The organism is Hydrogenophilus islandicus (assembly GCF_054657095.1).
In genome coordinates, this window is the sequence record NZ_BAAHXE010000002.1 from 109923 (window position 1) to 166489 (window position 56567).

51 protein-coding genes, 3 tRNA genes and 1 pseudogene (2 of these 55 cut by a window edge) are annotated in these 56567 nt (G+C 60.8%); 38 read left to right on the forward strand and 17 right to left on the reverse strand.

What is annotated here, in order from left to right:
- A protein-coding gene (gene carB / locus ACYQ6T_RS01470) for a carbamoyl-phosphate synthase large subunit (RefSeq protein WP_459826743.1) crosses the window boundary here: on the forward strand, positions 1 to 2707 show its 3' portion. The gene continues 533 nt to the left of window position 1, outside the view; only the last 2707 of its 3240 coding nucleotides appear in the window; the start codon falls outside the window, past its left edge; its stop codon occupies positions 2705 to 2707.
- Complete coding sequence (gene greA, locus ACYQ6T_RS01475; protein ID WP_459826745.1) at positions 2704 to 3177, forward strand: transcription elongation factor GreA; 474 nt, start codon at positions 2704 to 2706, stop codon at positions 3175 to 3177. Before carB ends, greA begins: the two co-directional genes overlap by 4 nt.
- Here greA and ACYQ6T_RS01480 read toward each other — a convergent pair.
- Positions 3168 to 3578 carry a YhbY family RNA-binding protein gene (locus ACYQ6T_RS01480; protein WP_459826747.1) on the reverse strand — a complete coding sequence of 137 codons (411 nt, stop codon included), beginning with the start codon at positions 3576 to 3578 and terminating at the stop codon, positions 3168 to 3170. The genes greA and ACYQ6T_RS01480 overlap by 10 nt on opposite strands.
- Before the next feature lie 53 nt (positions 3579 to 3631).
- Here ACYQ6T_RS01480 and ACYQ6T_RS01485 point away from each other — a divergent pair, with 53 nt between their 5' ends.
- From ACYQ6T_RS01485 to ACYQ6T_RS01600, 24 genes are all read left to right on the forward strand, one after another.
- Complete coding sequence (locus ACYQ6T_RS01485; RefSeq protein ID WP_459826749.1) at positions 3632 to 4252, forward strand: RlmE family RNA methyltransferase; 621 nt, start codon at positions 3632 to 3634, stop codon at positions 4250 to 4252.
- A 155-nt stretch (positions 4253 to 4407) separates the two neighbouring features.
- Positions 4408 to 6315: an ATP-dependent zinc metalloprotease FtsH gene (gene ftsH, locus ACYQ6T_RS01490; protein WP_459826843.1), complete on the forward strand. Its 1908-nt coding sequence runs from the start codon at positions 4408 to 4410 to the stop codon at positions 6313 to 6315.
- Between the two features lie 19 nt (positions 6316 to 6334).
- Complete coding sequence (gene folP / locus ACYQ6T_RS01495; protein WP_459826751.1) at positions 6335 to 7192, forward strand: dihydropteroate synthase; 858 nt, start codon at positions 6335 to 6337, stop codon at positions 7190 to 7192.
- Between the two features lie 89 nt (positions 7193 to 7281).
- Entirely contained in the window at positions 7282 to 8640 is a 1359-nt protein-coding gene (gene glmM, locus ACYQ6T_RS01500; protein ID WP_459826753.1) for a phosphoglucosamine mutase, read from the forward strand.
- A 27-nt stretch (positions 8641 to 8667) separates the two neighbouring features.
- Positions 8668 to 9408 carry a triose-phosphate isomerase gene (gene tpiA, locus ACYQ6T_RS01505; RefSeq protein WP_459826755.1) on the forward strand — a complete coding sequence of 247 codons (741 nt, stop codon included), beginning with the start codon at positions 8668 to 8670 and terminating at the stop codon, positions 9406 to 9408.
- A 2-nt stretch (positions 9409 to 9410) separates the two neighbouring features.
- Positions 9411 to 9755, forward strand: a complete 345-nt coding sequence (secG, locus tag ACYQ6T_RS01510; protein WP_459826757.1) for a preprotein translocase subunit SecG — start codon at positions 9411 to 9413, stop codon at positions 9753 to 9755.
- A 53-nt stretch (positions 9756 to 9808) separates the two neighbouring features.
- Positions 9809 to 9893, forward strand: a tRNA-Leu gene (locus tag ACYQ6T_RS01515).
- A gap of 166 nt (positions 9894 to 10059) precedes the next feature.
- Complete coding sequence (ndhC, locus tag ACYQ6T_RS01520; RefSeq protein WP_459826845.1) at positions 10060 to 10434, forward strand: NADH-quinone oxidoreductase subunit A; 375 nt, start codon at positions 10060 to 10062, stop codon at positions 10432 to 10434.
- Positions 10435 to 10437: 3 nt separating this feature from the next.
- Positions 10438 to 10917, forward strand: coding sequence for a NuoB/complex I 20 kDa subunit family protein (locus ACYQ6T_RS01525; protein WP_459826759.1), 480 nt, complete (start codon positions 10438 to 10440; stop codon positions 10915 to 10917).
- A 9-nt stretch (positions 10918 to 10926) separates the two neighbouring features.
- Positions 10927 to 11520, forward strand: coding sequence for an NADH-quinone oxidoreductase subunit C (locus ACYQ6T_RS01530; RefSeq protein WP_459826761.1), 594 nt, complete (start codon positions 10927 to 10929; stop codon positions 11518 to 11520).
- Positions 11521 to 11522: 2 nt separating this feature from the next.
- The gene (locus ACYQ6T_RS01535; protein WP_459826763.1) at positions 11523 to 12776 is read left to right on the forward strand and encodes an NADH-quinone oxidoreductase subunit D; all 1254 of its coding nucleotides are present in this window, start codon (positions 11523 to 11525) and stop codon (positions 12774 to 12776) included.
- An 11-nt stretch (positions 12777 to 12787) separates the two neighbouring features.
- On the forward strand, positions 12788 to 13285 hold the full coding sequence (nuoE, locus tag ACYQ6T_RS01540; RefSeq protein ID WP_459826765.1) for an NADH-quinone oxidoreductase subunit NuoE: 498 nt from the start codon (positions 12788 to 12790) through the stop codon (positions 13283 to 13285).
- 20 nt (positions 13286 to 13305) lie between these two features.
- The gene (gene nuoF / locus ACYQ6T_RS01545) at positions 13306 to 14601 is read left to right on the forward strand and encodes an NADH-quinone oxidoreductase subunit NuoF (protein ID WP_459826847.1); all 1296 of its coding nucleotides are present in this window, start codon (positions 13306 to 13308) and stop codon (positions 14599 to 14601) included.
- Positions 14601 to 16754, forward strand: a complete 2154-nt coding sequence (nuoG, locus tag ACYQ6T_RS01550; RefSeq protein ID WP_459826767.1) for an NADH-quinone oxidoreductase subunit NuoG — start codon at positions 14601 to 14603, stop codon at positions 16752 to 16754. The genes nuoF and nuoG overlap by 1 nt, the downstream gene beginning before the upstream one ends.
- On the forward strand, positions 16751 to 17800 hold the full coding sequence (gene nuoH / locus ACYQ6T_RS01555) for an NADH-quinone oxidoreductase subunit NuoH (RefSeq protein WP_459826769.1): 1050 nt from the start codon (positions 16751 to 16753) through the stop codon (positions 17798 to 17800). Before nuoG ends, nuoH begins: the two co-directional genes overlap by 4 nt.
- A 15-nt stretch (positions 17801 to 17815) precedes the next feature.
- Positions 17816 to 18301, forward strand: a complete 486-nt coding sequence (nuoI, locus tag ACYQ6T_RS01560) for an NADH-quinone oxidoreductase subunit NuoI (RefSeq protein WP_119335175.1) — start codon at positions 17816 to 17818, stop codon at positions 18299 to 18301.
- Positions 18302 to 18311: 10 nt separating this feature from the next.
- Positions 18312 to 18899 carry an NADH-quinone oxidoreductase subunit J gene (locus tag ACYQ6T_RS01565; protein WP_459826771.1) on the forward strand — a complete coding sequence of 196 codons (588 nt, stop codon included), beginning with the start codon at positions 18312 to 18314 and terminating at the stop codon, positions 18897 to 18899.
- A gap of 10 nt (positions 18900 to 18909) precedes the next feature.
- Positions 18910 to 19215 (forward strand): NADH-quinone oxidoreductase subunit NuoK, encoded by a 306-nt coding sequence (gene nuoK / locus ACYQ6T_RS01570; protein ID WP_459826849.1) that lies wholly within the window; start codon positions 18910 to 18912, stop codon positions 19213 to 19215.
- 7 nt (positions 19216 to 19222) lie between these two features.
- Positions 19223 to 21232 carry an NADH-quinone oxidoreductase subunit L gene (gene nuoL / locus ACYQ6T_RS01575; protein WP_459826773.1) on the forward strand — a complete coding sequence of 670 codons (2010 nt, stop codon included), beginning with the start codon at positions 19223 to 19225 and terminating at the stop codon, positions 21230 to 21232.
- A 16-nt stretch (positions 21233 to 21248) separates the two neighbouring features.
- Positions 21249 to 22733, forward strand: coding sequence for an NADH-quinone oxidoreductase subunit M (locus ACYQ6T_RS01580; RefSeq protein ID WP_459826775.1), 1485 nt, complete (start codon positions 21249 to 21251; stop codon positions 22731 to 22733).
- A gap of 15 nt (positions 22734 to 22748) precedes the next feature.
- Positions 22749 to 24221 carry an NADH-quinone oxidoreductase subunit NuoN gene (gene nuoN, locus ACYQ6T_RS01585; RefSeq protein WP_459826777.1) on the forward strand — a complete coding sequence of 491 codons (1473 nt, stop codon included), beginning with the start codon at positions 22749 to 22751 and terminating at the stop codon, positions 24219 to 24221.
- A gap of 16 nt (positions 24222 to 24237) precedes the next feature.
- Positions 24238 to 24807, forward strand: a complete 570-nt coding sequence (locus ACYQ6T_RS01590) for an NUDIX domain-containing protein (protein WP_459826779.1) — start codon at positions 24238 to 24240, stop codon at positions 24805 to 24807.
- A gap of 58 nt (positions 24808 to 24865) precedes the next feature.
- Positions 24866 to 26095, forward strand: coding sequence for a diphosphate--fructose-6-phosphate 1-phosphotransferase (locus tag ACYQ6T_RS01595; protein WP_459826781.1), 1230 nt, complete (start codon positions 24866 to 24868; stop codon positions 26093 to 26095).
- Positions 26092 to 28542, forward strand: a complete 2451-nt coding sequence (locus ACYQ6T_RS01600) for a sensor domain-containing protein (RefSeq protein WP_459826783.1) — start codon at positions 26092 to 26094, stop codon at positions 28540 to 28542. The genes ACYQ6T_RS01595 and ACYQ6T_RS01600 overlap by 4 nt, the downstream gene beginning before the upstream one ends.
- Positions 28543 to 28562: 20 nt before the next feature.
- Here ACYQ6T_RS01600 and murJ read toward each other — a convergent pair whose 3' ends face one another.
- Positions 28563 to 30107, reverse strand: coding sequence for a murein biosynthesis integral membrane protein MurJ (gene murJ / locus ACYQ6T_RS01605; protein ID WP_459826785.1), 1545 nt, complete (start codon positions 30105 to 30107; stop codon positions 28563 to 28565).
- A gap of 77 nt (positions 30108 to 30184) precedes the next feature.
- On the opposite strand from murJ, the gene rpsT reads away from it, so the two are divergent.
- Positions 30185 to 30448, forward strand: coding sequence for a 30S ribosomal protein S20 (gene rpsT, locus ACYQ6T_RS01610; RefSeq protein ID WP_459826787.1), 264 nt, complete (start codon positions 30185 to 30187; stop codon positions 30446 to 30448).
- Between the two features lie 45 nt (positions 30449 to 30493).
- Here the strand turns inward: rpsT and ACYQ6T_RS01615 are convergent, their stop codons facing one another.
- Entirely contained in the window at positions 30494 to 30826 is a 333-nt protein-coding gene (locus ACYQ6T_RS01615) for a DUF3579 domain-containing protein (RefSeq protein ID WP_459826789.1), read from the reverse strand.
- Positions 30827 to 30927: 101 nt separating this feature from the next.
- Here ACYQ6T_RS01615 and ACYQ6T_RS01620 point away from each other — a divergent pair, with 101 nt between their 5' ends.
- The gene (locus ACYQ6T_RS01620) at positions 30928 to 32796 is read left to right on the forward strand and encodes a peptidylprolyl isomerase (protein ID WP_459826790.1); all 1869 of its coding nucleotides are present in this window, start codon (positions 30928 to 30930) and stop codon (positions 32794 to 32796) included.
- 64 nt (positions 32797 to 32860) lie between these two features.
- Here ACYQ6T_RS01620 and ACYQ6T_RS01625 read toward each other — a convergent pair whose 3' ends face one another.
- Positions 32861 to 33658: an enoyl-ACP reductase FabI gene (locus ACYQ6T_RS01625; RefSeq protein WP_459826792.1), complete on the reverse strand. Its 798-nt coding sequence runs from the start codon at positions 33656 to 33658 to the stop codon at positions 32861 to 32863.
- A gap of 68 nt (positions 33659 to 33726) precedes the next feature.
- Positions 33727 to 34176 carry an SsrA-binding protein SmpB gene (gene smpB, locus ACYQ6T_RS01630; RefSeq protein WP_459826794.1) on the reverse strand — a complete coding sequence of 150 codons (450 nt, stop codon included), beginning with the start codon at positions 34174 to 34176 and terminating at the stop codon, positions 33727 to 33729.
- 60 nt (positions 34177 to 34236) lie between these two features.
- Between smpB and ACYQ6T_RS01635 the strand changes: the two genes are divergently transcribed.
- Genes ACYQ6T_RS01635 through ACYQ6T_RS01655 form a run of 5 tightly spaced genes read left to right on the forward strand, consistent with a single transcriptional unit; the run spans position 34237 to position 38968 of the window.
- Entirely contained in the window at positions 34237 to 34710 is a 474-nt protein-coding gene (locus ACYQ6T_RS01635) for a type II toxin-antitoxin system RatA family toxin (protein WP_459826796.1), read from the forward strand.
- Entirely contained in the window at positions 34703 to 34993 is a 291-nt protein-coding gene (locus ACYQ6T_RS01640) for an RnfH family protein (protein ID WP_459826798.1), read from the forward strand. Before ACYQ6T_RS01635 ends, ACYQ6T_RS01640 begins: the two co-directional genes overlap by 8 nt.
- Before the next feature lie 24 nt (positions 34994 to 35017).
- Positions 35018 to 36478: an IMP dehydrogenase gene (gene guaB, locus ACYQ6T_RS01645; RefSeq protein WP_459826851.1), complete on the forward strand. Its 1461-nt coding sequence runs from the start codon at positions 35018 to 35020 to the stop codon at positions 36476 to 36478.
- 19 nt (positions 36479 to 36497) lie between these two features.
- Entirely contained in the window at positions 36498 to 38066 is a 1569-nt protein-coding gene (gene guaA / locus ACYQ6T_RS01650; RefSeq protein ID WP_459826800.1) for a glutamine-hydrolyzing GMP synthase, read from the forward strand.
- A 17-nt stretch (positions 38067 to 38083) separates the two neighbouring features.
- Entirely contained in the window at positions 38084 to 38968 is an 885-nt protein-coding gene (locus ACYQ6T_RS01655) for a PilZ domain-containing protein (RefSeq protein WP_459826802.1), read from the forward strand.
- Position 38969: 1 nt separating this feature from the next.
- Here the strand turns inward: ACYQ6T_RS01655 and ACYQ6T_RS01660 are convergent, their stop codons facing one another.
- Positions 38970 to 40421 (reverse strand): putative nucleotidyltransferase substrate binding domain-containing protein, encoded by a 1452-nt coding sequence (locus ACYQ6T_RS01660; protein WP_459826804.1) that lies wholly within the window; start codon positions 40419 to 40421, stop codon positions 38970 to 38972.
- 75 nt (positions 40422 to 40496) lie between these two features.
- On the opposite strand from ACYQ6T_RS01660, the gene tadA reads away from it, so the two are divergent.
- On the forward strand, positions 40497 to 41003 hold the full coding sequence (tadA, locus tag ACYQ6T_RS01665; RefSeq protein WP_459826806.1) for a tRNA adenosine(34) deaminase TadA: 507 nt from the start codon (positions 40497 to 40499) through the stop codon (positions 41001 to 41003).
- Positions 41000 to 41530: a L,D-transpeptidase gene (locus ACYQ6T_RS01670; protein WP_459826808.1), complete on the forward strand. Its 531-nt coding sequence runs from the start codon at positions 41000 to 41002 to the stop codon at positions 41528 to 41530. The genes tadA and ACYQ6T_RS01670 overlap by 4 nt, the downstream gene beginning before the upstream one ends.
- Before the next feature lie 10 nt (positions 41531 to 41540).
- On the opposite strand, the gene ACYQ6T_RS01675 is transcribed toward ACYQ6T_RS01670, so the two are convergent.
- From ACYQ6T_RS01675 to ACYQ6T_RS01700, 6 genes are all read right to left on the reverse strand, one after another.
- Positions 41541 to 41616 (reverse strand) — tRNA-Ala (locus tag ACYQ6T_RS01675).
- A 13-nt stretch (positions 41617 to 41629) separates the two neighbouring features.
- A tRNA-Val gene (locus tag ACYQ6T_RS01680) sits at positions 41630 to 41704 on the reverse strand.
- A gap of 67 nt (positions 41705 to 41771) precedes the next feature.
- Positions 41772 to 42278 carry a hypothetical protein gene (locus ACYQ6T_RS01685; protein ID WP_459826810.1) on the reverse strand — a complete coding sequence of 169 codons (507 nt, stop codon included), beginning with the start codon at positions 42276 to 42278 and terminating at the stop codon, positions 41772 to 41774.
- A gap of 24 nt (positions 42279 to 42302) precedes the next feature.
- Positions 42303 to 43967 carry an energy-dependent translational throttle protein EttA gene (ettA, locus tag ACYQ6T_RS01690; protein WP_459826812.1) on the reverse strand — a complete coding sequence of 555 codons (1665 nt, stop codon included), beginning with the start codon at positions 43965 to 43967 and terminating at the stop codon, positions 42303 to 42305.
- A 139-nt stretch (positions 43968 to 44106) separates the two neighbouring features.
- Positions 44107 to 45393 carry an NAD(P)/FAD-dependent oxidoreductase gene (locus ACYQ6T_RS01695; protein ID WP_459826813.1) on the reverse strand — a complete coding sequence of 429 codons (1287 nt, stop codon included), beginning with the start codon at positions 45391 to 45393 and terminating at the stop codon, positions 44107 to 44109.
- A gap of 79 nt (positions 45394 to 45472) precedes the next feature.
- The gene (locus ACYQ6T_RS01700; protein ID WP_459826815.1) at positions 45473 to 48160 is read right to left on the reverse strand and encodes a glycosyltransferase; all 2688 of its coding nucleotides are present in this window, start codon (positions 48158 to 48160) and stop codon (positions 45473 to 45475) included.
- 53 nt (positions 48161 to 48213) lie between these two features.
- Between ACYQ6T_RS01700 and ACYQ6T_RS01705 the strand changes: the two genes are divergently transcribed.
- On the forward strand, positions 48214 to 48639 hold the full coding sequence (locus tag ACYQ6T_RS01705) for a hypothetical protein (RefSeq protein WP_459826817.1): 426 nt from the start codon (positions 48214 to 48216) through the stop codon (positions 48637 to 48639).
- Here the strand turns inward: ACYQ6T_RS01705 and ACYQ6T_RS01710 are convergent.
- Together ACYQ6T_RS01710 and ACYQ6T_RS01715 are read right to left on the reverse strand one after the other, a co-directional pair.
- On the reverse strand, positions 48542 to 50107 hold the full coding sequence (locus ACYQ6T_RS01710) for a glycoside hydrolase family 17 protein (protein ID WP_459826819.1): 1566 nt from the start codon (positions 50105 to 50107) through the stop codon (positions 48542 to 48544). The two genes, ACYQ6T_RS01705 and ACYQ6T_RS01710, sit on opposite strands and share 98 nt — an antisense overlap.
- Complete coding sequence (locus ACYQ6T_RS01715) at positions 50107 to 50514, reverse strand: glycine cleavage system protein H (protein ID WP_459826821.1); 408 nt, start codon at positions 50512 to 50514, stop codon at positions 50107 to 50109. Before ACYQ6T_RS01715 ends, ACYQ6T_RS01710 begins: the two co-directional genes overlap by 1 nt.
- A 111-nt stretch (positions 50515 to 50625) precedes the next feature.
- Between ACYQ6T_RS01715 and ACYQ6T_RS01720 the strand changes: the two genes are divergently transcribed.
- Both ACYQ6T_RS01720 and ACYQ6T_RS01725 read left to right on the forward strand, forming a co-directional pair.
- On the forward strand, positions 50626 to 51075 hold the full coding sequence (locus tag ACYQ6T_RS01720; protein WP_459826823.1) for an FKBP-type peptidyl-prolyl cis-trans isomerase: 450 nt from the start codon (positions 50626 to 50628) through the stop codon (positions 51073 to 51075).
- A 10-nt stretch (positions 51076 to 51085) separates the two neighbouring features.
- Positions 51086 to 51931 carry a 3',5'-nucleoside bisphosphate phosphatase gene (locus ACYQ6T_RS01725; protein WP_459826825.1) on the forward strand — a complete coding sequence of 282 codons (846 nt, stop codon included), beginning with the start codon at positions 51086 to 51088 and terminating at the stop codon, positions 51929 to 51931.
- 36 nt (positions 51932 to 51967) lie between these two features.
- On the opposite strand, the pseudogene lpdA reads toward ACYQ6T_RS01725, so the two are convergent.
- From lpdA to aceE, 3 genes and pseudogenes are all read right to left on the reverse strand, one after another.
- A pseudogene (lpdA, locus tag ACYQ6T_RS01730) lies at positions 51968 to 53458 on the reverse strand (dihydrolipoyl dehydrogenase); the annotation flags it as partial.
- Complete coding sequence (locus ACYQ6T_RS01735) at positions 53422 to 54828, reverse strand: dihydrolipoyllysine-residue acetyltransferase (RefSeq protein ID WP_459826827.1); 1407 nt, start codon at positions 54826 to 54828, stop codon at positions 53422 to 53424. The gene ACYQ6T_RS01735 and the pseudogene lpdA, both read right to left, overlap by 37 nt.
- 12 nt (positions 54829 to 54840) lie before the next feature.
- Positions 54841 to 56567, reverse strand: the 3' portion of a protein-coding gene (aceE, locus tag ACYQ6T_RS01740; RefSeq protein WP_459826829.1) for a pyruvate dehydrogenase (acetyl-transferring), homodimeric type. The gene runs 973 nt beyond the window's last position; 1727 of the gene's 2700 nt are visible here — the last part of the coding sequence; its start codon lies off the right edge, out of view; the stop codon is at positions 54841 to 54843.

Below are 56567 nucleotides of genomic sequence, written 5' to 3' on the forward strand. Positions count from 1 at the left end.
AGGGGGGATCGCCTACAACATGGAGGAGTTTGTCGAGATCTGTAAGCGGGGGCTCGATTTGAGCCCGGTCCATGAGCTTTTGATCGAAGAGTCGTTGATCGGTTGGAAAGAGTTCGAGATGGAGGTGGTGCGGGATCGCAACGACAACTGCATCATCGTCTGCTCGATCGAAAACCTCGACCCGATGGGGGTGCACACCGGGGATTCGATCACGGTGGCCCCGGCGCAGACGCTTACCGACAAAGAGTACCAGCGGATGCGCGACGCGTCGATTGCCGTTTTGCGCGAAATCGGCGTCGATACGGGCGGCTCCAACGTCCAGTTTGCGATCAACCCGAAAGATGGGCGGATGATCGTGATTGAGATGAATCCGCGCGTCTCCCGCTCCTCAGCCCTTGCCTCGAAAGCGACCGGTTTTCCGATCGCGAAAATCGCCGCGAAACTCGCGGTGGGCTACACGCTCGATGAACTGCGCAACGACATTACGGGCGGCGTGATCCCGGCGTCGTTCGAGCCCACCATCGACTATGTGGTGACGAAGGTGCCGCGCTTTGCTTTCGAGAAATTCCCGCAGGCGAATGACCGACTGACGACGCAGATGAAGTCGGTCGGCGAGGTGATGGCGATCGGCCGCACCTTCCAGGAGTCGATCCAGAAGGCGTTGCGCGGCCTCGAGGTGAGCTCTTACGGCTTTGACGAGGTGGAGTGTACGCTCGAAGAGCTCGAACATGAGCTCGCCAATCCGGGGCCGCAGCGGATCTGGTATCTTGCTCAAGCGTTTCGTGAGGGGATGAGCGTTGAACGCGTCCATCAACTCAGCAAAATTGACCCCTGGTTCCTGGTTCAGATCGAAGAGCTGGTTCAGATCGAACAACAGCTCAAAGGGCGGTCGCTGAAAGGGATCGAGGCCGAGGCGATGCGCGCGTTGAAGCGTAAGGGCTTTTCTGACCGGCGGCTCGCGAAGCTCCTCAACACTTCTGAGGAGGCGGTGCGGCTCCATCGTCACGCGCTCGGAGTGCGGCCGGTCTATAAGCGCGTCGACACCTGCGCCGCCGAATTTGCTACCCCCACCGCCTACCTCTACTCGACCTACGAGCCTTACTGCGAGGCCGAGCCGACTGATCGGCGCAAGATCATGATTCTGGGCGGTGGTCCCAACCGGATCGGCCAGGGGATCGAATTCGACTACTGCTGCGTCCACGCCGCGTTGGCGCTCAGAGCGGACGGTTTCGAGACGATCATGGTGAACTGTAACCCGGAGACTGTCTCGACCGACTACGACACTTCTGATCGCCTCTACTTCGAACCAATCACCCTCGAGGATATTCTCGAGATCTGCCACGTCGAGAAACCCGAAGGGGTGATCGTCCAATTTGGCGGTCAGACACCGCTCAAAAGGGCTAAAGCACTCGAGGAGAACGGGGTCCCGATCATCGGCACGACCCCCGATGCGATCGACGCCGCGGAGGATCGCGAGCGTTTTCAAAAGCTCCTTCAGCAGTTGGGGCTGCGGCAGCCGGAAAACCGCACCGCCCGCACGCCAGAGGAGGCGATGCGGCTTGCCGCGGAGATCGGCTACCCCCTCGTGGTTCGCCCCAGTTATGTGCTCGGCGGGCGCGCGATGGAGATCGTGCACGATCCCCAGGATCTCGAACGGTACATGCGCGAAGCGGTGAAAGTCTCAAACGATTCGCCGGTGTTGTTGGACCGCTTTCTCAACGATGCAACAGAGGTCGATATCGACGCGGTAAGCGACGGCCAAGAGGTGGTGATCGCGGGACTCATGGAGCACATCGAAATGGCTGGTGTCCATTCCGGTGACTCCGCCTGCTCGCTTCCTCCCTACACTTTGTCTCCTGCTGTCCGCGACGAAATTCGCCGCCAGACGGTGCTCCTTGCGAAAGCACTCAACGTCGTTGGGCTCATGAACGCCCAATTTGCCGTTCAGGGCAGTGGCGACAACGCCAAGGTCTTCGTCCTCGAAGTGAACCCGCGGGCGTCGCGTACCGTTCCCTTCGTCTCGAAGGCGTGCGGGATCCCCTTTGCCAAGGTGGCGGCGCGCTGCATGGTGGGACGGTCGCTCGCCGAGCAGGAAGTCAAGCGCGAGATTGTGCCGCCTTATTACGCCGTCAAGGAGGTCGTCTTCCCCTTCAACAAGTTCCCCGGCGTCGACCCGATTCTCGGACCGGAGATGAAATCGACGGGTGAAGTGATGGGGGTTGGCCGCACCTTTGCCGAAGCCTTCTACAAGGCGCAACTCGCCGCGGGTGTCGTGTTGCCCAGAAGCGGCAAAGTGTTCCTGAGCGTCAAACCGACTGACCGCCCCGCGGCAATTGAAGTGGGGCGGCGATTGCATGATCTCGGGTTTGCCATCGTCGCCACCCGCGGCACCGCCCGCACGCTGGAAGCTGCCGGTATTCCCGTTCAGGTGGTCAACAAGGTCAACGAGGGGCGGCCGCACATCGTCGATATGATCAAAAATGGTGAAATTGCCCTGGTCATCAACACCGTCGAAGAGCGGCGGCAAGCGATCCTCGACTCGCGCTTGATTCGCATCAGCGCGCTTGCCGCGAAAGCCCCGATCTTCACGACGATCGAAGGGGCGGAAGCAGCGGTGATGGGGATCGAGATGGCGGATCGTTTCGACGTCTATTCCTTGCAGGAGCTCCACTGCGAGGCGTTGGCAGAAGGGGAGAGCACGGCATGAAATTCCCGATGACGGTCCAAGGAGCGCAGAAGTTACGCGAAGAACTCCACCGCTTGAAGAGTGTCGAGCGGCCGGCAGTCATCGCGGCGATTGCCGAGGCGAGAAGCCACGGGGATCTGTCGGAGAATGCCGAATACGATGCCGCACGCGAGCGGCAGGCGTTCATCGAGGGGCGGATCATGGAGCTCGAAGGGAAGCTCGCGAACGCCCAGATCATCGACCCCAAAACGCTTGACGCCGATGGGCGGGTGGTTTTCGGCGCCACCGTCGATCTTGAGGCGACCGAAAGCGGGGAGCAGGTCACCTATCAAATTGTCGGGGAGGATGAGGCCGACGTGCGGGCAGGGAAGATTTCGGTGACCTCACCGATTGCGCGGGCGCTCATCGGCAAATATGCCGGCGACGTCGTCGTTGTCCAGGCACCGGGTGGTGCCCGGGAGTACGAGATCCTAGACGTCCGCTACGAGTGACCCTTTTTGAGTGCATGGCGGCGCGCCCGCTGGATGAATGCGGCGGCTGTCGAAGGGGGCGTGGCGGAGGAAGAGGGTGCCTCCTTGGTTTTTCTGGCTGCTCTTCCCTCTGCCCCCTCCTTTTCGGGATTGGGACGCCAAACCAGCAACAGATTGCCCAGCATCTGCACTGGAGCGCAATCGAGCGTCGCGCAGATCTCTTCGAGGTAGCGGGCGCGCACCTCCCGCTCGGCACCAGCAACCCGAATTTTGATCAGTTCGTGCGCCGTGAGCGCGCGATCAATCTCCGCCAAGACAGCCGGCGTAAGTCCTTTCGCGGCGATCATCACCACCGGTTTCAGGTGGTGCGCTTGTGCGCGCAGCGCCCGCCGCTGCGCCGAATCAATCACGAGCGCTGTCATAGCTGTTCCATCTTGCCCAATTGGCGCGATTATCGCAGAAAATGGAGGAGAGCATGAAGAAACATCGCAGCAAAAAGGCGTGGATCGATCGCCACCTCCATGACCCCTATGTGCAACAGGCCACCCAAGAAGGGTACCGTTCGCGTGCCGCCTACAAATTGCTCGAGATCGACGAAAAAGATCACCTCTTTCGCCCGGGAATGCGGGTGGTCGACTTGGGTGCTGCGCCCGGCGCCTGGTCACAGGTCGCTGCAGCCAAGGTTGGGGCGAACGGCTCGGTCTTTGCCCTCGATTGTCTCCCAATGAAACCGTTACCCGGTGTAACCGTGATCCACGGCGACTTTACCGAAGCGGCTACTCTGGAGCTCCTCCTTGAGGCATTGCAGGGAGAACCGGTGAACGTCGTTCTCTCCGATATGGCGCCCAACCTTTCGGGCATCGCGATCACCGATGCAGCAAAAAGTTTCGCGCTCGCGGAACTGGCGCTCGATTTTGCCCGAACCCACCTCACCGCTGACGGTGCTTTTCTCGTCAAAGTCTTTCAGGGCCCAGGGATCGACGACTACCGCCAGCAGCTGCAGTCAGCCTTTCATCAGGTGCTGCCCCGCAAACCCAAAGCCTCCCGTGCTGAGAGTAGCGAACTCTACTACTTGGCAAAACGTCCCAAACGGTGATCGCTTCCTGTTGATCTTCTGCTTACTCTTGTCGCACGGAACCGGAGCGGTTAGAATCGACTCGAAGCGGTATTACTGATGATGGCAACGAAGGAGCCTTCCCCTTGAACGGCAGTAGTTTTTTTCGCAATCTTGCGATTTGGCTCGTCATCGGCATGGTGCTGATGACGGTCTTCAACCAGTTCAACGAACGGGCCGCACCCACTTCGACCCTTGAGTACTCCCAGTTCATGGAGGCAGCGAAAGAGGGCAAGGTGACGAAAGCGATCATCGACGGCCGCACGGTCCGGGCTTTGATGAGCGATGGCCGTCAGGTGACTGTCTATGCCCCGCCGATGGACCTCTGGATGGTCTCTGACCTGATGAAATACGGCGTTTCGATCGCGGCAACGAAACCGGAAGAGGGGCAGTCGCTGCTCACCAACATCTTCGTCTCCTGGTTCCCGATGCTCCTCTTGATCGCTGTCTGGGTCTATTTCATGCGTCAGATGAGCGGCGGCGGGAAAGGGGGGGCCTTCTCCTTTGGCAAATCGCGCGCGCGCCTCTTGGATGAATCGAACAACACGGTCACCTTTGCCGACGTCGCGGGGTGCGACGAAGCGAAAGAGGAGGTGCAGGAGCTCGTCGATTTTCTCAAAGATCCCAGCAAGTTTCAGAAGCTCGGGGGCCGGATCCCGAAAGGGGTGCTGATGGTCGGTCCTCCGGGAACCGGGAAGACGCTCTTGGCCAAAGCGATTGCGGGTGAAGCGAAAGTCCCCTTTTTCAGCATCTCCGGCTCTGACTTTGTCGAGATGTTCGTTGGGGTGGGGGCGGCGCGTGTCCGCGATATGTTCGAACAGGCGAAAAAGCACGCCCCCTGCATTATCTTCATCGACGAGATCGACGCGGTCGGGCGGCAGCGGGGAGCTGGACTCGGCGGCGGGAATGATGAGCGGGAGCAGACGCTCAACCAGCTTCTCGTTGAGATGGACGGGTTTGAAGGGGCAACCGGCATTATCGTGATTGCTGCCACCAACCGCCCCGACGTGCTCGACCCCGCGCTCCTCCGTCCCGGGCGATTCGACCGTCAGGTGGTGGTCTCTCTCCCAGACGTGCGGGGTCGTGAGCAGATTCTCAAAGTCCATATGCGGAAAGTGGCATTGGGCCCAGACGTCGACCCGGCAATCATCGCGCGCGGGACTCCGGGCTTTTCCGGGGCAGATCTCGCAAACCTCGTGAATGAGGCGGCGCTTTTTGCTGCACGGGCCAACAAGCGCCACGTCGATATGGAGGACTTTGAGCGCGCGAAGGACAAGATCTTGATGGGTCCGGAGCGCCGCTCGATGGTGATGAGCGAAGAGGAACGACGCAACACCGCCTACCATGAGGCGGGCCACGTGATCGTCGCGAAACTGCTCCCGAAGACCGACCCTGTCCATAAAGTGACAATCATTCCCCGTGGTCGGGCGCTTGGGGTGACGATGCAGTTGCCCGAAGGGGACCGCTACAGCCAAGACAAAGAGCGGCTCCTCAATATGATCGCCGTCCTTTTCGGTGGGCGGATCTGTGAAGAGATCTTCATGAACCAGATGACCACGGGTGCATCGAACGATTTCCAGCGGGCGACTGAGATTGCGCGCAAGATGGTCACTCAGTGGGGAATGTCTGACCTGCTTGGCCCGATGGTCTATGGGGAAGAGGAGGGAGAGATTTTCCTCGGGCGCATGGTGACGACCCACCGCAACATCTCGGAAGCGACGATGCAGAAGGTCGACGCCGAGGTGCGGCGGATTATCGACGAACAGTACGCACTCGCACGCCGGCTGATCGAAGAGAACCGCGATAAAGTGATTGCGCTTGCGGAGGCGCTCCTTGAGTTTGAGACGCTCGACGCCGACCAGATCGACGACATCATCGCCGGAAAACCGCCGCGCCCACCGAAAAAGCCGGGCGCCGACTCGAAAAAGAGCACCCCCCCGAGTAGCAGCGAGGCGGTGGCTGCCGATGGCGCGGTCGCGGAGGGTGACGTCTCCCGCGCGGAATCGAAACCTGGCCGGCCGCCTGAGGCTGAGCCTGCCGGTTGAAAGTGCTCCCCGCTTGGCAATGACCCATCAGGATCCCACTCCAATACCCGCGCGCCTCTGGCGCGCTGGTCGTTTTACCTTGGACCTCACCACCCCGAAGGTGATGGCGATCATCAACCTCACCCCCGACTCCTTCTCTGGAGATGGGGTGGGGGGCGACGTACGCCAAGCACTGGCCAAAGCCGAAGCGGCAATCGAAGCGGGTGCCGCGATTCTCGACTTCGGTGCCGAATCGACCCGCCCCGGAGCGCCTCCAGTCCCCGCCGATGTCGAATGGGATCGGCTCCAACCGGTGTTGCGCAAGGTGCACGACTGGCCGGTTGCGATTTCGGTCGACACCCGAAAGCCGGAGGTGATGGCCCGCGCCGTCGACATCGGTGTCGATATCCTCAACGATGTCTCGGGTTTTCGCTCCCCTGAGGCGATTGCCGTCGCGGCCCGCTCCCTGTGTGGTCTCTGCGTGATGCATATGCAGGGCGAACCGCAGACGATGCAGCTCGACCCCCATTACGACGATGTGGTGGCCGAGGTTCGCACCTTTTTGCGCACCCAGACCGAGGCGCTGATCCAAAAGGGGGTCGCTCGCGAGCGGATCGTCTGGGATCCCGGTTTCGGCTTTGGGAAAACACTCGACCACAACCTCGCCCTCTTTCGTGCGCTTCCCCTCTTTGTCGCGGAACAGCCGGTGTTGGTGGGCGTATCCCGCAAACGGATGATCCAGGCGCTCACCGGTCAGGAGGATCCTCAAGCGAGCGTTTTTGGCAGTCTTGCTGCGGCGCTCAAGGCAGTCGCCCTCGGCGCTTCAGTTGTCCGTGTTCATGACGTCGTCGCTACCGTCGACGCGCTTCGGGTGTGGCTTGCCCTCTCATCTTCTTAGGGGTAGGGGACCGCTGGGGTGAGGCGTTCTCCCTTCGTTTGCCGTGCCACCTGCTGGTACAATAAGAATTTTTCAGTCAAGAGTGATCCATGGCGCGTTGGTTTGGCACCGATGGCATCCGCGGGCGGATCGGAGAACCCCATCTTGCCCCCGATTTCGTTGTTCGGTTAGGCTTCGCGGCAGGTAGGGTCCTGGCGCGAGGTCACGCGGGGTCCCGTCGCCCTACGGTGGTGATCGGCAAAGATACCCGTGTCTCGGGTTACCTTCTTGAAGCTGCGCTGGAGGCTGGGCTGGCGAGTAGCGGCGTCGATGTGCTGCTCACAGGCCCGCTGCCGACCCCTGGTATTGCCTATTTGACCCGGACGATGCGGCTCGATGCCGGGATCGTCGTGAGTGCCTCCCATAACCCCTACGACGACAACGGCATTAAATTTTTCTCGGCGCAAGGAATCAAGCTCGACGACGCGCTCGAGGCGGAGATCGAAGCGGTCCTCGAGAAGCCCATCGAGTCGGTCTCGGCCGACAGCCTTGGGAAAGCGAAACGGATCGACGACGCCTCCGGGCGCTATATCGAATTTTGCAAAAACACCTTTCCGGCAGAGCTTTCGCTCGACGGTTGGCACCTCGTCGTCGACTGCGCCCATGGTGCCACCTATCACGTCGCCCCGCAAGTGTTCCACGAGCTGGGGGCGAAGGTGACCGTGATCGGCGCTGAACCGGATGGCTTCAACATCAACCGAGAGGTCGGTGCCACTTATCCTGCGACTGTGCAGCAGGCCGTACGCCAAGCGGGCGCAGATCTTGGGATCGCTTTCGACGGCGACGGCGACCGCGTGGTGATCGTCGACGCGACGGGTCGTCTCTACGACGGCGACGCGCTCCTCTACGCGATCGTCCGCGACCGGCTCGCTTCAGGCATCGCGGTACCCGGTGTGGTGGGGACGGTGATGAGTAACCTGGGCCTGGAGCACGCGCTGCAGCGTCTCGGGGTTGCCTTTGTCCGTGCGCCGGTGGGTGACCGCTTTGTCGCCGAGCGGTTGCGCGAATTGGGCTGGTGTTACGGCGGGGAGAACTCGGGGCATCTCCTCTGTCTCGATAAGCACACCACGGGGGATGGGATCATCAGCGCGCTGCAGGTTCTTGCCGCGCTCGTGCGCCACGGCAAGAGCCTTGCCGAGTGGACGGCTGACCTCACCTTCTACCCACAGAAGCTCTGCAACGTCTCCTGGCCGAGAGGGGTGGACTGGGCGGCATCTGCTGAAATGCAAAATGCTATGGCTGAGGCAGAGAAGGCGCTCGCAGGAAAAGGGCGCATCTTGATCCGCCCGTCGGGGACCGAGCCGTTACTCCGGATCATGGTCGAGGGTGAGAACCACCAGCTCGTCACATTGCTCGTCGATCGGCTGGTCGAGGTGGCTCAACGTGCACGTGAACGCCTCAGCGGTTGAATTTTGCTTCGGAAAAGGAGAGAAGAGATGAAATGGGTGGTCGGGAACTGGAAGTCGAATGGGGCGTTGGCTCAGAATGACGCCCTGTTGCAGTCGCTCCTGAAGCTCCCGCAAGAAAAAGTGCGGGTTGGCGTCTGCGTGCCGTTTCCCTACCTGGCGCAAGCCCAGGCGCAGCTGCAAGGAAGTCAAGTCCTTTGGGGCGCACAGAACGTGAGCCCCTTTGCTGCCGGTGCTTATACGGGGGAGGTGCACGCCGAGATGCTCAAAGAGTTTGGCTGCCGCCTCGCGATCGTCGGCCACTCGGAACGGCGGCAATACTTCGGCGAAACCAATGCGATGATTGCCGACAAGATCGCGCGTCTCAACGCTGCGGGCATTACCCCGATCTGGTGTATCGGCGAAACCCTTGCAGAGCGAGAACGCGGTGAGTGGCAAGCGGTATTGCGGCAACAGATCGTCGAGGTGGTCGATCGAATCGGAGCCCCGGTAGTCTCGGAGCTCTTGATCGCCTACGAACCCGTTTGGGCGATCGGCACGGGCCGCAACGCGACGGCAACAGATGTCGCGGCGGCCCACGCGTGGGTGCGTGAAGTCTTGGCAAGTCTCAATGCCCCCTCCGACGTGCCGATCCTCTACGGCGGGAGTGTGAAAGGGAGTAATGCCGCCGAGCTCTTTGCTGTTGAGGGTTGCGATGGCGGTTTGATTGGTGGTGCTTCGTTGGTGGCAGCAGAGTTCGCGGCGATCGTCGCTGCGGCAAACAAGGAGTGATGATGAGTAGTCTTGCTTTTTCGATCGTTTTGACCGTTCATCTTGTGGTTGCTGTGGCGTTGATCGTGCTCGTTTTGTTGCAGCACGGGAAGGGAGCCGACGCAGGCGCCGCGTTTGGCGGGGGGAGTTCCGCTTCGCTTTTCGGTGCTTCCGGCGGCGCAACCTTCCTCAGTCGGACGACGGCGATTTTGGCCGCGCTCTTTTTTCTCACCAGTCTCTCGATGACCTATCTGGCGAGCAAAGCCCATCTCGCTGCGCCCGCAAGCGTGATGCAGGGTGCGGAGTCCCCGACGCCAGCCGAGAAGGGTGCCGATTCGGCGCCAGCGCAACCGAAGGTTCCTGATTGAGCGCTCCCCCTCTTGCATTGCATTTCATTTCCGGTATAATTCGCCCTGTTGCTGCCGACGTGGTGGAATTGGTAGACACGCCATCTTGAGGGGGTGGTGGCGAAAGCCGTGTGAGTTCGAGTCTCACCGTCGGCACCAAACAAAAAAAGCCGCTTTTAGCGGCTTTTTTTGTTTGTCTTTTCTTCTGGTTTATAAAAAAATCATCGCCAACAAAGTTTTTTTTATTCCTTTTTGTTACCCGAAGCGGGTACGTTTGTAGCCGAAAAGGTGTATCCTATCGGTCGCCCGAAGATGAGGAGCGGCCATTGTGGAAAGCTACTTTCCGGTTCTGGTTTTTCTGGTTGTAGCGCTTGCGATCGGTGTTTTGCCGATGGCGATCGGTTGGGTGTTGGGGCCACGCCGTCCCGATCCTGAGAAGTATTCCCCCTATGAGTGCGGCTTTGAGCCTTTCGAAGACGCGCGCATCAAATTTGACGTCCGCTACTACCTCATTGCGATCCTCTTCATCCTCTTCGACTTGGAAATTGCGCTGCTTTTCCCTTGGGGGGTAACCTTCAATGAGATGATCGCGGCAGGAGCGAATGCGGGCTATACCTTTACTGCGGTGCTCATTTTCCTTGCGGTGCTCGTTTTGGGCTATGCAGTAGAGTGGAAAAACGGCGCGCTCGATTGGGAGTAAGCGATGGGTATTGAAGGGGTAATGCGGGAAGGTTTTTTGACGACGTCGCTCGACACTGTCATCAACTGGACCCGAACCGGTTCGTTGTGGCCGATGACCTTTGGGTTGGCCTGTTGTGCCGTCGAAATGATTCATGCCGGCTGTTCGCGCTATGATCTCGACCGCTTTGGCGTTGTTTTTCGCCCCAGTCCCAGACAATCTGATCTGATGATCGTCGCGGGGACGCTGTGCAACAAAATGGCGCCAGCGTTGCGCAAGGTCTATGATCAGATGCCGGAACCGAGGTGGGTGATCTCGATGGGCTCCTGCGCAAATGGTGGGGGCTACTATCATTACTCCTACTCGGTGGTTCGGGGTTGTGACCGCATCGTTCCAGTCGATGTCTATGTGCCGGGATGTCCGCCAACGGCTGAGGCGCTTCTTTACGGCATTATTCAACTCCAAAACAAGATCAAGCGCACGTCGACAATCGCGCGGACGTAAGTGGGAGCGGTGATGAAGCGAACCGAAGCTTTGGCCGAACGACTGAGGAATCGCTTTAGCGATTGTGCAGCAATCGTGGAGCACCACGGGGAGGTGACGATGACCGTCGATGTCGATCGTTACCTCGCAGTTGCCCAAACTCTGCGCGATGACCCCGAATTTGCTTTTGCGCAGCTCATTGATCTCTCGGGTATCGACTACGCCACTTATGCCAACCGGCCGTGGGAGGGTCCGCGCTTTGCCGTCGCTGCGCATCTTCTTTCGCTCACCCACAACGTTCGCCTGCGGTTGAAGACTTTTGCGCTCAATGACGACTGGCCGACGATCCCGTCGCTGATCGACATCTGGCCGAGCGTCGACTGGTATGAGCGCGAGGCGTTCGACCTTTTCGGTATTCTTTTTGAAGGGCACCCCGATCTCAGGCGGATTTTGACCGACTACGGTTTTGTCGGCCACCCGTTGCGCAAAGATTTCCCCGTGAGTGGCCACGTCGAAATGCGCTACGATCCTGAGAAGGGACGGGTGGTTTACCAGCCGGTAACGATTGAACCGCGCGAGAACACGCCGCGAATCGTCCGAGAAGCCAACTACGGGGACGTGTGACGATGGCCGAAATCAAGAATTTCACGATCAACTTCGGGCCGCAACACCCAGCAGCGCACGGCGTGTTGCGCCTCATTCTCGAACTCGACGGCGAGGTGGTGGTGCGGGCCGACCCCCATATTGGGCTTCTGCATCGTGGCACCGAAAAGCTCGCCGAGACGAGGACGTGGGTCCAATCGGTCCCCTATATGGACCGCCTCGACTACGTCTCGATGATGTGCAATGAGCACGCCTACTGCATGGCGATCGAACGGCTTCTTGGGATCGAAGTGCCGCTTCGTGCCCAGTATATCCGGGTGATGTTCGACGAAATCACACGGATCCTCAACCACCTGCTCAACATCGGGACACACGCGCTCGATATCGGCGCGATGACGATGGTTCTTTACACCTTCCGCGAGCGCGAAGATCTGATGGACGCCTACGAGGCGGTCTCCGGCGCGCGGATGCACGCCGCGTACTATCGTCCGGGAGGGGTCTATCGCGACCTCCCCGACGAAATGCCCAAATACACTGTCAGCAAGTATAAAGACGAAAAGCGGGTCAAAGAGCTCAACCGGGCACGGGAAGGGTCGCTCCTCGACTTTCTCGAGGACTTCTGCGAGCGGTTTGACGGGTACCTGGACGACTACCACACGCTGCTGACCGACAACCGCATCTGGAAGCAGCGCACGGTGGGGATTGGCGTCGTCTCGCCAGAAGAGGCGCTGGCGTGGGGATTTACCGGGCCGATGCTGCGCGGTTCGGGTGTTGCGTGGGATCTGCGCAAGAAGCAGCCGTACGAAGTTTATGATCGCGTCGAATTCGACGTCCCTGTCGGCACCAACGGCGACTGTTACGACCGCTACCTCGTCCGGATGGAGGAGATGCGGCAATCGAACCGCATCATCAAGCAGTGTATCGACTGGCTGCGGAAAAACCCTGGTCCGGTGATTACCGACAACTATAAGGTCGCGCCACCGCCGCGGGAGAAGATGAAGACGGGGATGGAGGAGCTGATCCACCACTTCAAATTGATGACCGAGGGGATCCATGTTCCGCCCGGTGAGGTCTATGCGGCAGTCGAGCACCCCAAAGGAGAGTTTGGCGTCTACGCGATCTCCGATGGGGCGAACAAGCCCTACCGGGTGAAGCTGCGCGCGCCGGGGTTTGCCCACCTTTCCGCGATGGACAAGATGGCGCGCGGCCACCTCATTGCCGACGTCGTTGCGATCATCGGAACCATGGACATTGTCTTCGGCGAAATCGATCGCTAAAGGAGTTTTCCATGCTCTCACAGGAGGCGTTGGCCCGCATCGACCGCGAAATTGCCAAATATCCCGCTGGACAAAAACAGTCGGCGGTGATGGCGGCGCTGCGGATCGCGCAGGAAGAGAAGGGGTGGTTGTCGCAAGAGACGATCGCTTTTGTCGCTGACTACCTCGAGATGCCCCCCGTTGCCGTCTATGAGGTCGCCACCTTTTACAACATGTACGACCTCGAACCGGTCGGCCGGTATAAACTCACCGTCTGCACCAATCTCCCTTGTGCGCTCTCAGGCGGGAACCATGCTGCGGAGCACCTCAAAGAGCGGCTTGGGATCGGCTTCAACGAAACGACCCCCGACGGGCTCTTCACCCTCAAGGAGGGGGAGTGCATGGGGGCGTGTGGCGACGCACCGGTGGTGCTCGTCAATAACCACCGGATGTGTTGCCGGATGACCCGCGAACGGCTCGACGCCCTCATCGACGAACTCAAGCGCCAAGCCACGGAGAATCGCCCATGACCACGCTCAAGTTGGGACAGATGATCCTCAAGGATTGTGACGAGTCACACTGGCGACTCGCCGATTACGAGGCGCGTGGCGGGTATCAGGTCTTGCGGCGGATTCTCACTGAGAAGTGGCCGCAGGAGAAGGTGATCGAAGAGGTGAAAACCTCGGCACTGAGGGGGCGTGGCGGGGCCGGTTTCCCCACCGGACTCAAGTGGAGCTTTATGCCGCGGCAGTTCCCCGGTGAGAAATATGTCGTCTGCAACTCCGACGAAGGGGAGCCGGGCACCTTCAAGGATCGCGATATTCTGCGCTACAACCCCCACAGCGTCATCGAAGGGATGATCATCGCCGGATACGCGATGGGGGCGAGCCGGGGTTACAACTACATCCACGGTGAGATCTTCGAGGTCTATGAACGCTTCGAAGAGGCGCTCGATGAGGCACGCCGCGCAGGTTACCTGGGCGAGAACATCCTCGGTAGTGGCTTTTCGTTCCAGCTCTATGCCCACCACGGCTACGGGGCCTACATCTGCGGTGAGGAGACGGCGCTTCTCGAGTCGATCGAGGGGAAAAAGGGGCAGCCGCGCTTCAAACCGCCATTCCCAGCGAGTTACGGTCTCTACGGCAAGCCGACGACGATCAACAACACCGAGACCTTCGCGTCGGTGCCGTTTCTCCTCGCGATGGGAGGGGAACAGTTTCTCCACCTGGGTAAGCCCAATAACGGCGGGATGAAGATCTTCTCGATCTCAGGGCACGTCAACCGCCCGGGCAATTACGAAATTCCCCTCGGGACCCCCTTTGCCGAACTGCTCGAAATGGCCGGTGGCGTTCGTGGGGGGCGCAAATTGAAAGCGGTGATCCCCGGTGGTTCCTCCGCGCCGGTTCTGCCCGGCGACGTGATGATGCAGTGCACGATGGATTATGACTCGATTGCTAAAGCGGGCTCGATGTTGGGTTCCGGCGCGGTGATCGTGATGGACGAGACCACCTGCATGGTCAAAGCGCTTGAGCGTCTCTCCTATTTCTATTTCGAAGAATCGTGCGGCCAATGTACCCCCTGTCGCGAAGGGACGGGCTGGCTCTACCGCATCATTCACCGCATCGAGCACGGGCAGGGACGAATCGAAGATCTCGATCTCTTGGAGTCGGCGACAGGCAATATTCTGGGTCGAACGATCTGTGCGCTCGGCGATGCTGCGTCGATGCCAGTTCAGAGCTTTATCAAACACTTCCGCGACGAGTTTCTCTACCATATTGAACACAAACGCTGCCTGGTGCCACCCGAGGTGCAATGGGCCGGTAGCGACATCTACGTGGAGGCCTGATGCTCACGCTCGAAATTGATGGCAAACCGGTCGAGGTTGAAGACGGCGCCACGGTAATGGACGCCGCCCACAAGCTCGGGATCTACATCCCCCACTTCTGCTACCACAAGAAACTCTCGATCGCCGCGAACTGCCGGATGTGTCTGGTCGACGTCGAACGGGCACCCAAACCCCTGCCGGCTTGTGCAACCCCCGCCACGAACGGGATGAAGGTGTGGACCCACTCGAAGAAGGCGATCACCGCCCAGAAGGGGGTGATGGAGTTTCTCCTCATCAACCACCCCCTCGATTGCCCCATTTGCGATCAAGGGGGCGAATGTCAGCTCCAGGATCTTGCGGTCGGCTACGGTCAGAGTGCGCACCGCTTTGCCGAAGCCAAACGGGTCGTTCCCGATAAAGAGCTGGGGCCGCTCATCGAGACCTTCATGACGCGGTGTATCAACTGCACCCGCTGTGTCCGCTTCTTGGCCGAGATCGGTGGCTTTCAAGAGCTCGGTCAGGCATTTCGCGGCGAACACGCCGAGATCATGCCGTTCTTGGGCGAAACGGTCCACTCCGAGATCTCTGGCAACATCATCGACCTCTGCCCGGTCGGGGCGCTTACCTCGAAGCCGTTTCTCTACCGCGCCCGCTCCTGGGAGTTGACCCGCCGGCGTTCGGTGAGCCCCCACGACGCCTGGGGGTCGAACCTCATCGTTCAAAGCAAGCACGATACCGTCAAACGCGTCTTGCCGCTCGAGCACGACGGCATCAACGAGTGTTGGTTGTCGGACCGCGACCGCTTCGGCTACGAAGGACTCAACGCCGCAGACCGCCTTACCCGACCGATGGTCAAGCGCGACGGTCAATGGGTCGAGGTCGATTGGCAGACGGCACTCGAGGTAGCCGCGAATCGGCTCGCGAGCGTTGCAGAGGAGGAGGGGGCAGAACGGGTTGCCCTTCTCGCCCACCCGATGAGTACCATTGAGGAGCTCTACCTGCTGAAGCGCCTTGCCGACGCTTTCGGCGCTTCGATCGACACCCGAATCCGGCAGCGGGAGGGAAGCGCCGACGCGTTGCGGGCGAAAGCAGCGTGGTTAAACGGGGCGATCGCAGAGATTCCGCAGAGCGACGTGCAGTGGTTCATTGGCGCCGATCTGCGTCGCGAGTTCCCGCTGATGGCGGTCCGGGTCCGCGCTGCCGCGAAGGCGGGCGCCCGGCTCTTCCGGTGGGATGAGGGGCAAGACGACTGGCGCGTGCCGGGGATCGTCGCGCAGCGCCTCTCGGCGGGTGAGCTCCTGGTGGCGCTCGCGCAGCTCGCCAAACGGCTCGGTGTGGCATTGCCGCAGTGGGCAGAACCCCTGGCCCGTGCGCCATCGCCCGTTGGGGAAGGTGAGGTCGACGCGCTGGTAGCAGCGTTTCGCGCCGGCTCTGAGCGACGCATTTGGCTGGGGCGAGCGCTCAATGCCCACCCCAACGCCGCCCATTTCGAGTGGCTTATCGAGGCGATCGCTCAAGCGCTCGGCGCCCGGTTGGGTTGGCTTGTCGATGGGGCAAACGCCGTAGGAGCTGCGGTTGTCGGGGCGCAAGGCACACGTACGGCGCATCAGTTGGCGACCCAACCCCAGGCGGGTTACCTGCTTCTCCATCTCGAGCCGGAAGATTTTCTCGCTCCCAGTGCGGTCGAAGCGTCGTTGGAGCGTGCGCGCACCGTCGTCGCGCTGACCCCCTTCGCTGGCCCAACGCTGCGGCGCGTCGCCGACGTGTTGCTGCCGATTACCCCTTTTACCGAAACCTCCGGGACCTTCGTCAATATCGAGGGGCGTCCGCAGTCGTTTACTGCGGTGGTGCGGCCGCGGGAGATGGCGCGGCCGGGTTGGAAGGTGATCGCGGCGCTCCACGCACTTTTGGGTCAAGAGGCGCTCCCCTTCTCGTCGAGTGACGCGGTGCGCGGCGCGGCGCTCCCAGAAGGGTGGCGCGTCCAACTCGCCGCAAGCGGCGTTCAGGGGACCATCGATCTTCCGGCCATCGCGGTCGAAGAGGTTCCGCCGTTCGATCGCGTCACCCTCTACCAGGGGGATATGATCATCCGCCGCTCCCAACCCCTGCAACAGAGCGAGGACGGGCGAGCCGAGCAGGGGGCACCCGCGCGCCATGAGGAGGCTGTGGCATGAACGAATGGCTTGCAACTGCTGAGACCTGGTTTGGTCCCTTCTGGCCGGTGGTGTGGAACCTGGTCAAGATCGTCGTGCTGATTGTTCCGCTCCTTCTTGCCGTCGCCTACCTCACCTACGCGGAACGGAAGATCATCGGCTACATGCAGGTACGGATCGGACCCAACCGCGTGGGGCCGAAGGGGTGGCTGCAGCCGATCGCCGACGCGTTGAAGCTCCTCTTTAAAGAGGTGATTGTCCCAAGCCAAGCGAATAAGGTTCTTTACTTCGTCGGCCCGGCGATGGCGCTCGCCCCGTCGCTCCTTGTCTGGGCGGCCGTGCCGGTCAATGAAGGGTGGGTGATCGCCGACCTCGACGCGGGACTCCTTTTTGTCTTGGCCGTGATCTCTCTGGAGGTCTATGGGGTGATCATCGCCGGTTGGGCGTCGAACTCCAAGTACGCTTTCCTTGGCGCGATGCGCGCGTCCGCCCAGATGATCTCGTACGAGGTGGCGATGGGGTTCGGTCTGATCTGTGTGCTCCTCGTCTCCGGCACGCTCAATTTCACCGAAATCGTCCATCAGCAGGCGAAAGGGTGGTTTGCCGACCACGGCCTAGGGTTTCTCTCGTGGAACTGGTTGCCGCTTCTTCCGATTGCGGTGGTCTATTTCATTTCTGGTGTTGCCGAGACCAACCGTGCCCCCTTTGACCTCCCCGAAGGGGAATCGGAGATCGTCGCCGGCCACATGATCGAATATTCAGGGATGACGTTCGCGCTCTTCTTCCTCGCTGAGTATGCGAACATGATTCTGGTCTCGTTCCTTACCTCGATCCTCTTCTTCGGTGGGTGGTTGAGCCCGGTGGCGTTTCTCCCCGATGGCTTGCACTGGTTGTTGATCAAGGCGAGCGTCTTCCTCTTCCTCTATCTGTGGATCCGTGCAACCTTCCCGCGGTTCCGCTATGACCACGTGATGCGGTTGGGATGGAAGGTCTTCGTGCCGATTACGATCGTTTGGCTACTCGTCGTAGCCGTCTGGATGCTGACGCCGCTGTCGATTTGGCGCTAACGGGAGTGTGATGCGATGAGCGCGCTGAACTTTTTGAAGAGTCTCTTTCTGACCGAACTGCGGCAGGGGATGGCCGTCACGTGGCGCCACCTCTTCAAACCGAAGATTACGGTGCAGTATCCTGAAGAGAAGACGCCCCTCAGTCCGCGCTTCCGGGGGCTGCACGCGCTACGTCGCTACCCAAACGGCGAGGAGCGCTGTATCGCCTGTAAGCTCTGCGAGGCGATCTGTCCGGCGATGGCGATTACCATCGAAGCCGAACCGCGCGCGGATGGCTCCCGTCGCACCACGCGCTACGACATCGATCTTACGAAATGCATCTTTTGCGGTTTTTGTGAGGAGGCGTGCCCGGTCGACGCGATCGTCGAGACCCGGATCTTTGAATATCACGGCGAGAAGCGGGGTGATCTCTATATGACCAAAGAGATGCTCCTTGCCGTCGGTGACCGCTACGAGGCGCAAATCGCTGCCGACCGCGCAAAAGACATTAAGTACCGCTGAGGATCAATTTATGGATGGGGTTTCGTTCGTCTTTACACTCTTTGCCGCCTTCCTTCTGTTGGGGGCGGTGGGGACCGTATTCAGCCGCAATCCCGTCGCGGCGGCGATGTGGCTGGTGCTCGCCTTCTTCTCGGCGGGGGGGATTTGGCTCCAGCTGCACGCTGAGTTTCTTGCCTTGACGCTGGTGCTCGTCTATGTCGGCGCGGTGATGGTCCTCTTCCTCTTCGTCGTGATGATGCTCGAACTCAATCTCGCCCGCCTGCGCGAGGGGTTCTGGCAAAATGCACCGCTCGCGTTGCTGGTCGGCGGGGCGCTTGCGGTGGAGCTCTATCTGATGCTCACCAACCCGGCGTTTGCCCGGACCTCTGCGCCGCTGGTCGAAGGGAGCAACACCAAGGCGATTGGCCAGGTCCTCTATACGGTCTACGCCTACCCCTTTGAGATTGCGGCGATGATTCTCGTCGTTGCGATGATTGCGGCTGTGACGCTCACCCATCGCAAGCGCACCGACGTCCGAGTGGTCAAACCCGAAGAGCAGATTGCGGTAAAAGCCTCTGACCGCTTGAAGGTCCTGACGATGCCGGCAGAAAAAGAGTGAAAGGAGCGCGCTGATGTCTTTGACCCACTATCTGTTGCTCGCTGGCGCGCTCTTTGTCGTGAGTGTCGTCGGCATCTTTCTCAATCGGAAGAACTTGATTGTTCTCTTGATGTGCATTGAGCTGATGCTCCTGGCGGTCAATACCAATTTCATCGCCTTCTCCCACTTTTTAGGCAATATCCACGGTCAGGTCTTCGTCTTCTTCATCTTGACCGTGGCAGCAGCAGAGGCGGGAATCGGATTGGCGATTCTGGTGGTCCTTTTCCGTCATCGGCAATCGATCCATGTCGATGATCTGAGCAGACTCCAGGGGTGAGAGAAAAATGAAGATGCTCTATACCGTTGTTCCCTTTGCGCCGCTTGCCGGTGCGATCGTCGCCGGGCTCTTCGGCAACCGCATCGGGCGCGCGGCGACCCACACGGTGACGATTCTCGGTGTTCTCCTCTCGTTCCTCGCGTCGGTGGCGATTTTCTTCGACGTTCAGGCGGGAAACACCTTCAACGGTTCTCTCTATACCTGGGGAATCAGCGACGGGTTGCGCTTTGAGGTCGGCTTTCTGATCGATTCCCTCACGGTGACGATGATGCTTGTCGTCACCTTCGTCTCGTTGATGGTCCATATCTATACGATCGGCTACATGGCCGATGACCCTGGCTACTGCCGCTTCTTCAGCTACATCTCGCTCTTTACCTTCGCGATGTTGATGCTCGTGATGAGCAACAACTTTCTTCAGCTCTTCTTTGGCTGGGAAGCGGTAGGGCTCGTGTCGTACCTCCTCATCGGCTTCTGGTATACGCGTCCGACGGCGATCTACGCGAACCTCAAGGCTTTTCTGGTGAACCGCGTCGGCGATTTCGGGTTTCTCCTGGGTATTGGCCTCATTGCCGCCTACGCCGGGACGCTGGACTATGCTGAGACCTTCGCGCAGGCGAAACAACTCGCAAACTTGACCGAATCTGCTACCGGCTGGCCGCTCATCACGGCGATCTGCATCGCACTCTTCATCGGCGCGATGGGTAAGTCGGCCCAGGTTCCGCTCCACGTCTGGCTTCCTGATTCGATGGAAGGCCCGACGCCGATCTCGGCACTGATTCACGCCGCGACGATGGTGACGGCCGGAATCTTCATGGTCGCGCGGATGTCGCCCCTCTTTGAACTCTCGGAAACGGCGCTCTCCTTTGTCCTGGTGATCGGCGCCACCACGGCCTTCTTCATGGGGCTCCTCGGGATCGTTCAGAGTGACATCAAGCGCGTCGTTGCCTATTCGACGCTGTCGCAACTCGGGTACATGACGGTGGCGCTCGGTGCATCGGCCTATTCGGTAGCGATTTTTCACCTCATGACCCACGCCTTTTTCAAGGCGCTCCTTTTCCTCTCCGCCGGATCGGTGATCATCGCGATGCACCATGATCAGGACATGCGCAACATGGGGGGGCTGTGGAAATACCTCCCGATCACCTGGCTCACGGCGTTGATCGGGGCGCTTGCGTTGATCGGTACCCCCTTCACCTCGGGCTTCTATTCCAAGGATTCCATTCTCTTGGCCGTTGCCCATGCGTCGATTCCAGGGGCCTCGTACGCCTATTTCTGCGTGATGGCTGGCGTTTTTGTCACTGCCTTCTATACCTTCCGCATGGTCTTTCTCGTCTTCCACGGCAAGGAGCGGTTCGGCCATGCCCATGCGCATCATGACACCGGTCACGACCATGACGCCGATCATGCGGGCGACCATCACCACGGGCTTCCCCCCGGGGAAAAACCGAAGGAGTCGCCGTGGGTCGTGACGGTGCCGCTGATCCTCCTCGCGATTCCGTCGCTCATCGTCGGGGGTTTGACGATCGACGCGATGCTCTTTGGCGGCTGGTTTGCAAACGTCATCTTCGTCGACGCCGCGCGTCACGGGGCCATGGCGGCGCTTGCCGAGGAGTTTCATGGGGCAGTCGCGATGGGTCTCCACGGTTTGGTCTCGCTTCCCTTTTACCTCGCGCTTGCGGGTGTCGTGCTTGCCTGGTTCTTCTACCTGGTTCGCCCCGATCTTCCCGATTGGATCGCGCAGCGTCTCCGTTGGCTCTATACCATTTTGTTGAATAACTACTACTTTGATCGGTTCAACGAGATCGTCTTTGCCGGTGGCGCACGCCGGATCGGCCGCTGGCTGTGGCAGATCGGTGATCGGACCGTGATCGACGGCGCAATGGTGAACGGTTCCGCCCAGATCGTCGCTGAGGTGGCTGCCCAAGGGGCCGCGTTGCAAAGTGGCCGCCTCTACCATTACGCCTTTTCGATGATCCTCGGGATTGCGCTCCTCCTTCTTTTCCTCTCGCTTGTCTAATTCGTGGATGGCCGTTATGTCGGGAATGCCCTTACTGAGTCTCGCAATCTGGATCCCCATCATCGGCGGCGTGTTGGTTCTGGCTGCAGCGGGGAGTGACCGGCGTGCTTACGAGGCGCGATTGATCAGCCTCTTTGCCGCCGCGGTGGGCTTTGCGGTGACGCTGCCCCTCTGGTTTCAGTTCGATCCGGCCACCTCGGCGATGCAGTTTGTCGAACTGCGTGACTGGATTCCGCGCTACAACATCCGCTACTACTTGGGCGTCGATGGCATTTCGATGCCGTTTGTCGTGCTGAACAGCTTCATCACTCTGATCGTCGTGATCGCGGCGTGGGAGGTGATCCAAAAGCAGGTCGCGCAGTACCTTGCGGCGTTCCTCATCATGTCGGGGATCATCAACGGGGTCTTTTCGGCGCTCGACGCGGTCCTTTTCTATGTCTTCTTCGAGTCCTCGTTGATCCCGCTCTACCTCATCATCGGCATCTGGGGTGGGCCGAACCGGGTCTATGCGGCGATCAAATTCTTTCTCTATACGCTGGTCGGTTCGCTCCTGATGCTGGTCGCGATCCTCTATCTCTTTGCGGCGTCCGGGGGTAGCTTCGACCTTCTCGAGTGGCACCGCCTCCCACTGACCCTTACCGAGCAGAAGTGGCTCTTCTTGGCGTTTTTGCTCGCGTTTGCCGTGAAGGTCCCGATGTGGCCAGTCCATACCTGGTTGCCCGACGCCCACGTCGAGGCGCCTACTGGCGGTTCGGTGGTGCTTGCAGCGATTGCGCTCAAGCTCGGCGCTTACGGTTTTCTCCGCTTTTCGTTGCCGATCGCCCCAGACGCAGCGCAAGGTTTTCAGGGGCTGATGATTGCGCTCTCGCTCATCGCGGTGGTCTATATCGGGCTCGTGGCGCTCGTCCAAGAGGACATGAAGAAACTGGTCGCCTACTCTTCTGTGGCGCACATGGGTTTTGTTACTCTCGGGTTCTTCCTCTTCAACGCCCTTGGGGTGGAAGGGGCGATCGTGCAAATGGTGTCGCACGGCTTTGTCTCGGGGGCGATGTTCCTCTGCATCGGTGTCCTCTATGACCGGATGCATACCCGGCGAATTGCCGATTATGGCGGGGTGGTCAACACCATGCCGAAATTTGCCGCGCTCTTCATGCTCTTTGCCATGGCCAATTCAGGCTTGCCGGCAACGAGCGGCTTCGTTGGTGAATTCATGGTGACCCTTGCCGCGGTCAAGGTCAATTTCTGGATCGCCGCTGCTGCCGCGACCACCTTGATTTTGGGTGCCGCCTACTCACTCTGGATGTACAAACGAGTGGTTTTTGGTGCGGTGGCCAACGCCCACGTCGCAGCGCTCTCCGACATCAACCGGCGGGAGTTCCTGATTTTGGCGGCGATGGCCTTTTTTGTGCTCCTCCTAGGGATTTGGCCGCAACCCCTTTTGGCGAAGATGCATGCGTCAGTCGAGGCGCTGCTTGCGCATGTCGCCGCTGGAAAACTCTAAGAGAGGTATAGGACGATGGCTGTGGAACTTCCCAATTGGGCGCTGCTTGCGCCGCAACTGGTGGTGGCGATTGCCGCGATGACGCTCATGACCGCAGGGGCTTTCGCGCGTGAGCAGTGGCGGCAGTGGAACTATGTGGTCGCGCAACTCGCGGTGATCGTTGCAACACTCCTCACCGTTTTTTCAGCCGGTGACCCCCGGGTGCAGACCACCTTCGGAGGGTTGGTGCTTGTCGACTGGATCAGCTTGGTGGTCCAGCTCTTTATCTACCTCTCGGTCTTCGCCGCTTTGATCTACGGCCGGTTCTATCTGATCGAACGGGGGCTCGAGCGGGCAGAGTACTACGCGTTGGTGCTCCTTTGCCTCTTGGGCATGCAGATCCTCACCGTCGCGAACCATCTGCTCCTCTTCTACCTCGGGTTGGAGTTGATGTCGCTCGCCCTCTACGGGTTGGTCGCGTTCGACCGCAACAATGACCTGCGCGCCGAGGCGGGGATGAAATATTTTGTCCTTGGTGCCTTGGCTTCGGGCCTCCTGCTCTACGGGATGTCGCTGATCTATGGTGCGACGGGCACCTTGTCGCTGCCTGAGGTGGCGTCCGTGGCCTCAATCCGCCCCGGGGAGGAGCGGATCTTTGGCTTTGGTCTTGCGTTTCTGGTTGCCGGGATCGCCTTTAAATTCGGAGCGGTGCCTTTCCACATGTGGGTCGCCGACGTCTATCATGGGGCACCGACGCCGGTGACGTTGCTCCTCTCTTCCGCTCCGAAGCTTGCGGCGTTTGCGCTCGCGTTTCGGCTCCTTGTCTTCGGTTTCTTCGAGTACGCCCACTACTGGCAACCGATGCTGCTGATCGTGGCGCTCGCGTCGATCGTGCTCGGCAACCTCGCGGCGATCGTGCAGAAGAATTTGAAGCGGATGCTTGCCTATTCGGGAATTTCCCATGTCGGCTTTATCCTGCTGGGGTTTGCGGTAGGGGTCGTTGAGGGGGATCAGCAGCTCGCGCTCAACGCTTACAGCGCGACGCTCTTCTACGCGATCGTCTATGCGCTGACGAGCCTGGCGAGCTTTGGGCTGATTCTCCTCATGGCTCGAAGCGGCTTTGAGGCGGAGTGGCTCGACGACGTGAAGGGACTCAATCAAAAAAGTCCCTGGTTTGCCGCGATGTTGCTGATCACGATGTTCTCGCTTGCGGGTGTCCCGTTTTTTGTCGGCTTCTTTGCCAAACTCGCGGTGCTGCAAGCGGTGGTTGCTGCGGGCTACCTTTGGGTTGCCGTCGCGGCGGTGGTGATGTCGCTGATTGGCGCTTTCTACTATCTTCGGGTGGTGAAATTGGCCTACTTCGATGAACCGCTTGACCGGCAACCGCTCATCGCGTCGAGCGAAACCCGGGTGCTCCTCTCGGGCAACGCCCTTGCGCTTGCCCTTTTTGGGCTCTTGCCTCAAGGGTTGATGTCCCTTGCCGCCTACGCGATGATCGCGTCGCTGTAGTTGAGCACACGATGCGATGAGCAGGAATCGAGCGGACGACCCACCGCATCTCGTCGAGACGGCGCTCGAGTCGCTGCGGATGTGGCAGGGGCGGTTGTTGGATGTGTGGCGCGACACGGTTCGTCTGCCCAACGGTCAAACGGCAACCCGGGAATACATTCGCCACCCCGGCGCCGTAGTCGTCATTGCCATCGACCACGCGCAGCGCGTCGTACTCGAGCGGCAGTACCGCCATCCGGTGGGCGAAGTCGTTGTCGAGCTTCCTGCCGGTAAGCTCGATTCCGGAGAGGAGCCGCTCGCGTGCGCCCAACGCGAACTCCAGGAGGAGACCGGTTTTACCGCCGCTTCTTGGTGCTATCTCGGTTCGTTCTGGCCCTGTATTGGTTACAGCAACGAGGTGATTCACGTTGCGCTTGCACGCGACATTACCCCGGGGGAGCGGATGCTCGACGAAGGGGAACACCTCGACGTCTTTCTTCTTCCTCTTGCGACCCTGCTCGATGAGGCGAAAGCGGGGCGGATTCGCGACGGCAAAACCCTATCTGCGCTTTGGTTTGCGCTTCCCTTTCTCTCTTCCTCGACGTGACTTTATCGTCTGATCCGGGCGTGCTATATTCATCAGACGATCCGCGCCGGAGAGGATGATGGGAAAACCGTTGCAGCTGGTCTATGCCCAATCGGGGGGGATGACCGCGGTGATCAACGCGAGCGCGGCGGGGGTGATCGCTGCCGCGCAGCGTCTGAACGTCTCCCTCTATGCCGCCCGTTTTGGCATCCAGGGGCTTCTTTCCGGGGAGTTGATTCCTGTCCCACCCCTCTCCGATGCGGCGCTCAAAAGGCTCAGCCACACGCCGGGTGGCATTTTTGGCACGGCACGCCGCGATCTCCCTGACCCTGAAGTCGATCGAGAGTGTTACGACCAGCTCTTCGCGGTCCTGGAGCGGTACGATATCGACGGCCTCCTCTACAACGGCGGAAACGGCTCGATGGCGACCGTCGCACAGATCGACCGAGAAGCGAAGCGGCGCGGTTACCCGTTGCGGGTCATCGGCATCCCCAAGACAATCGACAACGATCTCGAAGGGACCCACTTTTCACCCGGTTACCCCTCAGCGGCTCGCTATTTGAGTACCAGTTTTCTCGAAGCCTCACTCGACCTCGCGTCGTTCCCTGCGAAGGGAGCGCGCGCGTTTGTCATGGAGACAATGGGGCGCAACACGGGCTGGCTCGCCGCTGCGGTCAAAGCGGCTTCAGAAGTGCTTGCTGACGAAGGTCCCCATCTCATTGTCCTGCCGGAGATGCGCTGGCAGAAGGAGACCCTTTTAGCAGCAGCCGACGCTGCGATCCGACGCTTCGGCTATTGCACCGTCGTCGTTTCCGAAGGGGTGACGCTCGACGGGCAGCCACTCGCGTACCAAGGAGTCGAGCAACGGCGCTATATCCAGTTGGGCGGGGCCGGGAGTGTCGTCGGCGGATGGCTGCGCTCCGAACTCGGCGCCAAAGTGCACGTCGCGGTGCCCGACTATCTGCAACGGGCGGCCAGCCACTGGGTGAGTGCCGTCGACCATGCGCTTGCGTGGCAGGTGGGCGAAGTTGCGGTGGCTTGGGCTGTCGAGGCTGGATACTCTGGCGTGATGGTTGGGATCACACGCGACGGGCGAACGGGTGATTGGCACCTCGAACCGGTTGCAGCGAGTGAGGTCGGCAACCGGGAGCGCCGCTTCCCGCGCGAATGGTGCCGCGAACCGTTCCAGGTCGACGCCGCTTTCCTCGACTATCTGTTACCGCTCCTTGAAGGGTGTCCACAGATCCCCTGTGGTCGGCATGGTCTTCCCGATTTCTTCTCTTTGGCCGAACTGAGTCCGGTTGCATGAACGGCAACGACCACTTTTCCGCCCTCTCTCAAGTTCTCGATGCCTTGGAATGGGGCTACTGGCAGCGTGACCTCGCAACAGGGGAGATGGTCTGGTCGGAGACCTTTCGTCGCCAGCACGGCATTGCGCTCGACGAACCGGCGCTGCGCGAAGTTTTTCTCACCCACCTTCACCCTGACGACCGCGACCGTTTCGTTGCGCAGGTGGAAGCGGCCTACCAGGCGGGGCGGGGGGTGGTCTATTACCGCGCCCTGTTGCCCGACGGCACGGTTCGTCCTTTCGTCGTTCGGATCGTCGTGATCGAAAATGAAGCGGGGAGGCGGGTTGCCTATGGGATCAACCGCTATGACGAGCGCCATCGACAACTCGACGCGGCGCTTGCTGAGCGGACCCGTACCCTCAACGCAGTGATTGCCGCGCTGCCGGTGGGGCTCCTCGTCTTTGACGCCGAGTTGCACCTCCGCTACTGGAACGATCTCGCTTTCGCGATTCTCGATCTCCCCCGGGAACTCGCGCGCGATGGGGCAACCTTCGCCGAACTGATTCGAATTCCTGCCGAACGGGGTGAGTATGGACCCGGTGACCCAGAGCAGTACGTGGCTGAGCGGGTGGCCTTGGCAAAACAGTTTCTTCCCCATCGCCTGGAGCGGCGCCACCCCAACGGGCGTTGGCACCTGGTGCAGGGTGTCCCCTTTTTCGATGACGAGGGGAGGCCAGCCGGGTTTGTTTCCACCTTCACCGACATCACTTCGATCAAAGAGACCGAGGCAGCGCTGCAGGTCACGCTCGACCGCCTCCGGACCCTTGTCGACCATCTGCCGAGCGGCGTCTCCCTTTTCGACGCCGACCTCAATCTTCGCGTGTGGAATCGCCGCTTTGCCGAATTGCTCGACTTCCCTGTGGAGATGCTCGAGCGCGGAGTCGATTTCCCTGCGTTGTTGCGTTTCAACCTCGAACGTGGCGAATACGGTGCGGTCACTGACCCCGAGGCATTCTTGAGAGAACGGGTAGAGATGGCGCGTCGCTTCATACCTCACCAGATGGAGCGAACACGCCCCAACGGACGCACGTTACAGATCGTTGGGCAACCGATCCCTTCCGGGGGTTTTGTCACGATCTACTCCGACGTGACCGAAGAGCGACGGGCAGAGGCGGAGTTGCGCCGGTTGGCACTCCACGATGAGCTGACAGGACTCACCAATCGGGCGGCGCTGATCGCGCAACTGCCGCGCTTATGTGAAGAGGCGAAACGGCGAGGGGAGCCCCTGGCGCTCCTCTTTGTCGACCTCGACCGGTTCAAATGGGTCAATGATACGGCGGGGCACGAGGTGGGGGATGCGGTGTTGCGCGCTGCAGCAGAACGGTTGCGCGACGCGGTGCGGGGAAGTGATCTCATCGCGCGGGTCGGGGGCGATGAATTCGTCGTGGTGACCTCGGTGCGGATGGCCACGCAGGCAGGAGACCTCGCCCAGCGCCTCATCGAACGCTTTGTGGTCCCGTTCGAAGTCCATGAGAGCTCTTGGCAACTGACCCCGTCGATCGGCATTGCTCTTTTTCCGGACGATGCACAGGAGCCCCAAGCGTTATTGCGGGCCGCAGACCTCGCGATGTACCGCGCCAAAGCGGAAGGGGGAAACCGTTTCGCCTTTTTTACCCGAGCGATGCAAGAGGAGGCCGAACAGCGGAGCCATCTGGAACAGCGCCTGCGGCAGGCGATCCACCACGAACGCCTCTCCGTGGTCTTCCAGCCGATTTGCACCGCCGAGGGCCAGGTGGTGAGCGCCGAGGTGCTGTTGCGCTGGCACGACGAGGTGTTGGGGAATGTCTCTCCGGCGCGTTTCATTCCGCTTGCCGAAGAGGTGGGGTTGATGCCGAGTATCGGTCGCTGGGTCCTGAGCACGGCGCTCCGCCACTTTGCCCAGTGGCAGAGGGTGCAGCTTGCACCGGCGACGATTGCCGTCAACCTCTCAGCGCACCAGCTCTATGATCCCGATCTCACCGCGACTGTGCTCGCCGCGCTCAGCGAAAGCGGCGTTGCTCCCCATTGCCTGACCCTTGAAATTACCGAGTCGGCGATGATGCGCGATCCAAATCTGGCGAAGCAGCAGGTCGAAGAGCTGGCCAAGCTGGGAATCACCTTCGCGATCGACGACTTTGGCACCGGCTACTCGTCGCTCGCCTACCTCCATACTTTCCCTCTGACCAAGTTGAAGATCGACCGAACCTTCGTTGCGCCGCTCGCGACCGATGATACGGACGACGCGATTGTCGATGCCACGATCCAGATGGCCCATCGTCTTGGGCTCCAAGTGGTCGCAGAAGGGGTTGAGTGTGAGGCGCAGCGCGACCATCTCCGCCGCCTTGGTTGTAACCTCTACCAAGGCTACTGGTTCGCGCGGCCGATGGGTGCGATCGAATTCGCCACCTTTTGCCAACAGCACCGGTAACCCCATTGGTAAAAAATGCTTCATCCGTGGTGCGGTTTTTTGAGCGCGTTCCAGCGTAGCCCTGTAACCCACAGCCCAAGCAGATAGAGGAGCGCCCCGCCGCTGGTCACGCTCACCAACGCTACGACGCGGTAACCCCACGGGGCATGCGTCGCCTCTTGAAGCCAAGCGTGGGTAAGTAGGAGAAAAAGGGTGAGGAGCGCGAGCGCAGTTCCGGTCTGCCCAAGAAAGCGTGCCCACCCGGGTTGCCAACGGAAGTGGCCCTGGCGCAGTAAAACGGCAAGTAGATACCCGGCATTCCCCCATGCGGCGAGCGAGAGCGCAAGCGCAAGTGCCCAATGGCCCCAGGTGAACACCAAAAGGAAGAGAAGGTTGAGCGCTTGGGTGACCACAAGGGTCAGAATTGCCCCCTTCACAGGGGTACGGGTATTTTGCCGGGCATAGAAGCTCGGCGCCAGAATCTTCACCGCGATGAGCGGCACGAGTCCGACGGCGTACGCCGCGAGCGCCTGCGCGGTCGCGTGGGCGTCCCCCGCGGTAAATGCACCGCGCTGAAAGAGGAGCGTCGTGATCGGCTCGCCGATCAGGGCGAACGCCAGCGCACACGGGGCGGTCAGCAGCCAGGTCATGCGCAGCCCCCAATCGATCAGTCCCTGGTACTGCTGCTCATCCTTGCGTGCAATCGCTTTGCTCAGGTGGGGGAGCAGAATCACCCCCAAAGCAGCGCCGAAGAGACCCGCGGGGAGTTCCATCAGACGGTCCGCATAGTAGAGCCACGAGAGGCTGCCGGTGGGAAGGAGCGAGGCAAAGAGGGTGTTGAGCAGCAGCGACACCTGGGCGGCCGACACCCCCAACACCGCAGGACCCATCAGTGCCAGAATCCGTTGCACCCCGGGGTCGCTCGGGCACCAATTCCACCGCGGGGCAAACCCGATCGACGGGAGCTTCACCCAGTGCCAAAGGAACTGGAGCACGCCGCCGACGAGGACCGAATAGGCGAGCCAATAGGGGGTGAGGAGGTCCAGAGCCCACCCGATCGTCAGAATCACGATGAACGCCAGATTGAGTGCGATGGGCGTAGCCGCAGGAAGGCGGAAGTAACCCTGACTGTTGAAAAGGGCAGAGGAGAATGCGACCAACGCCATGAAGAGGATGTAGGGGAAGGTCAAGCGGGTCATGGCGACGGCCCAGGAGAACCGCTCGGGCTCGTCGGCAAAACCGGGGGCGACCAGGCGCACGAGCCACTCAGCACCGACCACCCCCGCAACCGTGACGGCGCCCACAGTGACAAAAAGGAGCGTAAAGACGCGGTCAGCCAACTCCTTGGTGCGCGCGCTCGATTCGGTGGTCTGGGTCTGGGTGAGCACCGGTACGAAGGCTTGGGAAAAGGCCCCTTCGGCAAAGAGGCGCCTCAGGAGATTGGGTAAGCGAAACGCGACGACGAAGGCGTCGGTTGCCGCTTGGGCGCCAAAGAGCGCAGCAATCAGGATGTCCCGCAGGAATCCCAAAAGGCGCGATAGAAGGGTGAAAGAGCTCACTTGAGCGAGCGTTTTGAGGAGATTCATCCCAAACTGCCTTGCGCTGGGGGCGAGAAAAGGCTAGAATTATAGTTTCTGGTGCATGAATTTCGATTGGGGAAGAGATGGCCAATACGGCACAAGCACGCAAACGCGCCCGGCAAGACTTGAAGCGGCGGGCACACAACAGGAGCTTGCGTTCGCGGCTGCGTACCGCGATCAAATCGGTTCGGATGGCGATCGCCTCGGGGAACCCGGAGGCAGCGAAAGCCGCTTACCAAGCAGCGCAGTCGGTGATCGACTCGATTGCCGGAAAAGGGATCATCCACAAGAATGCGGCTGCCCGTTACAAGAGCCGCCTGGTTGCCAAAATCAAAGCGATGGCGTGACCCTCTAGACTCTTCGGTAAAGGCGGCCCCGTGCCGCCTTTACTATTACTTGTTCGCTTCTTCTTGTGTTTTCTCAGAGGGCGCGACGGTACAGACGTCGCGATAGCGGATCTCAAGCTTGTTGTCTTTCGCGAAATTGATCAAGAAACGGTAGGCCGTCGGCTGCACCTGGTAGAGCTTCGCGTCGACTTCCACGGTTTTGACGCCGTCGATCGTCGGGCCCGGACGGACAAACGGCGAATAGCGCATGCGGTTGTCCGCACCCATCGTTGCCATGATGCCACAGAGGCGTTCAGCCCAGTCGCTCGGACGGAAACGCCGGCCATCGACAGTCTGTCCGACGATCAGAAAGTCGCTGACTTCAACTTCGTTTTCCATGATGGGGCAGTTAGATAAATTGAACCGTAATTATACGCCACTGCGGAGCCGATGCCGCTTATGCGATAATCACGGCGTGCGATTGTCGTAAGGAACGCTTCATGCTGGATGCCATTCGCCGCCGCAAACGCATTGCGCAGGTGATTCTGCTGCTGTTGATCGTCCCGTTCGCCTTTTTTGGGGTCGAGCGCTATTTTTCGTCGGGCCCCTCACGCACGGAAGTCGCAACGGTAGGGGAACGGGCGATCTCTGTCGCTGCACTCCAAGAGGCGCTCCAGCGACAAGCCGATCAATTGCGCGCCCAGATGGGGAGCGCCTTCGACCCCAATGTGGTGCGGAACCCCTCCTTTGTTGAAGGGGTGGTCTGGCAGCTTGTCGAACGTGAACTGCTGGTGAATGAGGCCCACCGTCTTGGCCTGCGAGTACCCGAAGCGGTGGTTCGGCAGACGCTCGCGTCGATTCCCGCCTTTCAACGTAACGGCCGTTTCGACTATGACGTTTATCAACAGGCGTTGCGCGCCCAGGGTCTGACCCCGGTCCGTTTCGAGGCGCTCGTTCAGGAGGATCTGGTGATCGAGAAGCTCGTCGCTGCGGTCCGAGGCGCTGTCGTCCACCCCCAGAGCACGCAAATTCTTTTACGCTGGCAGGAGGAGGAGCGCCACCTGCGCTGGCAGCGGCGCTCCATCGCGGAGCGGGCGGCAACACTCCCTGTTGACGATCAAGCGGTGCAAGCCTACTTTGAAGCAAACCGCGACCGTTTCCAGAAACCGGCGTATGCGGCGCTCGAGTATGTCGTGCTCGACCCGGCGAAGGTCGCGGTCGAGCCGATCAGCGATGAGGCGGTCGCAGCCGCATTTGAGGCGCGCAAAACCCGCTACCGGCAACCCGAAAAGCGCCATGTCCGCCACATCCTGATCAGTAAGTCGGGAGGTGATCAGACGCCTCCGCAAGCGGTCGAACTGCTTTACGCCGAACTGCAGGGAAAGGACGAAAACGGTTTTGCTGAAGTCGCCAAAGCCCGCTCTGAGGATCCTGCGACACGCGATCGGGGTGGCGACCTCGGTTGGGTGACTGCCGAAGATCTGCCGGCGCCGCTCGCACAGGCGGTTTTTGCGCAACCGGCGACGGGTCTTTTGGGCCCCGTTGCGAGCGACTTCGGCTGGCACCTCATTTGGGTCGCAGCGATTGAACCGGCCAAAGAGCCCTCCCTCGCCGAAGTGGCTGAGGAGCTGCGCGCCGAGTTGGCACAAGAGGCGCGTAAAAAACGGTTTGCGCAACTCTCTGCGGAACTTGCCGATTTGGCGTTCGACGCGGTCGACCGGCTCAACCCTGTTGCCGAACGGATCGGCGCCCCGATCGAAAAGAGTGGTTTGGCGCCGCTCGCTTCGCTCAAACTCAACGACGGAACGCCGCTGCCCGCCAACGTGCTGGCGCACCTCTCGAGCGACCGAGCGCGGCGGGGTGAAAACCTGGAGCCGATCACGCTTCCCGACGGGCGGATCGTGGTGGTGCGCGTCACCGCTTTCGAGCCGGAGCGGCCGCTCACATTCGACGAAGCGAAAGAGGAGGCGATTCGCGCTTGGCGGCAAGAGCGGGCAAAGGCGCTCCTCACCGACGAGCTGAAGCAGGCCACCCCACCGCACACCGGGGAAGTGGTATGGGATGGCGAAAAGCGGATCAAACGCAACGACACGACGCTTCCGCGCGAAGTGGTCGACGCCGCGTTTGCCCTTGAACGTCAATCCGGAACGCGTCAGGTGGTTGCGACAGGCGATACCGTCTGGTTACTCGAGCTGGTCGATATCACGACGCCAGCGTTGCCCGCCAATGACCCGCGGATCGCACCGCTTACCGAGCAACTCCGCGCGTTCTACGGGAGCGCCCAATACCGTGCCTGGTTGCGCACGCTCGAGGGCCGCTATCCCGTGCGGATCCGTCAGGAGGCGGTGCGCGCGTTACTCAATCCCTGAGACATGCGCTTGACACCCCCGCCGCGGCCATTGGACCGCAGCGGGGGGATGAGCAAAGGGGAGTTCAAAGTGTCAGGGGTTCGGGGTTCCCCAGCGCGACGTTGTGGAAACCCCCATCGACGTAGAGAATCTCCCCGGTGATACCGCTTGCGAGGTCTGAGAGGAGAAACGCGGAGGCGTTCCCGACCTCTTCGATCGTCACGTTGCGGCGCAGCGGCGCGTGGTGTTCGTTGTAACGCAGCAGCCGGCTAAAACTTCCGATCCCTGAGGCGGCAACGGTCTTGATCGGTCCCGCCGAGACGCCATTGACCCGAATCCCTTCCGGCCCCAAACAGGCGGCGAGATAGCGCACCCCCGCTTCCAAACTCGCTTTGGCCATCCCCATCAGGTTGTAGTTGGGCATCGTGCGCACCGCGCCGAGATAGGTGAGGGTGACCATCGACGCCTGCCGGTTCTGCATCAGCGGGCGAAAGGCTTTCGCCATGAGCGGAAAACTCGCGGCGCTCACTTCGTGGGCAATCCGAAACGCCTCGCGCGAAAACCCTTCGAGGAAGTCTCCTTCCAGCGCTTCGTTGGGGGCATAGGCGATCGAATGGACAAAGCCGTCGAGCTCGCCCCATTCGCGTTCGATCCGCTGCGCCAGTGCGCTGATCTCCTCGTCGCGCGTGACGTCGAGCGGCGCGATGAAGTCGGCGTTGAACTCTTCGGCGAACTTGGCAATCCGCGCTTCAAAGCGCTCGTTTTGGTAGGTGAAGGCCAATTTTGCCCCTTCACGGGCGCATGCCTGGACGATTCCGTACGAGATGGACCGGTTGCTCAAAAGTCCGGTGATGAGAATCTTCTTTCCCGCCAAAAAACCCATCGACTGCTCCTTGAAGAGAATGCGGTTATCTTACCATGGTCGCGAAGAGGAGGGAAAAAGCGGCCGGGTTACCGGTTAGCCACGCGCAGCAACCGTGCTTTTTCGCGTTCCCAGTCGCGCTCTTTGGCACTTTCCCGTTTGTCGTGGAGTTTCTTGCCTTTCGCGAGCGCAATCGTTGCTTTGATTCGCCCGTTGCGGTAGTGAAGATCGAGGGGCACGAGCGCGTAGCCCGCTCGCTCGACTTTGCCGATCAGCCGGTCGATCTCGCGGCGGCGCAAGAGCAGCTTACGGGTGCGCGTGGGATCGGGGCGAACGTGGGTCGAGGCGCTCGCCAAAGGGGAGATGTGCATTCCCAAGAGAAAAAGTTCGCCATGACGGACCAGAACGTAGGCCTCATTGAGGTTCACCCGCCCGGCGCGGATCGCCTTGACCTCCCACCCTTCCAGCGCGAGCCCCGCCTCGAAGGTCTCTTCGATGAAGTATTCGTGGCGGGCTTTGCGGTTTTCGACGATGTTCATGGAGGCTACCGTTCCATGCGGTACAATTGAACAATTATACCGGTGCGTTCCTGGGTTGCGATGGCTACTGTTCACAAACAGGTTCTGATCGACCGGCCTGCGGAAGCGATGTTCGTTCTGGTCGACCACTGCGAGCGCTATCCCGAATTCCTCCCCTGGTGCGGTGGGGCGGAGGTCCATGAGCGGACGCAAACGGTGACCGACGCAACACTCAAGGTCGATTTCCACGGGATCAAGACCCATTTTCGCACCGCGAACGCCAAAAACCCCCCTTTTGAAATGACCATCGCCCTCAAAGAGGGGCCGTTCCGCCATCTCTACGGCCACTGGCGTTTCCAGCCCCTGGGCACGCTCGGCTGTAAGATCGAATTCGAACTCCATTACGAATTCGCCAGCAAGCTCCTTGAGAAGGCGCTCGGCCCCGTTTTTCACAAAATTGCCCAAACCTTTGTCGACGCCTTCGTTGCCCGTGCGCAACAGATGACGCCAGAGGAGTGGCAGGCACTCACCGAAAGAGAGCAGTCCCATGGTTGATCACCTCCAGGTTGAGGTCGTCTATGCCCCCGCTCCCCACGTGGTTGATCGGGTGGTCCTGGAACTTCCGCAGGAAAGTACCGTGGGCGATGCGATCGAGCGCTCCGGGATCCTTTTGCGCCACCCTGAGATCGACCTCAACGGCAAGAACCGCGTCGGGATCTATGCCAAACCGGTAACACTGGCCACACCGCTTCGTGACCGTGATCGGGTGGAAATCTACCGCCCGATCGTCGCCGATCCGAAAGAGGCAAGGAAAAAGAGAGCGACGAAGAAGCTATAATCTCTTTTTGGCTGGAGAGTGACGATGCGCCTCAGGAAACTTGCCCTGACCTTCGATGATGTCCTTTTGGTGCCCCGCTATTCCCAGGTCCTCCCTCGCGAGGTCGATCTCGCGACGAAGGTGACGCGGGCGATCCGTCTCAATATTCCGCTCGTCTCCGCCGCAATGGACACGGTGACCGAGTCGCGGCTAGCGATTGCGCTCGCCCAAGCGGGGGGAATCGGGATTATTCACAAGAACCTCTCGGCAAAGCAACAGGCGGCCGAAGTGGCGAAGGTCAAGCGCTTTGAATCGGGGATCCTAAAAGATCCCGTCACGATTCCGCCCACTCTGACGGTGGGTGAGGTCCTTTCGATGACGCGCCAATTGGGCATTTCAGGCCTCCCGGTTGTCGATGAGGGGCGGGTGGTGGGGATCATCACCCATCGCGACCTCCGCTTCGAAACCCGACTCGATCTCCCCGTCTCTGCGATCATGACCCCGCGGGAGCGGCTGGTCTTTATCCGCGAAGGCGAGAGTATCGAAAAAGCCAAAGAGCTAATGCACGCCCATCGTTTGGAGCGGGTGCTGATCCTTGGCGAGGACGACAGTTTGAAAGGGTTGATCACCGTCAAAGATATCCAGAAGTCGACGGAGCACCCCTTCGCCGCGAAGGATGCGGAAGGGCGGCTCTTGGTTGGCGCGGCGATCGGCGTGGGCGCGGGAACCGAAGAGCGCGCGGAGCTGCTCGTTGACGCCGGGGTCGACGTGATCGTCGTCGACACCGCGCACGGCCACTCGCAAGGGGTAATCGACCGTGTCCGCTGGATGAAACGCCAATTCCCCAATGTTCAAGTGGTGGGCGGCAACATCGCCACCGCTGAGGCTGCTCGCGCACTCGTCGATGCCGGTGCCGACGCGGTCAAAGTCGGGATCGGACCTGGCTCGATCTGCACGACGCGGATCGTTGCGGGGGTCGGGGTGCCGCAGATCACGGCGATTGCCGATGTCGCCGAAGCGCTCACGGGCAGCGACGTACCGTTGATCGCTGACGGGGGGATCCGCTTTTCCGGCGATATCGCGAAGGCGCTCGCCGCTGGGGCCCATTGTGTGATGTTGGGTGGGCTCTTTGCCGGTACCGAAGAGGCGCCGGGCGAGACGGTGCTCTACCAGGGGCGTTCCTACAAGGCGTATCGTGGGATGGGGTCGCTCGGGGCGATGCAGGCCGGAGCTGCCGACCGCTATTTCCAAGAGACCACCGCGAACGTCGATAAGTTTGTCCCCGAAGGGATCGAGGGTCGCGTCCCCTACAAGGGGCCCGTCGCGGCGGTGATCCATCAGCTGGTGGGGGGGGTGCGCTCGGCGATGGGGTACCTCGGCTGCAGAACCATTGAGGAGCTCCACGCCCATGCGGAGTTTGTCCAGATCACCTCGGCAGGCGTCCGCGAGTCGCACGTTCATGACGTGCAGATTACCAAAGAGGCTCCCAACTATCATCTCGATTGATCTCCCCAGAGAAGCGGCGATGGCGCATCACGACAAAATTTTGATTCTCGACTTCGGCTCCCAGCTCACCCAGCTGATTGCCCGCCGCGTGCGGGAGCAGCAGGTCTACTGTGAAATCCACCCGTTTGACGTCTCGGATGCCTTCGTCCGTTCGTTTGGTGCCAAAGGGGTAATCCTTTCGGGGGGGCCCAATTCGGCGTATGAGGCACTCGATTGGCGGGCGCCGCAAGCGGTCTTCGAGCTCGGCGTGCCAGTGTTGGGAATCTGCTATGGTATGCAGACGATGGCCGAGCAGCTCGGGGGGCGGGTGGCGCCGAGCGGCAAGCGGGAGTTTGGCTACGCCGAAGTTCGGCTCCGCAACCATAGCCCACTCTTCGAGGGCATCGAAGATCGCCGCGATGAAGCAGGTCACGCTTACCTCGATGTCTGGATGAGCCACGGCGACGCGGTGGTTGCCCTCCCTCCCGGCTTTGTCGTGATCGCCGAAAACGACGCGACGCCGGTCGCGGCGATGGCCGATCCGTCACGCCACTTCTACGGGGTGCAGTTTCACCCCGAGGTGACCCATACGCTCAAAGGGCGAGAGATTCTCGGCCGCTTCGTCCATGAGATCTGCGGCTGCGGCTGGGATTGGACGATGCCCGAGTTCATCCCGGAAGCGATCGCACGCATCCGTGAAACGGTGGGCGACGAGGAGGTGATTCTCGGGCTTTCGGGCGGCGTCGATTCGAGTGTTGCCGCGGCGCTCATCCACCGGGCGATTGGCGAGCAGCTCACCTGTGTTTTTGTCGACAATGGGTTACTGCGCCTCCACGAAGCGGAGCAGGTCAAGGAGACCTTTGCGCGCCACTTCGGGATGCGGGTCGTGGCAGTCGACGCCTCGGAGCGCTTTTTGCACGCGCTTGCGGGGGTGAGTGACCCCGAAGAGAAACGGAAAATCATCGGGCGGGTCTTCGTCGAGGTGTTTCAGGAGGAGGCGCAGAAGCGCAGCAACGCGAAGTGGCTCGCACAAGGGACAATCTACCCCGATGTCATCGAATCGGCGGGAAGCAAAACCAAAAAGGCGCAGGCGATCAAAAGTCACCACAATGTGGGGGGGTTGCCGGAGACGCTCAATTTGAAACTTTTGGAGCCGCTTCGCGAGCTCTTCAAGGATGAGGTGCGCGCGCTGGGGATCGCGTTGGGGCTACCTTATGAGATGGTCTATCGCCACCCCTTTCCTGGCCCGGGCCTAAGTGTACGGATCCTCGGGGAGGTCAAACGGGAGTACGCCGATATTTTGCGCCAAGCCGATGCGATCTTTATCGACGAGCTGCGCGCAGCCGATTGGTATGACAAGGTGAGCCAGGCGTTTGCCGTGTTCCTACCGGTGAAGAGCGTCGGCGTGATGGGCGACGGGCGCACCTATGAGTATGTGGTGGCGCTGCGCGCTGTTCAGACACACGACTTCATGACTGCTGATTGGGCGGAACTTCCCCATGGGTTGCTGAAGCGCGTCGCCAACCGGATCATCAACGAGGTGCGGGGGGTGAACCGCGTCGTCTACGACATCTCCGGCAAACCTCCGGCGACGATCGAGTGGGAATAGGGTAGCAGTTTCGAGCGATGCTTCGCACTCCGGTTAGACTCCACGAGCTTCTGATCGGCAAACCGATGCCGTTCGACGTCTATGACCGCGACGGGCGGCTGCTCCTTCGCCGCGGCTACGTGATCGAAACTGAGCAGGAGAAACAGAAGCTCTTCAAGCTCGGCCCAGAGCGCGACGTGTCGACCGATGAGCGTTTTCGCGCGGCGCTTGCAAGTGCTGGTCGCGTCGACATCAAAGGGAGCGAGGAGGGAAAGAAATCTGTCAGTTTGCCCTTTACCGAGCTCCATCTTCTCCCGGGGGAGATTCTCCAGATCAAGATCGAAGGGGATGACCAGCCGCTCTGGTCGCGCTACATCGGGATGGTCCGCAACAAATCGCTCTTGATCGAGGGGATCACCCGTAACGACGTCGCGATCTTCGTCAAGGAGGGCTCGACCATTCAAGTCAAAGGGACCTCGGGGTCGTACGCCTTCCTCTTTTCTGCATCGGTTCTCGCCAACATCTCCAGACCTTTCCCCTACCACCACTTGACCTATCCGAGCGAAGTTCGGGCGTTACGGTTGCGGCGCAGCGAACGGGTACCTGTTCGCATCGTTTGCGCGGTGATCACGAAAGATGGCGAAGCCCACGGCGGAGTGCTCCTTGACCTCTCGCTGGGAGGCGGATTGCTGGCCACTCGCCACCCGTTGGCGGTGGGGGAGCAAATTACTTTGAAGTTCAAGCTCAACCTGGTTGGCAGCGAGCTGATCCTGAGTGTCCTGGCCGAGGTGCGTTCCAAACGACCCCTCGAGCAGACGCGCGATGGCGACGGTTACGGCGTTCAGTTTCTCGACATGACGCCTGAGGAGACTCTGGCGCTCCTCACCTACATTCAAGCGGTCCAATCTGGCGCGGTCTCTTGAATCAATTGCGCAGCAGATCCAACTGGAAATGGACGCGAAGGAACGCCTGGAAGCGCTCAACCGTCCGAAGCGCCGCCTGAAGTTCCGCCCGTTCGAGACGGGTGAGCGCTTTGAGATCGACGACGTTACTCGGTTTTTTCCCTGCGTCGATCGCGTCGAGCTGATTACGAAGCCGCAGCGCAAGCAAGAACGCCAACGCGGAGGGGAGCTCCCGGCTCTCTTTTTCCGGAAGCACCCCCTTTTCGGTGAGGGTGCGGATTCGCGCAAAGGTGTTGCCTTCCAATGCCTGGTGCCTGAGTGCCATGGTGCGAATGCCGTCGGTGATCGCGAAGATCCCCGCCTTTTTGAGGTCCACTCCCGCTTGGATCTCCCCTTCGGGTTTCGTTTTGATGCGACCAAACCAGCCCAGCGGAACAGCGAAGCGGACGCTATTTTGCGCCATGCGGGCAAAAAAGAGGGCCTCGTCATGGGCGCGTTCGTAGAAGAAGCGACGGAGCGCCTCCGTCATGGTGTCGTTTCCCGCCAACGTGCGCACGTCGGCAAACATCGCTGCATTGAGCACATGTTCCGGCGTGGGGCGTTCGACCCATGCCTGAATCTGCTCGGCCCAATCGGCTCTCCTTCGCCGCCACGAGGGGTTGCGGGTCATGATGTTCCCGGGACACGGGGGAAAGCCAATCGCGAGGAGCCCCTCCGAGATCCGCTCGCCGAGGCGGTGCGCCGCGTCGGCCTCCTCAGCGGTGAGGTCATCGGCAAGGATGAGGGCGTTGTCCTGGTCGGTTGCGAGCGTCTGTTCGCCGCGCCCTTGGCTACCCAGCACGACAAAGGCAAAGCGCTCAAGCTCAAGGCCGCACTCTTTAGCGGTCAACTCGACAACCCTGCGCGCCAAGGCATCATTGAGAAACGCGATCACCGCGACCAGCTCTTCGATTGGGGTTTGGGTCCTGGCGAGGATCGCTACGAGCTCTTCGAGCATCTGCTGTTGCACCTTGAGCGCTTCCAGCGACCCCGCCCGTTCGATCTCCAGCGCCATCAAATGGGGGGAGTGGCGCTGCGTTTTGAGGATATCGCTTTGCGATAGAATCCCGATCGCTTTGCCTGTCTCGTCGCTCACCACGATCCGATGAATTCCGCGGCGCGCCATCTCGAGGAGTGCCGCGTGAAGCGGTGCGTGGCGGGGAAGCTGGATGAGGGGCGACCCCATGATCGCTTCAGCGGTAACGGTTTCAGGGGATTTGCCTTGCGCAACGATTTTGTTGCGCAGGTCGCGGTCGGTGACAATCCCCACTGCTTGCCCCGCTTTTTCGACGATGAGGCTTGAGACCCCTTCCGCTTGCATCTTGCGCGCAATCGCTACGGCGTTCTCTTCGGCGGCACAGCATTTGAGCCCCAACGAGCACCAACGCTCCACGGGATCGAAGAGAATGTTTTGGAGATGGGGGGAGTGGGTCATCGCCGTTATCCTCAAGTAGGCTGGTATTTTTGCCTCCTTTGCTATTATAGTGCGCTTTGTTGCAGGGCAGCAATTTTGGCCGGAAAAAGCGAGAGAACCACTGCGCTCACCGAGCAGCGCCTCTGGGATCGTGTCTGGATGCGATGGGCGGTTGCTGTCGCCGAAATTTCAGAAAAGCGGCAGGAGGTTCCCGTGGGCGCGGTGGTCGTCGCGAATGGCGTGGTACTGGCGGTGGGCTACAACCACCCCATCTCCGGCGGCGATCCCACGCTTCACGCCGAAATCGTCGCCCTTCGCGCCGCGGCGGAGCGGTGTGGCAACTATCGCTTACCCCAAACAGCGCTCTACGTCACGGTTGAGCCGTGTGTGATGTGCGCGGGGGCGATCTTTCACGCCCGGGTGGGGGCGGTGATCTTCGGCGCTCCGGAACCCAAGAGCGGCGTAGCGGGCAGCGTGGTCGATCTCTTCTCTGACAGCCGCCTCAACCCCCACGCAGAGATTCGCGGGGGGGTGATGGCCAGCGAATGTGCCGCCCTCCTGCAACGCTTTTTTCGTGCCCGACGAAAGCGAGAGGCAAGATGAGTGGGCGACAGGGTGACTCCGAGGGATCTTTGCTCCCGAAACTGATCGTCTGTGTCGCAAGTCAACGCCTTTTTCTTTATGATGCGCACGGCGTGTGCCAACGGATCTACCCCATCTCGACGGCAGCAAAGGGAGTCGGGCAAGTGGCGGGAAGCGAACAGACGCCACTCGGGCGCCACCGCATTCGCGCCGTGATCGGCCGCGGAATGCCTCTGGGTACCGTTTTTCGCGCTCGCCGTCCTATAGGGGATCGGGTCAGGGGAAATTCTTTGCTGCACGCCCGCGGCCACGATCTGATTTTGACGCGGATTCTTTGGCTCTGCGGTGAAGTGGTCGGTTGGAATCGGCTGGGTGCGGTGGACACGCAGCGGCGATTCATCTACCTTCACGGCACGCAGGACGAAGCGCATCTGGGCGAACCCCATTCCCACGGCTGCATTCGGATGGGCAACAGCGATATTGCTGAATTGGCGATGCTCGCGCCACCTGGCACCCGGGTGTGGATTGTGACAGAGTGGCCAAGATGAGAGGGTAAGTTGGTGGACCGGATGGGAGTCGAACCCACGACCTTCGCATTGCGAACGCGACGCTCTACCAACTGAGCTACCGGCCCGAACGTGCATCACTGGTGGGTGGTAGTGGGATCGAACCACTGACCCCTGCCGTGTGAAGGCAGTGCTCTACCGCTGAGCTAACCACCCGCAACGTGCGAGAGACGCGAATAATACGCGATTTTTACTGGGGCGTCAAGAGCCCGGGCGGTTGAGGTCACAGAACCTTCAAGAGATCGAGCCGCAGCTCCTCTGCGCGCGCCCGCCCCTGTGTGGTCTCCATGATCGCTCGATACCACCGGCCGAAAAGGGCGCGTAGGGCTTCGTGGTCCGGGGCAGCAAAGATCTCTTCGATCAATGAGAGGTGGTCCACAGGCGTTGCCGAAAAGGTGCGCAAGGTGTTGATCATGAAGTGACGCGCCATCTCAAGCTCTTTCGGGTTTGGGGGGTTGGGAAGCGGGCGAAATGCGGTGATCGAGTCGAGACGGTCAACGGGGTTAGTGGCTGTATCGACGACGCCAACCAGCTCGATGAGCCCCAACTCCTCCAGGTTGCTCAGCAGATGGGTTAGATCGTCGGTGGCAACCAACTCCCGCAGTTGTGAGACGCTCTTTTTGCCATCGATCAAGATCAGCACGCGGCGTTGTCGGGGGGTGAGCCCAAGCGACCGGTGCTGAATCTCCGCTTGCCCCTTTTCCGTTTTGCGAAAGACCGCGTCGCTCATGCTGCCCCCCTTCTTGAGAAAGCGCTACCGGCTGATCGGTTTGTAGCGGATCCGTTTCGGTTTTGCCCCCTCTTCACCCAACCGCCGTCTCTTGTCCTCTTCGTACTCGCGATAGTTTCCAGCAAAGAAGGTCCACTGCGAGTCGCCCTCTGCAGCCAAAATATGGGTGCAGATGCGGTCGAGAAACCAGCGGTCGTGGCTGATCACCAACGCACAACCGGGAAACTCCAAGAGTGCCTCTTCGAGCGCCCGCAGCGTCTCGACGTCGAGGTCGTTTGACGGCTCGTCGAGGAGCAGCACGTTCCCCCCCTGGAGAAGGGTTTTCGCCAGGTGCAACCGCCCCCGCTCGCCGCCGGAGAGCTTGCCGACGATCTTTTGTTGGTCGGCCCCTTTGAAGTTGAAGCGCCCCAGGTAGGCGCGGCTGTTGATCTCGAAGTTGCCGATTTTGAGAATGTCTTGGCCGTTCGAGACCTCTTCCCAAACCGTTTTGTTGGGGTCGAGCCCTTCGCGCGTCTGGTCCACCGCGGCAATCTTGACCGTCGGGCCGATGAGGATCTCGCCGCTATCGGGGCGCTCCTTGCCGAGAATCATGCGAAAGAGGGTGGATTTCCCGGCGCCATTGGGACCGATGATCCCAACGATCGCCCCTTTCGGGACGATGAACGAGAGGTTGTCGATGAGGAGCCGGTCACCAAACCCTTTGCTCACTTGGTGAAACTCGATCACCTGATCCCCGAGCCGCTCCCCGGGCGGGATGAAGATCTCCTGGGTCTCATTGCGCCGCTGGTATTCGACACTGGCGAGCTCCTCGAAGCGGGCAAGACGCGCTTTGGCTTTCGCTTGCCGGCCCTTGGGGTTGCTGCGCACCCACTCGAGCTCGTGTTGCATCGCTTTAATGCGTGCGGCTTCCGATTTCGCCTCCTGCTCGAGCCGTTTCTCTTTCTGTTCGAGCCACGAGCTGTAGTTCCCTTTCCAGGGAATCCCTTCGCCACGGTCGAGCTCGAGAATCCACTCGGCAGCGTTGTCGAGGAAGTAGCGGTCGTGGGTGACGGCAACGACGGTTCCCGGGAAGCGGACGAGGTACTGCTCGAGCCACTCGACCGATTCGGCGTCGAGGTGGTTGGTGGGTTCGTCGAGGAGCAGCATGTCTGGTTTGGAGAGGAGGAGTTTCGCAAGCGCAACCCGCCGTTTCTCGCCGCCCGAAAGGTGGGCAATTTTTGCGTCCCATGGCGGGAGGCGCAGCGCGTCGGCCGCCTGTTCCATCTGGTTTTCGATGTCGGAACCGGCGTTGGCAAGGATCGCTTCGTATTTCGCTTGCTCTTCGGCCAGTTTGTCAAAATCGGCGTCCGGGTCAGCATAGGCAGCGTAGATCTCGTCGAGCCGCTTTTTCGCTTCGACGATCTCGCCCAACCCCGATTCGACCTCTTCGCGCACCGTCTTGTTCGGATCGAGTTCCGGTTCCTGCGGCAGGTAGCCGATCTTGATCCCCGGCTGCCACTGGACTTCGCCGTCATACTCCTTGTCGACGCCCGCCATGATCCTGAGCAGCGTCGATTTCCCAGCACCGTTGAGCCCGAGGAGCCCAATTTTTGCCCCGGGGAAGAAGGAAAGGGAGATATCTTTGATGATCTGCCGCTTGGGGGGAACCGTTTTACTCACCCGAAACATCGACATCACGTATTGCGCCATGGTTCTGACCTGTCTGTGGATCACTCAACTGAAACATTATAACGTGCGCGCGGCACGCAGATAAAAATGCCGCGGCTTTGCAGGGGCCGCGGCAGATGGCTAATGCTGGTGGCTAAAAAGATGCGCGTTGGCGCTGGGCTTAGAGGTGGAGCTTCTCTTTGAGGCGGGAAAAGCCCATCATCTTCATCAGCGCTTTTTCGTAAAAGGGTTCCGAGTTGCCGGTCTTCATCTTGTTGAGGAAGTACTTCTCAAAACCGATCTTCGCCCAGTGGACCCACTTGCCGGAAGCAAACCAGTTGACGTCGCGCGGGGGAATCTGGGGAATCGCCGCGAAAGCCGCGCCACGGTTGCCAAAGTCGGCAAGACAAAGCGCCTGCCAGCTCCCCTTGTGGGTCGGCTCTTTGCCGTCGAGTACCTCTTGGATGTTGTGGACAAGCGCAGTGACCATCGATTCGATCATGTAACCGGTCTTGGGCACTCCGGTCGGTACCGGTGTCGGCCCCACAGGGGGGATCGCGATGCAGACGCCGGCCGAGTAGATGTTGGGGTATTTGGGGCTACGCTGATACTCATTGACGATCACGAATCCACGCGGGTTGCAGAGCCCTTCGACCGCAGCGACAGCATCGACCCCCTTGAAAGCGGGGAGCATCATCGCGTGTTTGAAGGGGAGTTCGTGTTGGTGGATCACCTGTCCGGTGCGGTCGAGCTCGTCGACAAACATTTTGCCCGCTTCGACCCGCGTCGTTTTGGCATTGACGATCCAGCGAATGTCGTGCTTGCGGAACTCGTGCTCCATGATCCCCTTCGAGTCACCCACGCCGTCGAGGCCGAGGTGGCCGATGTAGGGTTCGGAGGTGACAAAAGTGATCGGCACCTTGCTGCGCAGTTTGCGCTTGCGCAGCGCAGTATCGAGAACCATCACATACTCGTAGGCGGGACCGAAACAGCTCGCGCCAGGCATCGCGCCGACGATCACCGGGCCCGGATCGGCGCAGAGCTTTTCGAAATCTTGGAAGCACTTTTCGGCATGATCGACGGTGCAGATCGATTGGGTGTATCCCCCATTCGGTCCCGAGCCGGGGACCTCGTCAAATGCCAATTTCGGACCGGTGGTGATGATGAGAAAGTCATAGTCGACGGTCTCGCCGTTTGCAAGCGTGATCTTGTTGTGGGCAGCGTCGATCTGGGTAGCAGGTTGCGCGATGAAGTCGATCCCTTTGCGTTCTAGGTAGGGGCGCAGCGGCAGAATGATGTCGTCACGCTTGCGCCAGCCCACCGCAACCCACGGGTTGGAGGGGACAAATTGGAAATAGTCGGTGGCGTTGATCACCGTGATTTTGTGGGGGGGACCGATCAAATCGCGCGCCTCATAGGCCGCCGGCACGCCGCCGATGCCAGCACCCAAGATGACGATATGGGCCATGGGGGATTCCTCCTTTGGTCAAATGACAAAAAATTATTTTCTAATACTCATAATTTGTCAATCCCCTGAAGGGTGAGCCCTACGACGCAGAGGGGGCAGCCATGGGAGGGGCATTCTGCTCAGCCTCAGGCGGAGTGTTATCGGGCAGGTAGGCGATGATCTGGCACAGCACCGCAGCAAAGTAAGGGATCGTCTGCAGGAGCAGAATCGCACTCCACAGCTGGATCTCCAACGACAACCACCCCCGTTGGGCAATCAGCAGCACGCCACTTCCGGTGATCGCCACCAGCATCCCGAGCTCTTCACGGATGGGACCAAAAAAGGCGAAGGTCCCTTTGGCCCGCCACCCCTTCGGGGTGCGGACGAAGGTCCCTTTCTTGTGGGTGAGGCCGGCGATGACGCCGCGGGCGATGGTGTGTGAGAGCCCCACGGAGAGGATCGACGCGCCCAAGATGTCGATCCATTTCGTCTTCATCGTGCGGCGGTAGAGAATTGGGCCCAACGCCGACTTGAAGGCCATGAACCCGAGCACGGGCGCAGCGAGTGTCGCCACCGGCAGGGTAAAGGTTTTCGGCGCATAGATCATCCCGATGGTCCAGAAAAGCGAACCGAGCGCGAAGATCAGGTGGAGCGCGTCGCCGAACCAGGCGAACCAGCCGGTGAGGAAGTGGTAGCGTTGCGCGAGCGTCAGCCGCGACGGCTTTTTGCCGATGAGGTAGGGCATATGGGCTTTGAGAATCTGCATCGCGCCAAAGGCCCAGCGGAAGCGCTGCGACTTGATCGCCGCAAAGTCAGAGGGCGTCAAGCCACGGCCAAAGATATGGTCGACGTAGCGGATCTCATAGCCCCGCTCCAGGAGCCGAAGCCCCAATTCGGTATCTTCACAGATGCACCACTCCGACCAGCCGCCGACCTCTTCGAGCATCGCGCGACGGATGAGCGTCATCGTGCCGTGTTGGATGAGGGCGTTGCGTTCGTTGCGGTGGTGCATCCCAATGCGGAAAAAGCCTTCAAATTCCCAGTTGCACATCCGCTGGAAGAAAGAGTGTTCATACTCGCGATGGGCTTGCGGTGCTTGCACAACTGCTACGAGCGGGGACTCGAGAAAATGGGGAATGAGGCGGGCGAGCCAGTCCCGCTCGACGACGTAGTCGGCATCGACCACCCCGACGACTTCGGCGCGGGGATCGGTCTGCTTGAGTGCAAAATTGAGCGCACCCGCTTTGAAGCCAGGCCATTTGGGGAGGTGGAAGAAGCGCACCCGATCGCCTAAGCGCGCGCAGTGGGCTTCGACCGGTTTCCAGAGCGCTTCGTCGGTGGTGTTGTTGTCGACGACGATCACTTCGAAGTGGGGATAGTCCATCGCAACGAGCGAGTCGATCGTTGCGATCACCATCTCCGGGGGTTCGTTGTAGCAGGCGAGGTGAATCGAAACAAAGGGGGCCTTCTCGGGGGGCACCGGCGGCAGGGGCGTGAAGCGCCGCCGCCACTGGCGTTTGAAGAGCACCTCGCCGAACTCAAAGCCGTGGGAAAGAAAAACCGCGACGGTCATGAGGGTCGCGCCGATGAGAAAGATCAGGCCGACGAGGTCGCCGCGCGAGAGGTAGTAATCTTTCGGAAGATAAACGCCCAGGAGGAGCACCACCACGCAGAGTTGCGTCAGCCCCATGAGCCACAATCGCCCCAAGATGTTCCATGTCGAAAGGGCGTAGGCGATGGCAAAGAGGAGCGGTGCGCCGATCAGGGTTGCGAGTCGCGCCTTCTCTTGCCAGCGGACATCGCGCACGATCAACCCTTGGAGCGAATATTTGAGTTGCCGATCGGCGTTGAAGACCCCCCAGTGGGCCCCCGCCCACCCCTCGACCGCCACTTTCCACGGCTGATCGAATGCCTCCATGATGTAGTAGTCGAGATAGGCCGAGCGGGGGTCGGCAAGGAAACCGCGGACAAAGTGGGCGGCGTTTTCGAGGGTTGCTTCGGCCCGTTCGTCGCCGCCGAGCAGGTTCGGCATCACTTCTCCACGACTCGGCCAACCGATTTCGCCAATGACCACCGGTTTTTTTGGAAATCTGGCCTGAACCTCCTCCAGTCGGCCAAAGGCGTAGTCGAGGGCGCGACTGACATCGATCCCCTCGTGGTAAGGGAGGAGGTGGATCATCACATAGTCGACGTGGTCGGCAAGTTCCGGGTTTTTCAGCCAGACGTGCCACGGCTCAGCAGTGGAGACCAGGGGGCGCCGCTTTTTATCGGGAAAGCGGCGGCGAAGCTCCGCCCGAACGCGATCGAGATACTCACTCATTTCGGCAACGGTCATCTCTTTCCTGAGGAGCGCCTCGTTACCGACGATGATGCGGGTGATGTTCTCGTACCGTTCGGCCATCGCGAGGCCCGCTGCGATCTCACGCTCCGAAAGCTCTTTGTCTGCTGAAACCCATAGCCCCATCGCGACTTCATATTTTCGTTCGTGGGCAAGGGGGTAGATGGCGGGGACATCGGTGACACCGTAGGTGCGAATCCGCTTGGTGTAGCCCGCAAGGAGATCGAGGTCAGCAGCAACCTCTTCTGCGGAAGGGTACCGTTTTTCCAGAGGGGATTGGTCGCGGCGAAATGGGGTATAAGCAAAGCCGTTGATTTCGCCAGCAACGCCCGGTGCCGTCTCCAGACGCACGTGCCAGGCCCACGCTTGCCAGAAGGCAACCAAGACGAGCGCAGTCAGAATGAGTGCAGCGAGCGCGCGGCGAAGCATTGCGAAGGGTGTTTCAGCCATAGAGACCTCGAAGAGGGTACAATCGGGGCAAAATCGGGAATGTGAGTGCCGAAATGACAGGTCACGATTCTACTCGGAATCTCGGGTCGTTGCGACGAATGGGGAAAGGGTGGTCGTTCCTTTTCGTGAGTCTCGTCGCCTTTTTGACGATCCGCTTCTTGTGGTTGGAGAGTGGTGTTGCGCCGCTCGCGTGCGGCGGCGCGTGGCAGCCGGAGCTCGGCTGGCCGTGCGTCGCGAAGTTTCTCTTGGTCCAGGCCTTCATCGAAGAGCGCACCGGCTGGGTCGCGTTGGCCCTAGCAGTGGTTGCCCATTGGCGGGGAAGACAAGGGCTCGCGTTGCTTGCCCTTTGGCTCGGACTTTTCGCCACCGTTTTCTACAGCGCTACGACCGGGGTGATTGCAGCGCTCCTTGCGTTGCCGAGCTGGCTCGGGGAGCCGTTCCCAGGCGGGAAAATGCCAGGACAATCAGAAGCGTTGTGAGCATCCAGAGGAGCGCCTGCCCGTTCATTGCCTCTCTGAGCCAGACAAAGAGCGAACAGAGGAGCGCCACACCCCCCCAGAGGCGCTCCGCGAAGGTGAGCGGCCAGGAGCGCAGCGGCGCCACCAACGCCAAGGGAAGAAAGAGGCAGGTGGCAAAATCGCGGTAGCGCCCGTCTACGGTCAGCCAGAGATTGCCGACGGCAAGGGCGAAGGTCAGATAGTAGACCGCAAGGCGCAACCCGTTGGGGGGATTGTCGCGGGTTTTTGGTGCGACTGCAAGAAGCGTCGCGACAGCCAGCGACGCGACGCCAACCGTTCCCAGTACCCACCACTCTAATGGTGTGCGATAGGCCACCCCCCCATGCTCCCACTGCCAGTGGGCGACAAAACCCAACGCAGCACCGAGGAGGGCATACTGCCAGCGGGGTCGAGAGGCAAGAGCCGCAAGGAGAAGTGCCCCAAAGAGCGCCCACGTGAGCACCGGCCAGAGGGAGGTCCGCTCCGCGACGGGACCGGTGAGGGGGAACTTGGGGGTACCCGTCACATCCAGGAGGCCCCAGAACCCTCCAACCGTGCCTTCTGAAGCCCGTTTCCACGGCTGGTCGTGCGACTCGATGAAATTGACCTCCCACCCAAAGGTGTCGGCGAGCGACAAGAGGTCGCGAACATATCTCGCCTGGTTGACGAGCGACGGAACCGCACCTTCACGCTGTTTACCGGCACTCGGCCACCCCGTTTCGCCGATCGCGATCGGGACGCCACCAAGCACTTGGCGCGCCATCGTTCGAATGCGAAAGAGGTGTTCTGCCGCCTCTTCCACGGGCTGGGGGCGATCCTCCCAGTAGGGCAGGATGTGAATGGTGGCGAGATCGACGTGGGGCAGGAGCGGCTCGCGGTAGCGGAGCCAGAACTCCCAGACGTCGGCATAGGTAACGGGTACGGTACTCGCTCTTTTGGCCGCTTCGAGGTAGCGGGCTAGCCCCTCCGGGGTCTGCTCGCGGCGCAGCAAAACTTCGTTACCGACGATGAGCCGGGTGACGGTCCCGCGGTAGCGGTTCGCGAGCTCAATCGCACGCGCGAGCTCTTTTTGATTTTTTACGTCGTCGCGGCCGATCCACGCCCCGAGCCAAACAGTGAGGCCGTAGCGCTCGGCAATTTCTGGAACGCGGTCGAGCCCCTGGTCGACCGAGTAGGTCCGAATGCAGCGGGTGATGCGCGAAAGAGCCTGCAAATCCTCGTCGATCCAGGCCGGAGTGATAACCGTTTTGGGGTCATAAGGGGTAACCCCGGGGCGGTAGTAGGGGCTGTAGGAGAGGCAGGGAAGGCGCGGGGTTCCGTTCTCCTCAACTTGCGGCGCGTCAGGCAGCTCCCGCGGAACCGTTTCGCCGCGGTGCCAGACGAGAAAAAAAAGGCCAACGATGAACCACAGGGCAACAAGCCACTGGGGCGGACGGGCGTTTTGGGCCATCATGACTCAGTGGCGATCAGCTGCTGGTAAGCGTCGGCGGTAAGGAGCAGCGTGGAATCGATCGGTGTGTCGGCGCGAAAGAGGACGATCCAGTGGGCTAAGGGATTGTCGTTCAGCCACTCGGGATGGTCGCGAAGGTGCGCGTTGGTGTCGAGGACGGTGAGGGCGACCGGAGCCGTGACTTCGGAAGCAGTTTTGACCGACTCGACGATAAAGAGGGTCTCGCCTTGATCCACTGCCACTTCACGTTCCGGTAAATCGACGAAGACGATGTCACCGAGCTGTTCGGCGGCAAAAGGGGTGATGCCGATGCGCCAACAATTTTCACCGTCGAGCTGCAACCACTGGTGAGAGGGGAGATAGAAGCGGTCGTTGGGGGGAATCATGGCGGGGTCACTTTTTTCCACTGAGAGGGTTGTGCAAACGATATAAAGAGAGTATTGTAACGAAGTGGTGCGCAAAAAAGCACATCGGTGTGGCGCACCACGTCTGTTTCGACTGTTTGAAAGGAAAATGAGATGTCCACGCAACAAACCGCCCAAGCGGGCGACACCGTCCAGGTTCATTACACTGGGACGCTTTCTGACGGCAGCATCTTCGACAGCTCCGAAGGCCGTGATCCCCTTCAGTTTACGTTGGGGGCTGGACAGGTGATCCCCGGCTTTGAGAAAGCGGTGGAGGGGATGAAGATTGGCGAACGGAAAACGGTCACCATCCCTGCAGATGAGGCCTACGGGCAGCGCTCGGAACGGGCCATGCTGCAGGTACCGCGTGAGCAGCTGCCTGAAGAGATCGAACCCCAAGTGGGTCTTCAGCTGGTGATGCAGCGCTCGGATGGACAGCAGATTCCGGTGGTGGTGAGCGAAGTGACCGAGACCTATGTGGTGATCGACGCGAACCACCCGCTTGCGGGCCACGATCTCACCTTTGAGATCGAACTCGTTGCTTCAAGCCGCGCTGGCGGATGACGTTTGGCCGATGAGGGATGCGAACGGACGCGTCGACCTTCATTGCCACTCGACCACCTCTGATGGGGTGTTGACCCCGTCAGAGGTGGTGCAGCGCGCCGCAAAGCGTCATCTTCCCCTTCTTGCACTCACTGACCACGATACCGTCGCAGGCATTCCTGAGGCGCGGCGAAGAGCAGAAGACGAGGGGCTCTCTTTCGTCGCCGGCGTTGAAATTTCGGTTTCGTTTGCCGGCGAGACGATTCACATCGTGGGACTCAATATCGACGAGCAGTCGCCAATCCTTCTTGCGGGTCTTGAGCAGGTCCGCAGAGGCCGTACCGATCGGGCGCGGGCGATCGCGGCAGAGTTGGAGCGGCATGGCTTTGCAGGGGCATGGGAAGGAGCGCTTCGCTTCGTCCGTAATCCCGATCTGATCAGCCGCGCCCATTTTGCCCGGTTTCTGGTGAGCACTGGCCGCTTCTCTTCCCCAAGCGCGGTCTTTGACCATTATCTGGTCAAAGGGAAGCCAGGCTACGTCGAACATGAATGGGCGACGCTTGAGGAGGCGATTGAGTGGATTCATGCCGCCGGCGGCGTTGCCGTAATCGCCCACCCGGGTCGCTACCGGTTGCGGAGCAGCGACTGGAGTGCGCTGCTTTCGGCCTTTTCAGACCTCGGGGGGGAGGCGATCGAAGTGGTCACCTCCGCGCACGACGCCGCCGCTGTTGCCCGGTGGTCACAGATCTGCAGGCGGTACGGTTTGGCGGCATCGCAAGGGAGTGATTTTCACGGCCCAGGCGAGTCACCGTGGGATCTGGGGGGGATCGCTCTGTCACTTCCCGACGATCTCACCCCCATTTGGCAGCGCTGGTAGCCGAGCCGCTCGCCGCTCCCTCTTTCCCGGGCATTGCTATCGCTTACGCTTCGGCGGGAGGTCGGTACAACTCCCCTCTGCCACTTCGGCGGCAAGTCCGATCGATTCGCAAAGGGTCGGATGGGGATGGATCGTGTGCGCAATGTCAGCCACCTCAGCCCCCATTTCGATCGCGAGGCAGATTTCCCCAATCAGCTCGCCCGCATTCACCCCCACAACTGCGCCGCCGACGATCCGTTTGCTCTCGGGGTCGAAGAGGAGCTTCGTGAACCCCTCGTCGCGGCCGTTTGCGATCGCGCGCCCCGAGGCCGCCCACGGGAAGAGGGCAACCTCAACTGCGCGGCCAGTCGCTTGGGCCTCGTTCTCGGTGAGCCCCGCCCAGGCGATCTCCGGGTCGGTGTAGGCGACCGACGGGATCTGGAGTACGTCGAACGCCCGTTTATGGCCGGCAGCCGCTTCGGCCGCGACGTGTCCTTCGTGGACCGCTTTGTGGGCGAGCATCGGCGCTTCGGCTAGGTCGCCGATTGCGAAGATGTGGGAGACGTTGGTGCGACGTTGCGCGTCGACGGGAATGAAACCGCGGTCGTCGACGCGCACCCCCGCCGCTTCAGCACCAATCGCACGGCCGTTGGGGCGCCGGCCGACCGCAACGAGCACGAGATCGTAACATTGCGGCCCGTCGGGGGCGTTGGGCCCGTCGAAAGTGGCCCAGATTCCGTCGGGTTTGGCTTCGAGCGCGGTGGTCCGGGTGCTGCGCAGCAACGCGTGGAACCGTTTGCTGTTGATTTTCTCCCAGGCACGAACGAGGTCGCGGTCGGCACCCGGGATGAGGTCGGGACTGGCTTCGACGACATCGACCTGCGCTCCGAGCGTCGCATAAACGGTACCCATCTCGAGACCAATAATGCCGCCGCCAATTACCAACATCCGCTCCGGGATAAGGGGGAGGGCGAGCGCGCCGGTCGAGTCGATGACGCGGGGATCATCGGGTTGAAACGGCAACTTGACCGGTTCAGAGCCCGCCGCCAGGATCGCTTGGGTAAACGTGAGGGTCTGCTTCTCCCCGGTGGGTTTGCTGTCAGGACCAGCAGTGAGTGCGATCTCGAGGGTGTTCGGGCCAGTGAGGGTACCAATCCCTTGAATATGGCGGACGTTGCGCGCTTTGGCCATCGCGGCAAGCCCCTGGTTGAGCTTGCGCACCACCTGTTCTTTGTAGCGGCGCAGCCCTTCGAGGTCGATCTCGGGGGCGGCGAAGCGTACCCCCGCTCGTTCGAGGTGACGCGCCTCGTCGATCACTGCCGCGACATGAAGCAGCGCCTTGGACGGAATGCAACCGACGTTGAGACAGACACCACCGAGCACGGGGTAGCGCTCAACGATCGTCACCTCAAGCCCGAGATCTGCGGCGCGAAAGGCTGCCGAGTAGCCGCCGGGGCCGCCGCCGAGGACGAGGAGTTGCGTGGTATGGTTCATCGCGATGCTCCCTTCGCTCAGAGAAGGACCCGCCGGAAATCGGCAAGGAGCTGAGTGAGTGTGGTGGTGAAGCGCGTCGCGTAAGCGCCGTCGATCACGCGATGGTCTGCGGTGAGCGAAAGGGGAACGATCAGGCGGGGCACGAAGGTCTCACCGTTCCACACCGGCTTCATCACCGCTCTGTTCACCCCGAGGATCGCCACCTCTGGCGCGTTGATGATCGGTGAAAAACCGGTGCCACCGATGCCGCCGAGGCTCGAAATGGTGAACGTGGCGCCTTGCATCTCACTGGGGGTGAGCTTGCCAGCACGCGCTTTGGCCGCGAGTTCCGCCGTTTCGCGCGCGATTGCGACCAGGCTCTTCTGGTCGGCCTCCTTCAACACCGGGACGACGAGGCCATTTGGGGTATCGGCGGCAAAGCCGATGTTCCAGTAGCGCTTGAGGATGAGGTTGTCCCCCTCGAGGCTCGCGTTCATCTCGGGAAAGCGTTTGAGCGCCGCAACACACGCTTTGATGAGGAAGGCGAGCAGGGTAAATTTCACTCCCTCACGCTCGTACTCGCGGTTGAGCGTTTGGCGAAACGTCTCGAGCTCAGTAATGTCGGCTTCATCGTGGTAGGTGACCGCCGGAATCGCCACCCAGTTGCGCGCGAGGTTCGCCGCCGAGATCTTGCGGATCCGCGGCAACTCCTTGACCTCGATCGGACCAAACTTCGCGAAGTCGACTTTCGGCCACGGCGGGAGGTCAAGCGCGAAACCCCCGCTCGTGACCGCAGGGGTCTTACCCGGGACGACTCCGCTCGTCATCGCCGCTTTGATGAACTGGCGGACATCCTCTTTACGGATCCGTCCGTTGGGGCCAGAGGGGGTGACGAAGCGAAGATCGACGCCCAACTCCCGCGCGTAAGCCCGCACCGCTGGAGACGCATGGACCTTGGCACCAAGCGCCACGCCGGGCAGCGGTTCGGAAAGGGGCGGGGCATTCGCTGGGGAGAGAGAGGACGCTCTTGCAGCCGCAGGGGTCTCTACCGTGTCGCCTGCCGGCGCCTCTTGAGCGGCCGGCTGAGGTGCCTGCGGTTTGGCTGCAGGTGGTGTCGAAGCCTGCGGTTCGGCTGCGGCAGGGGGGGGAGCTACCTCCGATTGCGGTGGCGCTGGAGGGGCGCTCGGTGATTCTGCTGCAGTTGCGGCGACTTCGACGACGACGACTGGGGATCCTTCGTTCACCTTGTCGCCCACCCGTACCTTCACCTCCTTGACGATCCCGGCGACGGTGCTGGGGACATCCATCGTCGCCTTGTCGGACTCGAGCGTGCACAGGGGGTCATCGACGGCAACACGCTGCCCCGGTGACACCAGCACGTCGATCACCGGCACGTCGTGAAAGTCGCCGATGTCAGGAACCGTAACGGTTACCAGTTCGCTCATGGCCGCTTCTCCTTATACCAGGCGGGGGTTGGGTTTTTCGGGGTCGATGCCGTATTTCACCAGTGCGGCGGCCACAAGCCGGCGATCGATCGCGCCGTCGTCAGCAAGCGCCTTCAGTGCCGCCACCGTGATCCAGTGGCGATCGACTTCGAAGAAGTGGCGAAGCTTCTCGCGGGTGTCAGAGCGGCCAAAGCCGTCGGTGCCCAGCGTGATAAAGGTCCGCTGAATAAATGGCCGGATCTGCTCGGCAAAGAGGCGGACGTAATCACTCGCGGCAACGACCGGCCCAGGATGGTCGGCAAGTTTCTGCTCAACGTGCGACCGGCGTGGTGCCTCGAGCGGATGGAGCAGGTTCCAGCGCACACAATCGTGGCCGTCGCGCGCGAGTTCCGTGAAGCTCGTGCAACTCCAGACGTCCGCGCCCACCTGCCAATCCCGGGCGAGGAGTTCAGCGGCAGCAATCGCCTCGCGCAGAATCGCGCCACTCCCCATCAACTGCACGCGCGGGCGATCTTGCAGCGCCGCCGGTGCTTGCTGAAAGAGGTACATCCCTTTGAGGATATCCTCGCGGACCGTCTCCCCTTCGGGCATCGGCGGATGCTCGTAGTTTTCGTTGAGGACCGTGATGTAGTAAAAGCAGTCTTGCTGCTCTGCAACCATCCGGCGGAGCCCTTCATGCACAATCACCGCGACCTCGTACTGGAAGGTGGGGTCATAGCTGATGCAGTTGGGTACCGCGGCGGAGAGGAGGTGACTGTGGCCATCTTCGTGCTGGAGCCCCTCACCGTTGAGCGTGGTCCGTCCGGAGGTGCCACCGATGAGGAACCCGCGGGTCCGTTGGTCGGCGGCAGCCCAGATCAGGTCCATCGTGCGCTGGAAACCAAACATCGAGTAGAAGATGTAGAAAGGGATCATCGGGATCCCATGAACGCTGTAGCTCGTCCCCGCAGCGATGAAGTCGCAGACGGCACCCGCTTCGTTGATCCCTTCCTGGAGAATCTGCCCGTCGCGCGACTCTTTGTAGAACATCAGTTGATCGTGGTCTTCGGGAAGATATTTCTGCCCCTCTTGGCTCCAGATCCCAAACTGGCGGAACATCCCCTCCATCCCGAAGGTGCGTGACTCGTCCGGAACAATCGGAACGACATGTTTGCCAAGCGACTTGTCGCGCATCAACTGGATCATGATGCGCACGAGCGCCATCGTCGTCGAGATCTCGCGTCCCGGCCCCGTGCCGGCAAAAAAGGCCTTGAACTCATCGAGTGGCGGGATCGGGGGAACGGTTTCGGCTCGCGTCCGCCGCTGCGGGAGATACCCGCCGAGCGCTTGCCGCCGCTCCTGCATGTAGCGGTACTCCGCCGAATCGCGATCAAAGGTGAGGAACGGGAGTTCGTCAAGTTTGTCGTCAGGGACTGGCAGTTGAAAGCGATCGCGGAAGCGGCGGATCGCGTCGTGGTCCATCTTCTTCGCTTGGTGGGCAATATTCATCGCCTCACCCGCCTGACCCATCCCGTATCCTTTGATCGTCTTTGCGAGGATCACCGTGGGCTGCCCTTTGTGCTCGACAGCCGCTTTGTAGGCGGCATAGACCTTGAAGATATCGTGTCCGCCGCGGTTCAGCTGCCAGATCTCTTCGTCGGTCCAGTCGGCAACGAGCGCTTTCAGTTCGGGGGTGTTAAAGAAGTGTTCGCGGACATAGGCGCCATCTTTTGCCTTGAAGGTCTGGTAGTCGCCGTCGC

Coding starts and splice junctions, on each gene's coding strand:
- nuoL (WP_459826773.1), top strand. CDS start 19,223: ATGAAGATGCTCTATACCGTTGTTCCCTTTGCGCCGCTTGCCGGTGCG.
- ACYQ6T_RS01640 (WP_459826798.1), top strand. CDS start 34,703: ATGGTTGATCACCTCCAGGTTGAGGTCGTCTATGCCCCCGCTCCCCAC.
- ACYQ6T_RS01705 (WP_459826817.1), top strand. CDS start 48,214: ATGACAGGTCACGATTCTACTCGGAATCTCGGGTCGTTGCGACGAATG.
- tpiA (WP_459826755.1), top strand. CDS start 8,668: ATGAAATGGGTGGTCGGGAACTGGAAGTCGAATGGGGCGTTGGCTCAG.
- ACYQ6T_RS01670 (WP_459826808.1), top strand. CDS start 41,000: ATGAGTGGGCGACAGGGTGACTCCGAGGGATCTTTGCTCCCGAAACTG.
- glmM (WP_459826753.1), top strand. CDS start 7,282: ATGGCGCGTTGGTTTGGCACCGATGGCATCCGCGGGCGGATCGGAGAA.
- ACYQ6T_RS01525 (WP_459826759.1), top strand. CDS start 10,438: ATGGGTATTGAAGGGGTAATGCGGGAAGGTTTTTTGACGACGTCGCTC.
- folP (WP_459826751.1), top strand. CDS start 6,335: ATGACCCATCAGGATCCCACTCCAATACCCGCGCGCCTCTGGCGCGCT.
- ACYQ6T_RS01615 (WP_459826789.1), bottom strand. CDS start 30,826: ATGGAAAACGAAGTTGAAGTCAGCGACTTTCTGATCGTCGGACAGACT.
- ACYQ6T_RS01720 (WP_459826823.1), top strand. CDS start 50,626: ATGTCCACGCAACAAACCGCCCAAGCGGGCGACACCGTCCAGGTTCAT.
- guaB (WP_459826851.1), top strand. CDS start 35,018: ATGCGCCTCAGGAAACTTGCCCTGACCTTCGATGATGTCCTTTTGGTG.
- smpB (WP_459826794.1), bottom strand. CDS start 34,176: ATGAACATCGTCGAAAACCGCAAAGCCCGCCACGAATACTTCATCGAA.
- ACYQ6T_RS01700 (WP_459826815.1), bottom strand. CDS start 48,160: ATGGCTGAAACACCCTTCGCAATGCTTCGCCGCGCGCTCGCTGCACTC.
- ACYQ6T_RS01620 (WP_459826790.1), top strand. CDS start 30,928: ATGCTGGATGCCATTCGCCGCCGCAAACGCATTGCGCAGGTGATTCTG.
- ACYQ6T_RS01535 (WP_459826763.1), top strand. CDS start 11,523: ATGGCCGAAATCAAGAATTTCACGATCAACTTCGGGCCGCAACACCCA.
- ACYQ6T_RS01725 (WP_459826825.1), top strand. CDS start 51,086: ATGAGGGATGCGAACGGACGCGTCGACCTTCATTGCCACTCGACCACC.
- nuoI (WP_119335175.1), top strand. CDS start 17,816: ATGAGCGCGCTGAACTTTTTGAAGAGTCTCTTTCTGACCGAACTGCGG.
- nuoN (WP_459826777.1), top strand. CDS start 22,749: ATGGCTGTGGAACTTCCCAATTGGGCGCTGCTTGCGCCGCAACTGGTG.
- ACYQ6T_RS01635 (WP_459826796.1), top strand. CDS start 34,237: ATGGCTACTGTTCACAAACAGGTTCTGATCGACCGGCCTGCGGAAGCG.
- ACYQ6T_RS01480 (WP_459826747.1), bottom strand. CDS start 3,578: ATGACAGCGCTCGTGATTGATTCGGCGCAGCGGCGGGCGCTGCGCGCA.
- ACYQ6T_RS01485 (WP_459826749.1), top strand. CDS start 3,632: ATGAAGAAACATCGCAGCAAAAAGGCGTGGATCGATCGCCACCTCCAT.
- ACYQ6T_RS01685 (WP_459826810.1), bottom strand. CDS start 42,278: ATGAGCGACGCGGTCTTTCGCAAAACGGAAAAGGGGCAAGCGGAGATT.
- ACYQ6T_RS01655 (WP_459826802.1), top strand. CDS start 38,084: ATGCTTCGCACTCCGGTTAGACTCCACGAGCTTCTGATCGGCAAACCG.
- ACYQ6T_RS01660 (WP_459826804.1), bottom strand. CDS start 40,421: ATGACCCACTCCCCCCATCTCCAAAACATTCTCTTCGATCCCGTGGAG.
- nuoG (WP_459826767.1), top strand. CDS start 14,601: ATGCTCACGCTCGAAATTGATGGCAAACCGGTCGAGGTTGAAGACGGC.
- murJ (WP_459826785.1), bottom strand. CDS start 30,107: ATGAATCTCCTCAAAACGCTCGCTCAAGTGAGCTCTTTCACCCTTCTA.
- secG (WP_459826757.1), top strand. CDS start 9,411: ATGAGTAGTCTTGCTTTTTCGATCGTTTTGACCGTTCATCTTGTGGTT.
- ACYQ6T_RS01590 (WP_459826779.1), top strand. CDS start 24,238: ATGAGCAGGAATCGAGCGGACGACCCACCGCATCTCGTCGAGACGGCG.
- ACYQ6T_RS01580 (WP_459826775.1), top strand. CDS start 21,249: ATGTCGGGAATGCCCTTACTGAGTCTCGCAATCTGGATCCCCATCATC.
- ftsH (WP_459826843.1), top strand. CDS start 4,408: ATGGTGCTGATGACGGTCTTCAACCAGTTCAACGAACGGGCCGCACCC.
- ACYQ6T_RS01600 (WP_459826783.1), top strand. CDS start 26,092: ATGAACGGCAACGACCACTTTTCCGCCCTCTCTCAAGTTCTCGATGCC.
- nuoF (WP_459826847.1), top strand. CDS start 13,306: ATGATCCTCAAGGATTGTGACGAGTCACACTGGCGACTCGCCGATTAC.
- guaA (WP_459826800.1), top strand. CDS start 36,498: ATGGCGCATCACGACAAAATTTTGATTCTCGACTTCGGCTCCCAGCTC.
- nuoE (WP_459826765.1), top strand. CDS start 12,788: ATGCTCTCACAGGAGGCGTTGGCCCGCATCGACCGCGAAATTGCCAAA.
- ACYQ6T_RS01710 (WP_459826819.1), bottom strand. CDS start 50,107: ATGGCCCAAAACGCCCGTCCGCCCCAGTGGCTTGTTGCCCTGTGGTTC.
- ACYQ6T_RS01695 (WP_459826813.1), bottom strand. CDS start 45,393: ATGGCCCATATCGTCATCTTGGGTGCTGGCATCGGCGGCGTGCCGGCG.
- rpsT (WP_459826787.1), top strand. CDS start 30,185: ATGGCCAATACGGCACAAGCACGCAAACGCGCCCGGCAAGACTTGAAG.
- ACYQ6T_RS01565 (WP_459826771.1), top strand. CDS start 18,312: ATGGATGGGGTTTCGTTCGTCTTTACACTCTTTGCCGCCTTCCTTCTG.
- ACYQ6T_RS01625 (WP_459826792.1), bottom strand. CDS start 33,658: ATGGGTTTTTTGGCGGGAAAGAAGATTCTCATCACCGGACTTTTGAGC.
- nuoH (WP_459826769.1), top strand. CDS start 16,751: ATGAACGAATGGCTTGCAACTGCTGAGACCTGGTTTGGTCCCTTCTGG.
- ACYQ6T_RS01735 (WP_459826827.1), bottom strand. CDS start 54,828: ATGAGCGAACTGGTAACCGTTACGGTTCCTGACATCGGCGACTTTCAC.
- ettA (WP_459826812.1), bottom strand. CDS start 43,967: ATGGCGCAATACGTGATGTCGATGTTTCGGGTGAGTAAAACGGTTCCC.
- ACYQ6T_RS01595 (WP_459826781.1), top strand. CDS start 24,866: ATGGGAAAACCGTTGCAGCTGGTCTATGCCCAATCGGGGGGGATGACC.
- greA (WP_459826745.1), top strand. CDS start 2,704: ATGAAATTCCCGATGACGGTCCAAGGAGCGCAGAAGTTACGCGAAGAA.